Origin of the sequence: Rossellomorea aquimaris, from assembly GCF_003315075.1 — a bacterium.
Classification (GTDB): domain Bacteria; phylum Bacillota; class Bacilli; order Bacillales; family Bacillaceae_B; genus Rossellomorea; species Rossellomorea aquimaris_C.
This window is the reverse complement of the sequence record NZ_QNRJ01000005.1, coordinates 115,343-171,982: the sequence shown is the minus strand read 5'-3', so window position 1 is coordinate 171,982 and position 56,640 is coordinate 115,343. Positions and strand designations below refer to the sequence as shown.

At 43.5% G+C, this 56,640-nt stretch carries 61 protein-coding genes and 1 riboswitch (2 of these 62 only partly in view); of the genes, 35 read left to right on the top strand and 26 right to left on the bottom strand.

Going from position 1 to position 56,640, the window contains the following annotated elements; translation table 11 throughout:
* From DET59_RS08825 to DET59_RS08815, 4 genes are all read right to left on the bottom strand, one after another.
* Nucleotides 1-338 carry the 5' portion of a DinB family protein gene (locus tag DET59_RS08825; protein WP_113969318.1) on the bottom strand. It extends 184 nt beyond the left edge of the window, so 338 of the gene's 522 nt are visible here — the first part of the coding sequence; the start codon lies at nt 336-338; its stop codon lies off the left edge, out of view.
* A 156-nt stretch (nt 339-494) separates the two neighbouring features.
* Nucleotides 495-629 carry a hypothetical protein gene (locus tag DET59_RS22020; RefSeq protein WP_258549622.1) on the bottom strand — a complete coding sequence of 45 codons (135 nt, stop codon included), beginning with the start codon at nt 627-629 and terminating at the stop codon, nt 495-497.
* Between the two features lie 185 nt (nt 630-814).
* Nucleotides 815-2,356 carry an FAD-dependent oxidoreductase gene (locus DET59_RS08820; protein ID WP_113969317.1) on the bottom strand — a complete coding sequence of 514 codons (1,542 nt, stop codon included), beginning with the start codon at nt 2,354-2,356 and terminating at the stop codon, nt 815-817.
* A 121-nt stretch (nt 2,357-2,477) separates the two neighbouring features.
* Nucleotides 2,478-3,332, bottom strand: coding sequence for a bifunctional 5,10-methylenetetrahydrofolate dehydrogenase/5,10-methenyltetrahydrofolate cyclohydrolase (locus DET59_RS08815; protein WP_397540928.1), 855 nt, complete (start codon nt 3,330-3,332; stop codon nt 2,478-2,480).
* A gap of 46 nt (nt 3,333-3,378) precedes the next feature.
* Nucleotides 3,379-3,474: riboswitch (ZMP/ZTP riboswitch) on the bottom strand.
* A gap of 195 nt (nt 3,475-3,669) precedes the next feature.
* On the opposite strand from DET59_RS08815, the gene DET59_RS08810 reads away from it, so the two are divergent.
* The 6 genes from DET59_RS08810 to DET59_RS08785 all read left to right on the top strand — a co-directional run bounded on the left by DET59_RS08810 (nt 3,670) and on the right by DET59_RS08785 (nt 8,945).
* Entirely contained in the window at nt 3,670-4,404 is a 735-nt protein-coding gene (locus DET59_RS08810) for an SDR family NAD(P)-dependent oxidoreductase (RefSeq protein ID WP_113969315.1), read from the top strand.
* Nucleotides 4,358-5,416, top strand: a complete 1,059-nt coding sequence (locus DET59_RS08805) for an S-adenosylmethionine:tRNA ribosyltransferase-isomerase (RefSeq protein WP_258549621.1) — start codon at nt 4,358-4,360, stop codon at nt 5,414-5,416. Before DET59_RS08810 ends, DET59_RS08805 begins: the two co-directional genes overlap by 47 nt.
* 11 nt (nt 5,417-5,427) lie before the next feature.
* The gene (locus DET59_RS08800) at nt 5,428-5,784 is read left to right on the top strand and encodes a VOC family protein (protein WP_181778097.1); all 357 of its coding nucleotides are present in this window, start codon (nt 5,428-5,430) and stop codon (nt 5,782-5,784) included.
* 222 nt (nt 5,785-6,006) lie between these two features.
* Nucleotides 6,007-6,651, top strand: coding sequence for a YczE/YyaS/YitT family protein (locus DET59_RS08795; RefSeq protein ID WP_113969312.1), 645 nt, complete (start codon nt 6,007-6,009; stop codon nt 6,649-6,651).
* A gap of 224 nt (nt 6,652-6,875) precedes the next feature.
* Nucleotides 6,876-7,631, top strand: coding sequence for a DNA alkylation repair protein (locus DET59_RS08790; RefSeq protein WP_258549620.1), 756 nt, complete (start codon nt 6,876-6,878; stop codon nt 7,629-7,631).
* 135 nt (nt 7,632-7,766) lie between these two features.
* Nucleotides 7,767-8,945, top strand: a complete 1,179-nt coding sequence (locus DET59_RS08785) for a MalY/PatB family protein (protein WP_113969310.1) — start codon at nt 7,767-7,769, stop codon at nt 8,943-8,945.
* Between the two features lie 45 nt (nt 8,946-8,990).
* Here the strand turns inward: DET59_RS08785 and DET59_RS08780 are convergent, their stop codons facing one another.
* A complete protein-coding gene (locus DET59_RS08780; RefSeq protein WP_113969309.1) occupies nt 8,991-10,634 on the bottom strand; it encodes an L-lactate permease in 1,644 nt (547 codons plus the stop codon).
* Between the two features lie 354 nt (nt 10,635-10,988).
* Here DET59_RS08780 and DET59_RS08775 point away from each other — a divergent pair, with 354 nt between their 5' ends.
* The 7 genes from DET59_RS08775 (at nt 10,989) to DET59_RS08745 (ending at nt 18,732) form a co-directional block, all read left to right on the top strand.
* Nucleotides 10,989-12,179 carry a glycine C-acetyltransferase gene (locus DET59_RS08775; RefSeq protein ID WP_113969308.1) on the top strand — a complete coding sequence of 397 codons (1,191 nt, stop codon included), beginning with the start codon at nt 10,989-10,991 and terminating at the stop codon, nt 12,177-12,179.
* 105 nt (nt 12,180-12,284) lie between these two features.
* The gene (locus tag DET59_RS08770) at nt 12,285-13,226 is read left to right on the top strand and encodes an L-threonine 3-dehydrogenase (RefSeq protein WP_113969307.1); all 942 of its coding nucleotides are present in this window, start codon (nt 12,285-12,287) and stop codon (nt 13,224-13,226) included.
* 184 nt (nt 13,227-13,410) lie between these two features.
* Nucleotides 13,411-14,082, top strand: coding sequence for a 5'-methylthioadenosine/S-adenosylhomocysteine nucleosidase family protein (locus tag DET59_RS08765; RefSeq protein ID WP_113969306.1), 672 nt, complete (start codon nt 13,411-13,413; stop codon nt 14,080-14,082).
* 267 nt (nt 14,083-14,349) lie between these two features.
* Nucleotides 14,350-14,688, top strand: a complete 339-nt coding sequence (locus DET59_RS08760; RefSeq protein ID WP_113969305.1) for a hypothetical protein — start codon at nt 14,350-14,352, stop codon at nt 14,686-14,688.
* A complete protein-coding gene (locus DET59_RS08755) occupies nt 14,685-15,899 on the top strand; it encodes a hypothetical protein (RefSeq protein ID WP_113969304.1) in 1,215 nt (404 codons plus the stop codon). The genes DET59_RS08760 and DET59_RS08755 overlap by 4 nt, the downstream gene beginning before the upstream one ends.
* Before the next feature lie 36 nt (nt 15,900-15,935).
* Nucleotides 15,936-17,198 (top strand): ATP-binding protein, encoded by a 1,263-nt coding sequence (locus tag DET59_RS08750; RefSeq protein WP_258549619.1) that lies wholly within the window; start codon nt 15,936-15,938, stop codon nt 17,196-17,198.
* Between the two features lie 196 nt (nt 17,199-17,394).
* Entirely contained in the window at nt 17,395-18,732 is a 1,338-nt protein-coding gene (locus tag DET59_RS08745; protein ID WP_113969303.1) for a cytochrome P450, read from the top strand.
* Nucleotides 18,733-19,058: 326 nt separating this feature from the next.
* Here the strand turns inward: DET59_RS08745 and DET59_RS08735 are convergent, their stop codons facing one another.
* On the bottom strand, nt 19,059-20,420 hold the full coding sequence (locus DET59_RS08735) for a YjiH family protein (protein WP_113969301.1): 1,362 nt from the start codon (nt 20,418-20,420) through the stop codon (nt 19,059-19,061).
* A 411-nt stretch (nt 20,421-20,831) separates the two neighbouring features.
* On the opposite strand from DET59_RS08735, the gene sda reads away from it, so the two are divergent.
* Nucleotides 20,832-20,963 carry a sporulation histidine kinase inhibitor Sda gene (sda, locus tag DET59_RS08730; protein WP_113969300.1) on the top strand — a complete coding sequence of 44 codons (132 nt, stop codon included), beginning with the start codon at nt 20,832-20,834 and terminating at the stop codon, nt 20,961-20,963.
* A gap of 141 nt (nt 20,964-21,104) precedes the next feature.
* Here the strand turns inward: sda and DET59_RS08725 are convergent, their stop codons facing one another.
* The gene (locus DET59_RS08725) at nt 21,105-22,418 is read right to left on the bottom strand and encodes a short-chain fatty acid transporter (RefSeq protein WP_113969299.1); all 1,314 of its coding nucleotides are present in this window, start codon (nt 22,416-22,418) and stop codon (nt 21,105-21,107) included.
* Between the two features lie 136 nt (nt 22,419-22,554).
* A complete protein-coding gene (locus DET59_RS08720) occupies nt 22,555-24,066 on the bottom strand; it encodes a BCCT family transporter (RefSeq protein WP_113969298.1) in 1,512 nt (503 codons plus the stop codon).
* 161 nt (nt 24,067-24,227) lie between these two features.
* Between DET59_RS08720 and DET59_RS08715 the strand changes: the two genes are divergently transcribed.
* Together DET59_RS08715 and DET59_RS08710 are read left to right on the top strand one after the other, a co-directional pair.
* Nucleotides 24,228-25,100, top strand: coding sequence for a Cof-type HAD-IIB family hydrolase (locus tag DET59_RS08715; RefSeq protein ID WP_113969297.1), 873 nt, complete (start codon nt 24,228-24,230; stop codon nt 25,098-25,100).
* Nucleotides 25,101-25,156: 56 nt separating this feature from the next.
* Nucleotides 25,157-26,248, top strand: a complete 1,092-nt coding sequence (locus DET59_RS08710; protein ID WP_113969296.1) for a PQQ-dependent sugar dehydrogenase — start codon at nt 25,157-25,159, stop codon at nt 26,246-26,248.
* 74 nt (nt 26,249-26,322) lie between these two features.
* Here DET59_RS08710 and DET59_RS21870 read toward each other — a convergent pair whose 3' ends face one another.
* On the bottom strand, nt 26,323-26,421 hold the full coding sequence (locus DET59_RS21870; protein ID WP_220154059.1) for a putative holin-like toxin: 99 nt from the start codon (nt 26,419-26,421) through the stop codon (nt 26,323-26,325).
* 155 nt (nt 26,422-26,576) lie between these two features.
* Here DET59_RS21870 and DET59_RS08705 point away from each other — a divergent pair, with 155 nt between their 5' ends.
* Complete coding sequence (locus DET59_RS08705; protein ID WP_113969295.1) at nt 26,577-26,954, top strand: hypothetical protein; 378 nt, start codon at nt 26,577-26,579, stop codon at nt 26,952-26,954.
* 51 nt (nt 26,955-27,005) lie between these two features.
* Here the strand turns inward: DET59_RS08705 and DET59_RS08700 are convergent, their stop codons facing one another.
* The 8 genes from DET59_RS08700 to DET59_RS08665 form a co-directional block, all read right to left on the bottom strand.
* Nucleotides 27,006-27,800: an SDR family NAD(P)-dependent oxidoreductase gene (locus DET59_RS08700; protein ID WP_113969294.1), complete on the bottom strand. Its 795-nt coding sequence runs from the start codon at nt 27,798-27,800 to the stop codon at nt 27,006-27,008.
* Between the two features lie 218 nt (nt 27,801-28,018).
* Complete coding sequence (locus tag DET59_RS08695; protein WP_113969293.1) at nt 28,019-28,666, bottom strand: TetR/AcrR family transcriptional regulator; 648 nt, start codon at nt 28,664-28,666, stop codon at nt 28,019-28,021.
* A 34-nt stretch (nt 28,667-28,700) separates the two neighbouring features.
* Complete coding sequence (locus DET59_RS08690) at nt 28,701-29,717, bottom strand: ABC transporter permease (RefSeq protein WP_113969292.1); 1,017 nt, start codon at nt 29,715-29,717, stop codon at nt 28,701-28,703.
* A complete protein-coding gene (locus tag DET59_RS08685; RefSeq protein ID WP_181778096.1) occupies nt 29,707-30,435 on the bottom strand; it encodes an ABC transporter ATP-binding protein in 729 nt (242 codons plus the stop codon). Before DET59_RS08685 ends, DET59_RS08690 begins: the two co-directional genes overlap by 11 nt.
* Before the next feature lie 184 nt (nt 30,436-30,619).
* On the bottom strand, nt 30,620-31,303 hold the full coding sequence (gene bshB2 / locus DET59_RS08680; protein ID WP_113969291.1) for a bacillithiol biosynthesis deacetylase BshB2: 684 nt from the start codon (nt 31,301-31,303) through the stop codon (nt 30,620-30,622).
* Nucleotides 31,304-31,335: 32 nt separating this feature from the next.
* Nucleotides 31,336-31,683 (bottom strand): YojF family protein, encoded by a 348-nt coding sequence (locus tag DET59_RS08675; protein WP_113969290.1) that lies wholly within the window; start codon nt 31,681-31,683, stop codon nt 31,336-31,338.
* Nucleotides 31,684-31,858: 175 nt separating this feature from the next.
* Nucleotides 31,859-32,668, bottom strand: coding sequence for a pyridoxine/pyridoxal/pyridoxamine kinase (gene pdxK, locus DET59_RS08670; RefSeq protein WP_113969289.1), 810 nt, complete (start codon nt 32,666-32,668; stop codon nt 31,859-31,861).
* 160 nt (nt 32,669-32,828) lie between these two features.
* The gene (locus DET59_RS08665; protein WP_113969288.1) at nt 32,829-33,179 is read right to left on the bottom strand and encodes a YflT domain-containing protein; all 351 of its coding nucleotides are present in this window, start codon (nt 33,177-33,179) and stop codon (nt 32,829-32,831) included.
* A gap of 146 nt (nt 33,180-33,325) precedes the next feature.
* Between DET59_RS08665 and DET59_RS08660 the strand changes: the two genes are divergently transcribed.
* The 5 genes from DET59_RS08660 to DET59_RS08640 all read left to right on the top strand — a co-directional run bounded on the left by DET59_RS08660 (nt 33,326) and on the right by DET59_RS08640 (nt 35,843).
* Nucleotides 33,326-34,093 carry a DUF4230 domain-containing protein gene (locus DET59_RS08660; protein ID WP_113969287.1) on the top strand — a complete coding sequence of 256 codons (768 nt, stop codon included), beginning with the start codon at nt 33,326-33,328 and terminating at the stop codon, nt 34,091-34,093.
* Nucleotides 34,094-34,108: 15 nt separating this feature from the next.
* Nucleotides 34,109-34,780 carry a uracil-DNA glycosylase gene (locus DET59_RS08655; RefSeq protein WP_113969286.1) on the top strand — a complete coding sequence of 224 codons (672 nt, stop codon included), beginning with the start codon at nt 34,109-34,111 and terminating at the stop codon, nt 34,778-34,780.
* Nucleotides 34,781-34,854: 74 nt separating this feature from the next.
* Nucleotides 34,855-35,031: a uracil-DNA glycosylase gene (locus DET59_RS08650; RefSeq protein WP_113969285.1), complete on the top strand. Its 177-nt coding sequence runs from the start codon at nt 34,855-34,857 to the stop codon at nt 35,029-35,031.
* 116 nt (nt 35,032-35,147) lie between these two features.
* Entirely contained in the window at nt 35,148-35,438 is a 291-nt protein-coding gene (locus DET59_RS08645) for a YwdI family protein (RefSeq protein ID WP_113969284.1), read from the top strand.
* 33 nt (nt 35,439-35,471) lie between these two features.
* Complete coding sequence (locus DET59_RS08640; RefSeq protein WP_113969283.1) at nt 35,472-35,843, top strand: DUF423 domain-containing protein; 372 nt, start codon at nt 35,472-35,474, stop codon at nt 35,841-35,843.
* A 47-nt stretch (nt 35,844-35,890) separates the two neighbouring features.
* Here DET59_RS08640 and gerQ read toward each other — a convergent pair whose 3' ends face one another.
* Both gerQ and hemQ read right to left on the bottom strand, forming a co-directional pair.
* Nucleotides 35,891-36,322: a spore coat protein GerQ gene (gene gerQ, locus DET59_RS08635; protein WP_113969433.1), complete on the bottom strand. Its 432-nt coding sequence runs from the start codon at nt 36,320-36,322 to the stop codon at nt 35,891-35,893.
* Nucleotides 36,323-36,512: 190 nt separating this feature from the next.
* Nucleotides 36,513-37,259 (bottom strand): hydrogen peroxide-dependent heme synthase, encoded by a 747-nt coding sequence (gene hemQ, locus DET59_RS08630; RefSeq protein ID WP_113969282.1) that lies wholly within the window; start codon nt 37,257-37,259, stop codon nt 36,513-36,515.
* A 307-nt stretch (nt 37,260-37,566) separates the two neighbouring features.
* Between hemQ and pta the strand changes: the two genes are divergently transcribed.
* Together pta and lipL are read left to right on the top strand one after the other, a co-directional pair.
* Entirely contained in the window at nt 37,567-38,538 is a 972-nt protein-coding gene (pta, locus tag DET59_RS08625) for a phosphate acetyltransferase (RefSeq protein ID WP_113969281.1), read from the top strand.
* Between the two features lie 308 nt (nt 38,539-38,846).
* The gene (gene lipL, locus DET59_RS08620; RefSeq protein ID WP_113969280.1) at nt 38,847-39,689 is read left to right on the top strand and encodes an octanoyl-[GcvH]:protein N-octanoyltransferase; all 843 of its coding nucleotides are present in this window, start codon (nt 38,847-38,849) and stop codon (nt 39,687-39,689) included.
* 112 nt (nt 39,690-39,801) lie between these two features.
* Here lipL and DET59_RS08615 read toward each other — a convergent pair whose 3' ends face one another.
* Complete coding sequence (locus DET59_RS08615) at nt 39,802-40,617, bottom strand: RsfA family transcriptional regulator (protein WP_113969432.1); 816 nt, start codon at nt 40,615-40,617, stop codon at nt 39,802-39,804.
* Nucleotides 40,618-40,863: 246 nt separating this feature from the next.
* Here DET59_RS08615 and DET59_RS08610 point away from each other — a divergent pair, with 246 nt between their 5' ends.
* The 3 genes from DET59_RS08610 to DET59_RS08600 all read left to right on the top strand — a co-directional run bounded on the left by DET59_RS08610 (nt 40,864) and on the right by DET59_RS08600 (nt 43,241).
* Nucleotides 40,864-41,088, top strand: coding sequence for a YuzB family protein (locus DET59_RS08610; protein ID WP_034765044.1), 225 nt, complete (start codon nt 40,864-40,866; stop codon nt 41,086-41,088).
* A 283-nt stretch (nt 41,089-41,371) separates the two neighbouring features.
* Nucleotides 41,372-42,673, top strand: coding sequence for an HD domain-containing protein (locus DET59_RS08605; protein WP_113969279.1), 1,302 nt, complete (start codon nt 41,372-41,374; stop codon nt 42,671-42,673).
* Nucleotides 42,674-42,731: 58 nt separating this feature from the next.
* Complete coding sequence (locus tag DET59_RS08600) at nt 42,732-43,241, top strand: YwgA family protein (RefSeq protein WP_113969278.1); 510 nt, start codon at nt 42,732-42,734, stop codon at nt 43,239-43,241.
* 100 nt (nt 43,242-43,341) lie between these two features.
* On the opposite strand, the gene DET59_RS08595 is transcribed toward DET59_RS08600, so the two are convergent.
* The 3 genes from DET59_RS08595 to DET59_RS08585 form a co-directional block, all read right to left on the bottom strand.
* Complete coding sequence (locus DET59_RS08595) at nt 43,342-43,530, bottom strand: DUF4083 family protein (protein ID WP_113969277.1); 189 nt, start codon at nt 43,528-43,530, stop codon at nt 43,342-43,344.
* A 55-nt stretch (nt 43,531-43,585) separates the two neighbouring features.
* The gene (locus DET59_RS08590; RefSeq protein ID WP_113969276.1) at nt 43,586-43,798 is read right to left on the bottom strand and encodes a hypothetical protein; all 213 of its coding nucleotides are present in this window, start codon (nt 43,796-43,798) and stop codon (nt 43,586-43,588) included.
* A gap of 72 nt (nt 43,799-43,870) precedes the next feature.
* Nucleotides 43,871-44,056 carry a 2-hydroxymuconate tautomerase gene (locus DET59_RS08585; RefSeq protein ID WP_034765056.1) on the bottom strand — a complete coding sequence of 62 codons (186 nt, stop codon included), beginning with the start codon at nt 44,054-44,056 and terminating at the stop codon, nt 43,871-43,873.
* 291 nt (nt 44,057-44,347) lie between these two features.
* Between DET59_RS08585 and DET59_RS08580 the strand changes: the two genes are divergently transcribed.
* A complete protein-coding gene (locus DET59_RS08580) occupies nt 44,348-44,953 on the top strand; it encodes a site-2 protease family protein (protein WP_113969431.1) in 606 nt (201 codons plus the stop codon).
* 29 nt (nt 44,954-44,982) lie between these two features.
* Nucleotides 44,983-45,486, top strand: coding sequence for a YwhD family protein (locus tag DET59_RS08575; protein ID WP_113969275.1), 504 nt, complete (start codon nt 44,983-44,985; stop codon nt 45,484-45,486).
* Nucleotides 45,487-45,932: 446 nt separating this feature from the next.
* Here the strand turns inward: DET59_RS08575 and DET59_RS08565 are convergent, their stop codons facing one another.
* On the bottom strand, nt 45,933-47,999 hold the full coding sequence (locus DET59_RS08565; protein WP_113969273.1) for a transglycosylase domain-containing protein: 2,067 nt from the start codon (nt 47,997-47,999) through the stop codon (nt 45,933-45,935).
* 647 nt (nt 48,000-48,646) lie between these two features.
* Between DET59_RS08565 and speE the strand changes: the two genes are divergently transcribed.
* The 5 genes from speE to DET59_RS08540 all read left to right on the top strand — a co-directional run bounded on the left by speE (nt 48,647) and on the right by DET59_RS08540 (nt 53,077).
* The gene (gene speE / locus DET59_RS08560; protein ID WP_044340587.1) at nt 48,647-49,477 is read left to right on the top strand and encodes a spermidine synthase; all 831 of its coding nucleotides are present in this window, start codon (nt 48,647-48,649) and stop codon (nt 49,475-49,477) included.
* Nucleotides 49,478-49,600: 123 nt separating this feature from the next.
* Nucleotides 49,601-50,473: an agmatinase gene (gene speB / locus DET59_RS08555; RefSeq protein WP_113969272.1), complete on the top strand. Its 873-nt coding sequence runs from the start codon at nt 49,601-49,603 to the stop codon at nt 50,471-50,473.
* Between the two features lie 208 nt (nt 50,474-50,681).
* Entirely contained in the window at nt 50,682-51,119 is a 438-nt protein-coding gene (locus DET59_RS08550; protein WP_258549616.1) for a YwiB family protein, read from the top strand.
* A 4-nt stretch (nt 51,120-51,123) separates the two neighbouring features.
* Complete coding sequence (argS, locus tag DET59_RS08545) at nt 51,124-52,794, top strand: arginine--tRNA ligase (protein ID WP_113969270.1); 1,671 nt, start codon at nt 51,124-51,126, stop codon at nt 52,792-52,794.
* Between the two features lie 103 nt (nt 52,795-52,897).
* Nucleotides 52,898-53,077: a XapX domain-containing protein gene (locus DET59_RS08540; RefSeq protein ID WP_113969269.1), complete on the top strand. Its 180-nt coding sequence runs from the start codon at nt 52,898-52,900 to the stop codon at nt 53,075-53,077.
* 115 nt (nt 53,078-53,192) lie between these two features.
* Here the strand turns inward: DET59_RS08540 and uvsE are convergent, their stop codons facing one another.
* Nucleotides 53,193-54,146 carry a UV DNA damage repair endonuclease UvsE gene (gene uvsE / locus DET59_RS08535; protein WP_113969268.1) on the bottom strand — a complete coding sequence of 318 codons (954 nt, stop codon included), beginning with the start codon at nt 54,144-54,146 and terminating at the stop codon, nt 53,193-53,195.
* Between the two features lie 11 nt (nt 54,147-54,157).
* Nucleotides 54,158-55,363, bottom strand: a complete 1,206-nt coding sequence (gene cls / locus DET59_RS08530) for a cardiolipin synthase (protein ID WP_113969267.1) — start codon at nt 55,361-55,363, stop codon at nt 54,158-54,160.
* Nucleotides 55,364-55,667: 304 nt separating this feature from the next.
* Here cls and DET59_RS08525 point away from each other — a divergent pair, with 304 nt between their 5' ends.
* Nucleotides 55,668-56,640, top strand: partial view of a 4Fe-4S dicluster domain-containing protein gene (locus tag DET59_RS08525; RefSeq protein ID WP_044340580.1) — the 5' end (the start) only. Its footprint extends 1,145 nt past the window's final position; only the first 973 of its 2,118 coding nucleotides appear in the window; its start codon is at nt 55,668-55,670; the stop codon falls past the right edge of the window.

Below are 56,640 nucleotides of genomic sequence, written 5' to 3'. Positions count from 1 at the left end.
CGACCGGAGAACGCTTCTTTCATCCTTTGGGGCTGTGCCTTCAGTTTCTCACGAAGTTCCTTCAGTGTAGGAGCTGTGAACGCATTCCAGGTGTCAGGGCTCGTATTGAAGCCAAATAGCTCCCCGTATTCAGGTGGAAGTGCTTTACGGTCGTTTTCACCTGTAAAGGAGAATAACAGGTTTTCCTGGGACAGTAGGATATGCCCTAAATTCCATCGGATTGAATTTCTGAATCCGGGAGGCATTTCATCCGCCTGCTGTTCTGTTGTCGCATCGAGAGCAGCCAATGTGCGAAGTCGGATGAATTCCATTTGTTGAAATAACATTTGTTCTTGCATGATCGATTCCCCCTAATCCTTTTCTCTATAACGTATTCGAGGTTGGGAGTGAGATTCCTCTACGAAAAGATGAACGGATTATCAGGGGAAATAAGAAAAGAATAACCTGACGCAGTGTTACTGCCGGTTATTCTTCATTAAGACTGCTTGTCGTTACTAGTCTTGTGGTCGGTTTTTCTTTGTATTCGCTTGCCCGGTTGTAAACTCAACTAATTCAGAACTCGTTCGATTCCCTCTTTTAGCATTCGTATTACTCTGGGCATTACGGTTACCTTGTTTTGTACGTCCCATTCAGAATCCCTCCCGTAGATAGTAGCTCAAGCATTAATAGTGTGAGGCATTATCCAGGAAATATTCTTCTAGGGAATACGACAAAATATGTCAAATACCTTATGGGTTCGGTTTATTTCCCAGGCTATATTCGACAAATAGCGGGAGCCATCGGATTGCCGATTCTTTTTCCAGAGGTCCGTCCCTTAATCGTTCACTTCAAATTTGGCGAGGGGTTTCTTGGCAGGACCTTCAATCACTTCACCATCAATGGAGAAGCGGGATCCGTGGCAAGGGCAGTCCCATGTGTGGTCTCCGTGGTTCCATTCGGTTTCACAGCCGAGGTGGGTGCAGGTCGTGTCTACCACGTGGAGCTTTCCTGTTTCATCCCGGTATCCTCCACAGCGTCTTCCATTGAGGTTCACGACATCGCCTTCACCTTTTTGGAGTTCCTGTGGTTTTTTAGTTGGTATTTGAAGCTTTCCTTTAATGAGTTGACCAGCCACATTTATATTCTCTTTGAAGAAATGCTTGATGCTGGGGTCGGCAACAAACCTGGAAGGAGTGTACACATCTGCATAAATATGATGTTTTCCTAAAATCTGATCAGAAAGGATCTGACCGGCCAGAGTACCGGAAGTCATGCCCCATTTATTAAAACCTGTCGCTACCAAAATAGCTGGGTGCTTTTCCGTTAATTTCCCGATGTAGGGTACTTTATCTAACGTGATCAGGTCCTGGGCAGACCATCTATATCGGACCTCTTCAATCCCGACGACTTCTTCCCCGAATTCCTGTAATGCCTCATAGTGATCCATCGTATCTTTTCCTTGGCCGGTTTTATGTTTATCTCCACCGATTAATATGAGTTTTTCTCCATTTTCATCGTCTTCATAACGGAGGGAACGGGTAGGATCATCGGCACTTAGGTACATGCCCCCCGGATAGTCCTTTTTCGCTTTCACTCCAAGGACATACGAGCGTTCGGCATACATCTTTGTGAAATAAAAACCCATCCCATCATAAAAAGGAAAGTGAGAACAGATGACAACATGCTTGCTATCCAGATGATATCCGTCTGCGGTCACAACTTGAGTGGAGTCTCCTTCGTTAATGGTTTTAGCCGCAGTTCCTTCAAATATTTGACCGCCAAGGCCTGTATAAGAATCAACCAAGGCTTTAAGGTATTTTAAAGGGTGAAACTGTGCTTGACCTTTCATCACGACTGCGTTTTTAATGGATAGGTCGATCGGGAGTTTTTCGATGAGCTCTCCCTTAATCTCTAACTTCTGATACGCCTCGTACTCCTTCTCAATTTTTGTAGCGGATTGGTCTGTAGTCGCGTAAACATATGAGTCCTCTTCTGTAAAATGACAATCTATATTTTCATTGGATATCGTGTCTTTTATAAACTGAAGAGCCTTCGACTGTGACAAATAATATTTCTTTGCAAACTCTTCTCCGAAATGCTGAATGAGCTCATCATAAATCAATCCGTGTTGAGCGGAAATCTTAGCGGTTGTATGCCCCGTTGTTCCGTTCAATAAGTGATTAGCCTCAATGAGAGCTACTTTTTTCCCGCCTTTAGCTAACAGATAGGCAGTGGTGATGCCTGCTATCCCGCCGCCAACAACGGTTACGTCCACTTTCAAGTTGCTATCAAGCTTTTTAAATGAGGGGAGTTTAGCCGTTTCCCTCCAATAGGGCTCCGGTGTTTCGGAAAAAGCATTTTGGTGTTGTGTGTCCATATGAACGCTCCTTTATCTTTCTATTCCTTACCATTCTTTCCTGAAATGTAGAAAAAATAAGTCTGAAATAGGAAAAAAGAGACTGACTCGTTTATGGAGTCAGTCTCCTAAAGGATATTTATTAGGAATGTTCAAGAACAGAACCATATTTCTCAGCAGAGTCAACGGTCTGTTTTAATAGCATGGAGATGGTCACAGGGCCCACTCCACCTGGTACAGGTGTAATTGCGCTCGCTTTTTCATAGCATGCCTCATAATCGATGTCTCCTACGTTCCCTTTGTTATAGCCGGCATCAAGTACGACAGCACCTTCTTTTAACCAATCGCCTTGAATGAAGTTTGGTTTCCCGACTGCTGCCACCACGATATCTGCAGTAGAGAGAAGGTCAGGCAGGTTCTCTGTATAAGAATGACAGGTCGTCACCGTTGCGTTTCGATTCAACAGCATCATGGACACAGGCTTTCCTAGAATCGGGCTTCTTCCTACAACGACAGCGTGTTTTCCTGCAAGGGACACACCGTAGTAATCGATGATGCTCATGATGGCAGCAGGTGTGCAGGACGGATATTCACCAAACCCCAATGAATTTTGACCGAACCCGAGGCTCGTGACTCCATCAACGTCTTTATCAATGGAGATCGCTTCAAAGGCAGCACGCTCATCGATATGGTGAGGAACAGGATGCTGCAAGAGAATCCCATGAACGGAAGAATCTTGATTAAGCTCCTGGATGACGTCCAACAGTTCGTTCGTTGAGGTTTCCTTAGGAAGATGAATCCTTCTTGATTCCATCCCGATCTTCGCGCAGGCATTACCCTTCATCTTCACATAGGTAGCTGAAGATGGGTCGTCTCCAACAAGTACTGTAGCAAGACAAGGGGTAATACCCTTCTCTTTTAATTCAGCGACTCTCGACTTTAGGCTTTCTTTTACCTCAGATGCAACAAGTTTCCCGTCTAATACTAGTGGTTCCACTGCAATCCCTCCTGATTATAGTAAAAGAAGACAAGGGTATCCCCTTGCCTTCTGCCCAGGCGAACGGCTAATGGCTCATGTTTTGTAAGATCGCAGCTCCCTTGTGGTTGATTCCACATTTTCGCCAGTCACTGCTCTAATTATTTTCAATTTGATTATAACACGAATATAAATAAAATTTCTAGTGTTAATGTTCGTGTTTTTGTGAAGATACATCAAAAGGCTGATAGTCTGCTACATCTAATTTTCTATTCTTCCCGGCCCCCTTTAGACGATTTGTTGAAGGGGGATTTTTCATAAACTGTTAGTAATAAGAGAAGAGAAAGGGGAAATAAAGATGTTGAATAATAAAGTAGTCATGATAACAGGAGCTTCAAAAGGGTTGGGAAGGGCCCTTGCCGTACAATGTGCGAAGGAAGGGGCTAAGCTTGCGATTTGTGCACGAACAAGAGGACCCCTTCTTGAGGTTGAGAAAGAATTGAAGGCGTTGGGGGCAGAGGTGGTTGCATTGAAAGCCGATGTTTCTGATTCCCGGGATGTAGACCGTTTGGTTTCTGTAACGGAGGAAGTGTTGGGGGGAGTCGATGTTCTTTTTAACAATGCATCCATATTTGGCCCTGGTCCACGTTTGCTGGCTGATTACCCTGAAGAAGAATTCCTTGAGGTGTTAAGAATCAATACATTGAACCCATTTTTAGTAAGTAAAAGAGTTCTTCCCGGAATGATCAGCCGGGGGAAAGGCTCCATCATTAACTTAACGTCAGAAGCGGGTAAAACGGGCTTTGCTGAGTGGGGAGCATACGGCATTTCAAAGTTTGCCGTCGAAGGATTGACTCAAACATGGGCCGACGAGCTGAGTGATACAGGGGTAAGGGTGAATATGGTCGACCCGGGGGAAATGGATACGGACATGCACGACAAGGCTGTCCCCGAATGTGAGTACCCACTTGCGGATCCCCATGATCATCTGGACGTCTTTTTATATCTTGCTTCCGACGCTTCAGAAAACGAGAATGGGAATCGGTTTGAAGCACAAGAATTTCAGTGGAATCGAGGCGGGGAGAATGAATGAACTGGCAAAGACCTTTGACATCCCTTCCCATTTAAACGCTTCTACCCCCATTGAGTTATTAGGATTCGAAAGAGACGAAGTAAAACTGATGGTGCTGAACCGGGAGACCGGGAAATGTGATCATACCCAATTCAAGCAGCTACCCGAGTTTTTAAATAAGGGGGATGTACTGGTTTTAAACAACAGCCGGACCATTCCCGCATCTCTCAAAGGGAAGCAGGGAAACAGGCATCTCGAAGTTCGTTTATCCAGAAAAGTAGATGATGCCTGTTGGGATGTGCTTATCATCGGAGACTTCTATCAAGCGGGGGAACCGATTTGTTTTTCAGAGGGGGTCCGGGCCGACATGGTGGGTGAAGGAAGTGAAAAACCACTGGTGCAACTGAAATTTAACAGGAGTGGTATTGAGCTTATTGATTTTATTTACAGAAACGGAGAGCCGATCCGTTACGAATATATTGATTCTCCCTGGCCACTTGATTGCTATCAAACCGTATATGGATCAGTACCGGGGTCTGTGGAAATGACGTCTGCCGGAAGGGCCTTTTCTTGGAAGTTGATACAATCCTTGAAGCAGAAAGGGATTGAAATCGTGTTCATACAGCTTCACGCAGGCTTGAGTTATTACGGAGATGATCGCTGGCCGACACCCAAAAATCATCCAGAAGAATACCATGTAGGTTCAGGGACAGTGGACCAAATCCTCAAGGCAAAGAATAGCGGGAAGCGGGTCATTGCAGTGGGCACTACAGTCGTTCGTGCCCTTGAGACTGTCATGACTCAATATGGACAGCTAATGCCTTCTGAAGGGGTTACCAACTTATATATATCGGGGGATACCCCTCTTCAACTTGTAGATGGTCTCATCACGGGGCTGCATGAACCGGAAGCGAGTCACCTGGATCTCTTAAAGGCATTTATTTCAGAAAGGAAATTGATGAATGCCTATCAAACTGCCCTATTTAAAAACTATAAATGGCATGAATTTGGCGACATGAATGTCATTTTGTAAGGAGAATGGATATGAGACTTCATCATATGGGGATGAATGTAAAGAGTTTAGTGCGGTCGAAGGAATTCTATCAATCTTATTTTGGGTTTGAAGAGGAAACGTATTTCGAATGGGGTAGTGAGAAAATACTATTTATGAAAAAGAACGATTGTCGATTGGAGCTCATCGAAGAGCCTGGGGATGATAACGGCTCAAAGAGGATATTTCTTCATTTAGCTTTGACAGTCATTGATCTGAAAACGGAGATTGGTCTATTGAAGGAGAAAGGGTTAGTACCTGTTGAGGGCCCCGTTGTTCTTGAAAATGGCTGGAAAGTGGCTTTTTTCTTTGGACCTGACGGGGAAATTATTGAGTTGGTTGAAGGGTAGATCCGGCGGGAACGGTCATAAAACCAGCCGTTTTCAGTTATAATCCGGCCGAAATCACAAATAATCCAGCTGATTAACAAAAAATGTAAAAAGAGGATGGGCGAAATAGGCTGAATTATCCCCACCAACCCCATAGGTTTTATGAAATTTTTTTGTTTCGTATTCTGTGATACATTTATCCGGGTATGAAATGAAATGACTATGGTGTAGGAAGGGATTTTCATGAATAGAGAATTATTTTTACGTTGGTCGTTCTTCTTCACAGGCCTCCTTGTACTTGCGTTTGGCATAAGCTTGACGATCAAAGGGAAAGACCTTGGAATTGGGCCTTGGGATGTATTTCATTATGGGTTATTCAAGCAGCTCGGTCTGACGATTGGTACATGGTCCATTATTGCGGGCTTTGTCATCTTGTTCGTGACGGGAATTGGAACGAAGTCATTCCCTAAAGTCGGCGCTTTTATTAATATGCTGTTAATCGGTATTTTCATAGATTTATTTAATTATGTGCTTCCTGATCCTCAATCGTTATTGGCACAGTCGATTGTGTTTGCGATTGGGATTGTGGTGATCGCATACGGTATCGGCCTGTATGTGTCAGCTGACCTGGGGGCAGGACCCCGTGACAGTCTGATGCTGCTCGTAGTTGAGAAGACGGGCTGGAAAGTTCAATGGGTACGGAATGGAATGGAGATCATTGTGTTCTTCTTCGGCTGGCTACTTGGTGGTCCTGTCGGGATCGGGACGGTCATCATCGCACTGGGACTCGGTTCCATCGTTGGATTTTCATTGCCCCAAAGCAAAAAGCTTCTTCAGTTTTTCCTTATGAGACAAATGACCAAAAGAGACAATCCTTTAGCGAGTTAAAGGGTTGTCTCTTTATTGGTTTAAAAAAGGTATTTCACCCGATCGTAAAGAAGTATGAAGAGAGTTCCGGCAGATGGGAGATGTTCTGATTGATGAATAGACCTGATGATCAATTTAATGAAAAGGAAACAGTAAAAGAATGAGGGAGCTGGTAGACTACTGTTATCTCTGTCAGAAGCCTCTTTATTGTTTAGACGGTTTCTTTAACGGCGTGCAAAAGGAGAATGGAAAAAGCAGTTGTTTTGAATGCGAAGAACGAAATCAAGAAGGGGAGAAAAAAGATGGGACATGAATATTCAGATAAAATCATCACTCTATTAAAAAAGCATCAAAATAGTGAAAATCGAGAAGCCATGGAAGCATATATGAGAAATCAATTTCAGTTCTTTGGCATCAGGACCCCGGAGCGTACTGCTTTACTAAGGGACTTTCTGAAGGAAAACGGTAAGCCACCGGTTGAAGAATTGCCTGACATCGTTCGTTCCCTTTGGTCTGAACCTCAAAGGGAATGTCAGTATTTCGCTCTTTCCCTTCTGGATAAACAATCGAGATATTTAACGAAAAAACACCTGCCACTTTTAGAAGAATTGATAACAGATAAATCCTGGTGGGATACGATTGATCACATTGCTCCCAATCACGTAGGGAAAATCTATCAAACCGAAGAAGATGACGCATACTTAGAGAAATGGATTCATTCGGATCATATGTGGTTGAACCGGATCTCCATACTACATCAATTGAAATATAAAGAAAAAACAGATCAGGATCGTTTGTTCAGATACATATTACTGCATAAGGAATCAAAGGAATTTTTTATTCAGAAGGCAATCGGCTGGGCGCTCCGGGAGTATTCAAAAACGGACCCGGAAGCGGTACAGCAATTCATCGAATCAGAAAAGCTGGCACCTTTAAGTAAGCGGGAAGGAATGAAGCATATCCATAGAAGAGCGAAGGAAGGGGAAATCGTTGAAAAGTAGTGAATATATTTACCATCTGGCCATGACGCCGTCTAATAAAGGAGTATGGGGAATTCTATTTTTCAATTAGGTATTCACCCTGGCCTCATTCTGGTATAAAGTAAGGACAGATATATGTGAGAGGGGTATTAGGATATGAATTGGAATGATTGCATCGAGAGAACAAACACTCACTCTGTGAAATGGTCGTTTCCTGCCGAGGATGTGATTCCTATGTGCATTGCAGATATGGACTTTCAAGTGTCTCCTGCCATTGTCGAAGCGATGAATCGCAAGGCTCAGCATGGTATATACGGCTATACGACATTTAGTGATCGATACTTCGAGTCTGTCATTTCATGGTGGAAGAGGCGCTTCCAGATGGAAATAGAGAAAGAGTGGATCAGCTTTAGCCCAGGAATCATTCCGGGTATCAATGTATTGTTGTCCGTGTTAACGGAGCCTGGGGACGGTGTAATCATTCAAGATCCCGTTTATTATCCTTTTTACAGTACGATCGAGAACCATGGTTGTTCGGTTATGAAAAATACGTTGCTTTATGAGGATGGAGTATACTCGATTGATTTTGACGATTTAGAGGAGAAGGCTCGTCATCCCGGAACGAAGCTTCTGATTCTTTGCAGTCCTCATAATCCCGTTGGACGGGTATGGACGGAAGAGGAGTTAAGGAGAATCGGTTCGATCGCTAAACAGCATGACCTATGGATCATTTCAGATGAAATGCATGGAGACCTGGTCTACAAAGGATATGAACACGTTCCTCTGTTTAAAGGGGATGACAGCTTGATAGAGCGTAGTATTCTATGTGCGGCTCCAAGTAAAACCTTTAATATTGCGGGACTTCAAACCTCCATCCTTCTCATACCGAACAAAGACCTGAGAGATAAGTATAATGAAAAGCTTACGGGCTATGGGCTGATGAGACCGAATGTGTTTGGGATTGAAGGAACGATTGCGGCTTATGAGGAAGGTGAACCATGGCTCAATGAGTTATTAATGGTGCTTGAAGAGAACAAACAGTATGTACTGAATTATTTGGAGCAACACCTTCCAGAGCTGAAAGGCATTACCCCGCAGGCTACTCACCTCATATGGATGGATTGCACGGAATTAGGCATGACAGGTGAAGAGCTGTGTACGTTTTTCTTAGATAAAGCCAGAGTGAAATTTGATGAAGGCTTTAAATTTGGTCAGAGCGGGCACACCTTTGTCAGGATGAATATTGCCTGTCCGAAAGAGCGGATCGACTTGGCATTAAGAAGGATCCACGAGGCGATTCTGGACTACAGGGTGAACCGTAACGTCATGAAATAGAACAGAGGATGAACCAATGTGAGGTCATTGGTTCATCCTTTTTCTTTATAAGAAATACAGAACGAGGGCCCCGATACTCCCTGATAACAGAACGTATAGTAACATCGGGACCACGGTTATCCTGATGATCTGCCCTTCCTTTCCGCTAAGCTGAACAACAGAAGCAGCGGCTACTACATTCAGGACACATACCATGTTTCCTGCATTGGCTCCCAGCACCTGCAAGGATAAAACCGTTTGCGGGTCTGCCCCGATTTGATCTGCGACACTAAACTGAAAGAGAGAAAACATCATGTTACTAAACGTGGCGCTCCCAGAGATGAAAGATCCAAGTGCTCCGATGAGGGGAGCGACAAAGGGCCAGCCTTCACCCGCTAACCCTGACACTAAAGTGGCCAGCTCCATTGGCATACTCACTAAATCACTTTCGTTCACACCTGAATTAATGAAAATCCTTACCATGGGAACGGCGGCCATTAATGAAATGATGCTTCCTTTAATCGTAAATAGAGATTGTCGGAACGTCTCTTCGATTTGAAGCCTACTCATTCTATGAATAAAGAATGTCAGCGCCATGACCAAAACAAAGATAGTACCAGGAAGGTAGAGTGGCTCAAACTGAGTGGAAATGTCTGTTCCTAAAATATTGCTCCATCCCACTTTTACGCTTCTAAGCCAGTCCTTAACAGGTAGAAGATCCAATCTCGTTAACACCAACAGGACAGCGACAAGCAAGTAAGGAATCCAAGCTAACCAAATCGGCATTTTCTTGTCAGGGACGACTTCGGTCTTAGGTTCTTCCTGTACTTCAAAGTCCCAAGCCTCATCGGGTAATAAGAACCCTTTCTTCGCTGCTGGAATGACAATCATCAACCCTGCTAATCCACCAATGATAGAAGGAAACTCAGGACCTAAGAAGGTAGCTACAAGTAATGCAGGTAGTGTAAACGACAGACCTGCAAATAGAGAGAACTTCCATAGAAAGAGTCCTTCTTTCCAAGAGTGACTTTGACCGAAAAAACGGGTCAGCATCACAACAAGCAAGAGGGGGATCAAGCTACCGATGAATAAATCGATACTCACAGCCCGACTGGCTACGCCGCTTAAATAATCGATCATTGATTGAGCCCCAACCGCTTGTTCCACCTGACCTGCAAGGGTCCCTCCCTGTCTCAAACCTTGATCGATCCCTACCATAACAGGAGTACCGACCGCACCGAATGACACGGCACTGCTATCTGCAATAAGGGCGAGAGAAACGGCTGCGAGGGGCGGAAATCCTAACGCCACAAGTAATGGTGCTGCGAGGGCCGCAGGCGTTCCAAATCCAGCGGCACCTTCAATGAAAGAGCCGAATAACCAAGCGATTATAATGACCTGCACACGGCGGTCCGGGGAAATCATTGAAAATCCATTGCGGATGGTTTCCATGGCACCGCTGTTCTGTAAAGTGTTCAAAAGTAGGATCGCTCCAAAAACAATCCAAAGAATAGTAAAAGCAATAATCATTCCCTCAACCGTGGCAGCACCGATCTGCACCAGGGGGATTTTCCAGAATACAAGACTTAAAATGACAGTCAGTAAAAAGCTGACAGGCATCGCAACAGAAGCGGGTAACCGCAGAATAACAAGGAATATGAGAACGGCTAATACTGGGGTTAATGAAGTTATGAGTTCAAAAACAGACATTTCCATCACCTGCTTAATATTTATATATTTATTTTACAATAAGTTTGTGAATAATTTCACATGATTTGTGGATAGTTTATGACAAACTAAGAGTGAACAGAAGCGCTGACTTTTTATGGACCCCTTTACGTTGAATTATCAAACAGTCCGTAAAAAAGTCTGAAGTATTTTTGGTATTACGGGAACACTAAATAATAGGATGAATTCGAAGATAATTTTTGTCCATCACAAAAAAACATGTTAAACTAAGAATCAGAATAATCATTAGCAACCATAAAGAGTCAACTGATAAATAGTGTATTTTTGGAGTGGACATTTGTTTTTAAAACGCTTACATAACAGGAGGATACGTATATGACTAGTAAAACATTAGATCATTTTTTACAGGAAAATCTTGAAGACCTAAAATCACGCGGTTTATATAATGAGATCGATCCATTACAAGGTGCAAACGGACCGATGATTACGATCAATGATAAGAAACTTGTGAACCTTTCTTCTAATAATTATCTTGGACTCGCAACGGATGAACGCCTGAAAAAAGTAGCGATCGAAGCGGTGAAAGAATATGGTGTAGGGTCTGGAGCCGTTCGTACAATCAATGGTACCCTTGATCTTCATGTGAAGCTCGAAGAAAAGTTGGCGAAGTTTAAAGGCACAGAAGCAGCCATTGCTTATCAGTCAGGATTCAATTGTAATATGGCAGCGATTTCGGCGGTTATGGACAAGAATGATGCCATCCTTTCTGATGAATTGAACCATGCTTCCATTATTGATGGCTGCCGTCTTTCGAAAGCAAAGATTATCCGTTTTGGCCACTCAGATATGGAAGATCTTCGTGCGAAAGCAAAAGAAGCGAAGGAATCGGGTCAATACAACAAAATCATGATCATCACTGACGGAGTGTTTTCAATGGATGGAGATGTATGTAAACTTCCTGAAATCGTTGAAATTGCTGAGGAATTTGATATCATGACGTATGTAGATGACGCTCACGGTTCCGGGGTCCTTGGAAAAGGGGCAGGAACGGTTAAACACTTTGGCCTATCAGACAAAGTGGACTTCCAAATGGGTACGTTATCGAAAGCAATCGGTGTAGTTGGGGGATATGTGGCGGGAACTCAGAACCTGATCGACTGGTTAAAGGTCCGCTCACGTCCATTCTTATTCTCTACATCCTTAACTCCGGCAGATGTAACGGCTTGTACAGAAGCCCTTGATCTCATCATGAACTCTACAGAGCTTCAGGATAATATGTGGGAAAACAGTCGCTATCTGAAAGAAGAGCTGAAGAAGCTTGGCTTTGACATTGGAAACAGCGAGACTCCCATCACTCCGGTTATCATCGGTGAAGAGCAGGCGACCCAGGACTTCAGTAAACGCCTATATGAAGAGGGTGTATATGCCAAATCCATCGTGTTCCCAACCGTGCCCAGAGGAGCGGGCCGTGTGAGAAACATGCCTTCAGCAGCGCATACGAAAGACATGCTCGATCAAGCGATCAAAGCATATGAAAAAGTCGGTAAAGAAATGGGAATTATCTAATCCCCTTTATAAATAACGTGATAGGGTCTGGCTATAAAAGTCAGCCCTATCTGTATGAATCATGAAATCATTCGATCACCATAGGAATATGCAGGAGGAAAGACGATGAAAAAGATTTTAGTAACGGGTGCCTTGGGACAAATCGGTTCTGAGCTCACCAATAAACTACGTACTGTGTACGGTTCTGATAACGTCATTGCGACCGATATCCGGGAAACAGACAGCCCTGTCGTAACGGACGGCCCTTTTGAGCAATTAGACGTGACCGATGCCGGGAAAATGTTTGATATTGCCAAAACGAATAAGGTGGATACGATTATTCACCTCGCAGCTCTGTTATCTGCAACGGCGGAAGCAAAACCGCTGCTTGCCTGGAATTTAAATATGGGTGGACTGGTAAATGCCCTGGAAGCATCAAGAGAATTGGAATGTCAGTTCTTCACACCAAGTTCAATTGGAGCATTCGGTCCATCGACTCCAAAGGATTCAACTCCACAAGATACCATCATGCGCCCTACCACCATGTACGGAGTAAACAAAGTGTCGGGAGAACTTCTGTCTGATTATTACTTCACTAAATTTGGCGTGGATACAAGAGGACTGCGTTTTCCGGGTCTGATTTCGTATGAAACATTACCAGGTGGCGGAACGACTGATTATGCAGTAGAAATTTATTATGAAGCAATCAAGAATAACCAGTATACTTCATACATCGGTGAAGGAACTTATATGGATATGATGTATATGCCGGATGCACTTAATGCGATCATCGACCTCATGGAAGCGGACGGTTCAAAGCTTGAGCACCGTAATTCCTTCAATGTATCTGCCATGAGCGTAGCACCTGAGGACATTGCAAAAGCGATCCGCGTCCACCAACCGGACTTTGCGCTGGATTATAACGTAGATCCAGTCCGCCAAACCATCGCTGAAAGCTGGCCGAACGCCATAGACTCCAGCGCAGCCATGAACGAATGGGGCTTCAAAGCGGATTACGACCTAGCCAAAATGACAGCTGATATGTTAGAAAAATTAAAAACGAAGTAAGCAGATTGATCCCTAAAAACAATGGTTTCTTAGGGGTCTTTTTTTATTCCTGAAAGAAGTTCAATCTCTACTCACCTTAGAAGAGATTGTTTTTCTAAAGTAAAGAAGGATAGTGGTAAAATGAAATTCAGACCGTGTATAGACATTCAATAGTGACAAATTATATTTGTAGGGTGATAAGTCGATGATAGGAATAAGTATAGCAACACAGTGGGAATATGAAGCGACATTGGAATACTTCGGCATAAAAGATAATGAACGTTTGGATTATCCTTATGGAGAGTATTTCATAAGAACCATTCATGATACTGAACTTGTTTTTTATAGTACCGGTGTAAGAAAAGTAAATGGCGTTGGCGGTAATCAGTATATGATTTCTACATTTCATTTAACGAAAGTAATCGTTGCTGGAACCTGTGCAGGAATAGATGATACGTTCAGTAATTTGGATATTTTTGTACCCGATAAAGCCGTTCAATATGATTGCACAGTAAAAGAAATCGAGCCTCTTATTAAACAATCCTTCATAGTCGATATTGATCTATCAAAATATGGAAATGATTTTTATACCGGAACAATTGGCACCGCTGATAAAGCCGTAGTGATGTGGAAGGACTATGTAGAACTTAAAGAAAACGAAATAACAATAGCCGATACAGAAGCGGGTGCCATTGCTTATATCTGTAAGAAGAATGATGTTGAATGTATTATTATTAAAGGAATATCTGATTTTGCAACAGATGAAAGAAACTCTGATAAATTCGAATCCAACATTGAACAAATCAATGTTTATTTAGAAAACACACCCAAAGTGATGAACAAAATATTTGGCGAATATTTAAAAAGATTTATATAAATAAATAGGTAGACCATTTGAGATATATTTTTATTCATACTAGTACTCATCCTCATCCCAGTGAAAAAAGCTTATTGTTTAAAAGCTTTTATTTTAAAATACGACAAAATATGACAATAATTGATAGTAAATTGGAAGGGAAATGTTATACTTGAAACACTAACAATAATTGAGATCAAGCCCCTTTTTGTGGAAAAAATTGGTGATAACCTATATAAATTATGCTAAAATTCAGAAGTCTAAGGATTTTACATAAGGGGGATTCAGATGAGAGAAAAATTGAAAGTATTTGGGATACCTATAGGAATCATGCTTCTATTCATCGCTGCCTTATTCTTTCACCAGCTGTTGTTAGTGAAGGAATTACCTCAGCCGAACTGGAGCCGTTCACTCCCATTAGACTTCACATCAAAAGAGAGACCTCAGGTGTTTCAAAACAATGGGGAACTATACCTCTCAAGTAAAGGGAAGATCCATGCGTTTACCATCAATGATGAAATGAGTGTAGCAGATGAAAGAGTCATTGATACCAAGATTACCAGAGGCTATCCATTTTGGACCGATGGCAACGAGTTCATCTACTATAAAGCTGGAAATTTAGTTTGACCCAGGACAGTAAGGATCAAATCCTGTCGAAAGAGATCACGGGTCTCGGAGTGAGCGCAAACGATATCTATTATTGGAGTAACGAACAACTATATGAATATAATGTGCAAGAAGGTTCATCCAGGGAAGTCTACACGTTTCCTTCTGAAATCTCTGATGTCCACGTAGGAGATAACGGAAAAGCTGTCATTCAAGTGTTACAAGATGATACTCATGATTTCGTCTACTATATGAATGAAAACCGTGTAGTCAGTGAGAAGCCTTTTTTACTAGTGAATACAGCACCGAATAAAAAGGTGGATGGTTTAACGTTTAAAGTAACAGACGAGAAGCTCACCTTACTATACAATGAGAAATCACGCACACAAGGCACGCTTTCCTACAGTACATACAAGGTGCAGGTTCCATTACAGGAAGTAGGATCATCGATTTTAACCGGGAGTAAAGTTGAATTCGTCAATAAAGATACCGGGGAAAAGCTGGCGAATGCCGGTGGGGTACAGTTTGTAAACGTTGATGGGAAAGAATCCGTGGTGTTCACTTCAGAAGGACAGCGTATTGGTGATAACAGTGCGATGAGCCTGTATGCGGCTCCTTTTCAAGATCAGGGGATTCTGGAGGGCTCTCCTCTTAGTACGACCAAGCATGTCACCTATTCACCTGTACAATTAACAGACGAAGCACTGGTTTGGTTTAATTATGATGGTGGTACATATGAACTATACGGGGCATCTCAGAACGATCAAGTCGTTTCAGAAAGTACAAACTGGTCGAAAAGATCAGTGAAAGAGGCACTGAACAACGGCGTTCTCATGATGTTCAGCAGCTTGGTGACGGTATTGACATCCTTTTACTGGGTGCTTCCATCACTCTTTCTATTAATCTTACTATATATTTTCAGACCAAATGCGTTTGAAAAAGACGGGATCAGCTGGGCTGAATATGCATCGATCATCATTTTTATGCTGATGCCGATCAGCTACACCAGCAATGCAATGAACGCATATTTTTATCAAGTGGCACCGGAGTATTTCGTGTTTCCGGGAAGCGGATACGCACTATTATTGTTGATTAGTGTGATCACTTGGGTGATTTGGAAAATAGGACGGGACCCTGATTGGGGATCCTTTGCAGGTGCCTTTTACTTCATGGGAATCTATATTTTGTTCTATATAACTTCAATCGGTCCATATATATTTAACTTATTTTAACCAATAAAAGTATGAGTGGGGCGGGTGGCTTGGATGATGGAGAAAATGAATCATATGATAAAACATACATTTTACAACAAGATCATGATCCTCATGGCTCTATTTGTCTTACAGTTCATCGTTTTACTCTTCATTGATAAGCCATGGAACGTAATCGCTGCCCTTCTGGTAACCATTGCAGGGGTAACGGTCCTGGCACACTTATTAATAAAAGGGAAAACCTTTCTGGCAGAGCATCGAAAATTGCTGGAAGAAGAAAATCAGCTGTCCACCCTTCTCCATTCACTGCCGGATTTTGTGTGCTTTAAGGATGGACAGGGCCGCTGGTTAAAGGTCAATCAATTTGGCCGAAAACTGTATAACCTTGAACGAATTGATTATGTAGGGAAGACTGACAGGGAATTGGGAGAGCTGGTTCCCTTTTTTAAAGACGCCTTCGACTACTGTGTGGACTCCGATGAACAATCTTGGAAAGCTGAAAAGGTAACGAGATGCGAAGAAGGATTCTACCTTCCAAACGGTGAATACAAGACCTTTGATGTCATAAAAGTCCCGTTATTTCATTCGAATCAGACAAGAAAGGGATTAGTCATCATCGGCCGGGATATCTCTCAGCAGAAAATAGCTGAAGAAATGCTATTAAGAAAAGAGAAATTATCGGTAGTCGGGGAGCTTGCGGCGGGAATCGCCCATGAGATCCGTAATCCCCTAACGAGCATCAAGGGCTTCATTCAACTGCTTGAAGAGAATGAGCATGTATCCGAAAATTATCTCAACGTCATGTCCTCCGAGATGGATCGAATCAACCAAATTGTAGGAGAGCTACTCATTTTATCAAAACCTCAAATGAGGGAATACCAGGTCTTTGATATGAATGAGGTGTTACACTATGTGATCAAGGTAATGGAGCATGAAGCAATCCTCAAAGGGATCACATTAAAAGTTCAAGGACCATCATCCTCGATTCACGTATTTGGAGATAAGAATCAATGCGTACAGGTCTTTATTAATATTATAAAAAATGCAATCGAATCGATGGACGAAGGAGAAATCCGCGTCAACTGGAACGTTCTGAACGAAAAATTCATCATCTCCATTCAAGATCAAGGGGTGGGAATACCGCCTGATCGATTAAAGAGACTGGGAGAGCCGTTCTTCACCTTGAAAGAAAAAGGAATGGGACTCGGGCTGACCATTAGTCAAAAAATCATTGAAGACCATAAAGGGTCTATACTCATTGAATCAGAAGTAAACAAAGGAACAAAAGTAGAAGTAACCCTACCGGTAAAACACAAATAAAATCCAAGGCTGCCTCATTGCGAAGCAGCCTTTACCTATGTATACGGCAATATTCTGAAGACTTTAGGAACCTTAGGTTGGAGCGGTTGAGGGGCTAGGTGAAAAAGGGTTAATGAATAAGAATGTGCTTGAATAAGATGAAAGGAGCGTTTATGCAGGTTTCTATTAATAGAAGCCATAAAGGAGATGTGAATTCATGCCAAAACCAACCGTCCTCCATTCCTTTCATCCATTAGGGCAGTTAGAACAATTCCGGAAGGATCCACTCCTGTTTTTAGAAAAGATGGCAGGGAAAGACGATGAGAAAGTTCAATTTCGTTTTGCCAATCGAACCGTTCATTTACTCATGTGCCCTGCACTGGTGAAAGAGGTACTCGTCACTCAGTCAGATTCCTTTCAAAAATCAAAGCAATTTAGAGAACTGTCCCTGCTGATTGGAGAAGGACTTGTGACGAGTGAGTCTCCGCTACATACAAAACAGAGAAAAACGATTCAGCCTTATTTTACACCCCGTCATATTCAGCGGTATATGAGTGAAATGATCGAGTCTGCGTCTTCTATGATGGAGGACTGGGAGATAAACTGTTCCCGGGACATTTCCAAGGATATGATGGAGGTTACACTGGCGGTCATTACGAAAACCATGTTTAATATGGATGTTAAAGAAGGTCATCAGAAAGTTGGTGTTCACCTTGAAACCATTATGGAGACCGCTACAAAACGGATTCGGTCATTTCTTAAGCCCCCACTGTCCTGGCCGACTGCTGAGGTGAAGCAATATAAGACGTCCACTCAAGAATTAAAGAGGGTCGTTGAGGAGATCATCCATCAAAAAGAGTATCATCAGGATGAGAAAGAGGATTTGCTTCACGCCTTACTTCATGCCCGGGATGAGGAAGGCAATGGTATGTCCAGAAACCAGCTGATGGACGAAGTGATGACCATCTTTGTGGCTGGCCATGAAACGACAGCGAATCTCCTTTCTTGGTTCTTCTATGCACTTGAGTGCGATAAGGAAGTGAAAAAACAAGTCTATGAAGAAGTCGATAGAGTGGTGGGGAAGGATGAACTTAGTAGTGGCGATCTTCCACACCTCCATTATACACGGCAAGCACTTCAGGAAACGCTACGCTTGTATCCTCCCGTTTGGATGTTTGGAAGAATCGCAGTTAAAGATGTTATGATTGGGAATCACTTCATCAAAGAAGGTGAAAATGTCCTTGTGTCACCTTATCTGATGCATCGGAATGAGAAATACTTCCCTAATCCTTTAACATTTGACCCGGAAAGGTTCCTAGAGGACAAATCGAAAAAAGTTGCTCCCTATGCCTACTTTCCATTTGGAGGAGGACCTAGAGTCTGTATCGGCAATCACTTCGCTCTACAAGAAGCTTTGATCATTGCTGCTTTATACGTGCAGCGCTTCACGTTCGAGATGCCCATTAGTCAGAAGGTGGAGTGTCATCCCCTTGTTACGTTAAGACCCAAAGGTGGATTAAAGATGGAGATTAGAAAAAGAGATGAAGGCTTGTAATCAAAGACTGTTTTGTAAAAAGGTTGATGTTTAATAAAGGTTTATTAACACAATAAAGGGTATGTTTGATAGTTTGTTTATCATCTAATCATCCATATAAGCAGTATGAAGGAAGAAGTACAGAGTGGAGCGGAAAGGAACGGTCAATGTTTAGTTCGCACTACCCCTCATCTAAAACAAAAATTTACATTTTCTTTAAAAGTTATTGAAAGTCAGTGGGGAGGCCGAGCGGAAAGCGAGCTCCTGAAGTGGCAATCAATTACTACTGTTTTCTATAAAACAACCAAAAAAACCCAGGTTCAATATCGAACCTGGGTTTTACTTCATCAAAAAATCATATGAGCAATTGCAACAATGACAAGTAAAGTCAAGAATGTACGCTGCAAGAAGATGATCACTAAGTCCTTGAAATCAACCGGGATCTTAGAACCTAGTAATAATCCCCCAACCTCAGACATGTAGATCAATTGCGTTACAGATAAACAAGCAATCACAAAGCGTGTCAGTTCACTTTCAATTCCAGCTCCAAAGATGGCGGGAAGGAACATATCGGCAAAACCGACAAGGATCGATTGAGACGCTTCAGCTGCTTCTGGGATTTGCAGAAGCTCAAGTAGTGGAATAAGCGGCATACCGATATATTCGAAGAACTTCGTATTCTCGGCTACGATCAGTGCCGTTGTACCGATCGCCATAACGATGGGTGCAACCCCCATCCACATATCCAACACATTTTTCATTCCATCAGTGAAAAACTTAGAAGTACTATTGTTATTCTTCGCTTGAACAAGGGCTTGTTCATATCCATAACCTACGCGGCTATAGCCTTCTGGAATGACTTCCATTGTGTTCTTGCCTTCTTGATCATTATAGTACGTGTCAGGCTTACGAGATAATGGCGGAATCCGTGGCAGCACGATCGCTGCGATAATTCCTGAAATGGCTACTGTTATATAGAAAGGAATGAAGTATTTTCCAAGACCAACCTCAGAAATGACGACTAAACTGAAGGTAATGGACACAACAGAGAATGTCGTACCAATGATGGCTGCTTCCTTCTTCGTATAGTACCCTTCTTCATATTGCTTACTTGTCAGTAGCACCCCGATCGTTCCGTCTCCTAACCAGGAAGCTAAACAATCGATGGAAGAACGTCCGGGCAAACCAAATACGGGACGCATCACTTTCGTTAAGAGAGCACCGAATAATTCAAGTAGACCGAAATTCAATAATAAAGGTAGAAAAAGTCCGGCAAATAAAAATACAGAAAATAGAATGGCCAGAAGTCCATCCGGATTTAATAGAAGTCCACCCGTTGCGTCTGACCAGACCCATTCAGGCCCTAATTTAAATAGAGTCATGATCGCAAACACAGCACCCAGTACTCTGACAAAAACCCAAACAGGTCTTACATCGAACAGGCTTGTGAAAAACGGAGATTTTTCAATGAAAGCCGGGCGTATGAACTTTGTGATAAAAGTACCTAATACGGTAAGGATGATCAATCCTGTCATGATGGCAGGTACATAGCTTCCAATCCAGTCCTGTAATAGCCCTGATAGAACGGCGATTGGTATCGTGATCCCTTCTTCCTGTGGTATCGGAACCATAAAAAGAAAAATTCCCAACAGGGAAGGGATGATAAATCGTAAATGACTTGTTAATGTAAAGCGATGTTGTCGATTCATAAATTCACCTCAGATGTAGTTATAACGGAAAATGAAACATTATTCATTTTAATGCATACATATAAATTTGTCCATAACAAGTAGTTCCCATAAGGGAGATGATGCATTACCTAGCTGTTTTTCCCAAACGGTGTGAAAGTGAAACATTAAATGTCGAATAATCGATTAATTAAATGAATGTACACAAAAAGAAAGCGCTATCTTTCAATACCTCTCTATTTTACTAAAATTTTAAAAAATTTCAATTATAAGCTGAAAAACATTTTGATTTCTCTCATTTCAAGTAATAAAGTTTGAAGTTCGGGGGGATTATTACCTAAAAAATTTATTAATTATTTTGATAATGGGGTTTAAGAAGTATGAAAGAGGGTATAAAGAATTCATACCTTGGTTAGTCAGGAGTTGTAATCGATGACATCTTTAACGATACTTACGGAAGAGCAATTGGCTAATGTCTATCAATTAGCACAGGAAGAAGGATTGGAAGAAGAATTTATTGAGATGTTAGAAGGGGAGCTGGAGAGAAGAGAAATCGCTCGATAGGACTCAGACTAAAAACAATGAAACGTCATACATAACGGCTGATCTCCTCCCGGGAGGTCAGCCTATTTTTATGTCATAAGACAAAAGTGCCCTGGAGAGTCTCAGGCAAAGACGAAACACTATAAGGCACTTTTTGTTTTTTTATAAGAAGAGTAATCCAAGGGAAATGACGACGCCACTAATGACAAGGATAATGACGCAGTAGCCCATAATATCCTTCGCCTTTAACCCTGCAATCGCTAAGGCAGGCAATGCCCAGAACGGCTGGATCAGATTTGTCCAGGCGTCTCCCCAAGCGACAGCCATTGCGGTCTTAGCTACTGAAGCATCCAAAGTTTGAGCGGCATCAAGCATAATAGGAGCCTGGACGGCCCACTGTCCACCCCCGGAAGGAACAAAGAAGTTCACAATTCCGGCGCTGAGGAAGGCAAAGAAGTAAAAGGTCACATCATTTGAAATCGATACAAAGGCCTCGGACATGACGACAGCAAGACCGGATGCCGTCATCATTCCCATGATTCCTGCGTAGAAAGGGAATTGAATGACAATCCCGCTCGCGCCTTTGATCGCTTCCTGAACAGCCGCAAGAAAGCGCTTTGGCGTCCCGTGAAAGAGAATACCCAGGAATAAGAATAAAAAGTTCACGATATCTAAATTGAGGGCGAAACCGTTTTGAACAAAATATGAAAATAGGAACGCAATCCCGAGAACGGCAACAATAATCGATAATACCATACTGTTTTCAAGACGCTCAGCAGGTGTTGATGCCTCTTTTTCAAGAGTGGCGGCCGTTTCATTAAAGATTTCAGGATCTACGGTTACCGTTTCTTCTTTAGACGGCATCAGCATCCTGTTGATGACCGGAAGAACAATAAATAGTGCTAACACAATCAGGACATTGAACGTAGCGAAGATCGTCTCGCTTGTCGAGATGATACCGATCATATCCTGGAATGGATGATCGGTTGTAGCAATCGATAAAGGGATGGAACCTGAGAACCCTGCATGCCAGACAATAAATCCGGAATAAGCACTGGCAATCAGCAACCGGTAATCGACACCTTTCACCCGTTTGGCCAACTCTTTCGCAAATAATGCCCCGATTACAAGGCCAAAGCCCCAGTTGATCCAGCTGGCGATCATCGAAACGACCGTAACAATGACAATCGCGGAGCCAGGTGACTTCGCAAATGAGGCAAGGAAACCAAGGAAACGTTTAAACAGTGGACTGCTTGCCAGTACATACCCCGTCACAAGCACAAGAACCATCTGCATGGAAAAGGCAAGAAGGCTCCAGAATCCGTTACCCCAATACTGAACCATCTCGAGGCTTGAACTATCAGTAAAGATAAGACCGAATCCAAATACGGCCAGTGTTAAAATGACAACAAATAAAAATGGATCAGGCAGATAGCGTTGCATGATCTTGTTCGATAATGATATAAGTGCTTTCATCTTTTCATCCCCCTTATTTAATATACACCCTTTCTATTCTTCTATAATGATAGGTGAAAACCCTTTCATTTATATGAAAATGATAAACCTAAATCAAAAACGCCTGACTCAATTAAAAGAGATCAGGCGCCTAAGCTTATTTCTTTACGGGTCGGGACGCTCCCCTTTTTTCTTTACGCAGAAGTCTAAATAACGTCACACACATCAGGACAAGGATGACAGTGAATGGCAATGCGGAGACGAGAGAGGCGGTCTGTAAGCCCTCCAGTCCACTGGACACCAGTAATACAGCGGCAATGGCAGCAATGAGTACTCCCCAGACGATTTTCACTATCATAGGAGGATTCAAGCTTCCCTCCGTCGTCATACTGCTTAAAATATAGGTCGCTGAATCAGCAGATGTAATTAAAAAGGTAAAGATCAATAAGATGGAAATGACGGACAGAATCATCGTAAACGGAAGTTCTCCATACGTTGAAAATAAGGCACTTGTGACATCTTTGTTGACCCCTTCAGCAATGGACGTACCATTAAATAAATCCAGGTGAAGAGCTGTACCACCAAAGACAGCAATCCACATAAGGGCGATCAGTGGAGGAACCACCAGTACCCCTAAGATAAATTCCCTTATCGTTCTCCCCCTTGATACCCTGGCGATAAAAGCACCTACGAATGGAGACCAGGCGATGGCCCATGCCCAATAGAAAATCGTCCAATCCTGTACCCATGTTCCTCCCTGATAAGGAGTCAATCGTAAGCTGTAGCGGATGAAATTAGAAATGTAGTCACCGATCCCAAGTATGAACGTGTTTAATATAAAGACGGTCGGACCGACGATGAATACAAATAGCATCAAGAATAGAGCCAAGGATAAATTGACATTACTGAGCCATTTAATCCCTTTATCGAGGCCGGTTGTAGAAGATGCTAAATAAAGGATAAGCAGAATGAACACAATCAAGAGTTGAGAAAGTGTACTGTTACCCACTCCAAATACAGAATTTAATCCTCCGTTTATCTGGAGAATCCCTAGCCCCAGTGAAGTAGCTACACCCATGACGGTTGCAATGACAGCCAGGATATCAATGGTATTCTTAATCCCCTTCTTTTGGCGGCCGATCATGGGAGATAGGGAGGTGGAAACCAGTCCATTTTCCCCTTTTCTAAACTGAAAATAAGCAATGATCAATCCGACAATCGTGAAAACAGACCATTGACTGACCCCCCAATGAAAAAAGGAATAGCCCATTGCAAGGCGGGCGGCTTCTTCCGTTTGCGGCTCTACACCCGGAATGGGGGTTTCAAAGAAATGACTCATCGGTTCAGCAATCCCCCAGAACACAAGACCGATTCCAAACCCGGCTGAAAATAACATGCCGATCCAGGTGAAGAAAGGATACTGTGGTCGTTCATCGTCCTTTCCTAATCGTATCTTCCCGTATTTACTTCCCATAAGAAACAGTAGAAAGAGCACAAAGAAGAACACAGCAGCGAGATAAAACCATCCAAACGAATAGGTAGTGAAACTAAAAGCCGCATTTGCCCCTTGAGCAAAAAGTTTCGGAAAAGCAGCCCCGAACACAACCAAAATGGACACAATAATAGCAGAAATCCAAAATACTTTTTTCAAATATGTACGATTACCCATGATTTGCCCTCCTGACATAGTAGACGAACGTTCTCTATATTTTCATACCCTAAATCTACAGGGTTATTCATGAGCAGGAGGTGGTTCAGTGCAACATGAGAAATGTTTCATGATACAATAGGTGAAATTATGAACATTTAACAACAGGAAGGTGTCTACTTATGATCACATGTATAGCAACAGATATGGATGGAACGCTCTTGAATGAAAACCAGGAAATCAGCGAAGCCAACAAACAGGCCATCCTCGATGCGCAGCGACAAGGCATAGAAGTCATCGTTGCCACAGGAAGATCCTATGAAGAAGCCCGTTTTGTTATAAAGGACGCCGGCATCTCTTGCGATATCATTTGTGCCAATGGTGCTGAGGTTCGAGATAAAAAGGGTGAAGTCGTCTATCAAGCCGGTATCGAATCAGCACTCGCGAAAGAAATTGCTACTGCCTTAAATGAGACAGGCATTTACTTTGAAATCTATACGGATCAAGGAACGTATACTGAGAACTATGAAATGGGTATCGAGCTGATTGTCGATATTTTCAAAACAGCCAATCCCGATGTGTCGGAAGAACAAGTGAGACAAACCGCCAAAGAACGATTTGAAAAAGGTCATATTAAATTGGTTGATGATTACGGTGTGCTTTTCGACGATTCTTCTCAACTGGTCTACAAATTTCTTGTTTTCTCTTTTGATGAAAAGCAATTAACAGAAGCGAACGAAAAATTAAATGACATAATTGGCATCGCCATCAGCTCATCGGGTAAAGAAAATATTGAAGTAAATAGTCTGGAAGCACAAAAAGGAGTCGCTCTCGAGAAGCTCCTGAACGACAAAGGACTTTCAGCCGAACATGCCATGGCAATGGGTGATAACCTTAATGACCTATCCATGATGAAAGCAGTGGGAAGACCAGTGGCCATGGGGAATGCCCTGGATCAGATCAAAGAATTCTGTCCATTCATCACGGCAACAAACCGTGAAGACGGTGTCGCAAAAGCGATACAGGAAGCTCTTCAACAGACGGCAAACTCATGAGAACGTCTTCTGTTGTCCATACTGGTTAAAAAAAGTGAATAAGGGAGCTTGAAAAAATGAGAAACCGAAACAGTTGGTTCTTATTCGTCATTGGTCTTAGCTTACTACTTAGTGCCTGCTCAATGGGACAGCCAGATGAACAACAGGAAAAAAGTGAATCCGTCAGTAAACCGAGTGTCGAAAACAACGTGATCGCACAAGATCTCTCCATTCCCTGGTCGATTCAAAAGCTTGATGATGCATTCTACATCACCCAAAGGACAGGGGATATCATTGAAATAAAGGATGGCAGGAAATCCGTTATGAAAACCAATCTTTCTATGCCATTATCCAAACGGCCAGAAGCGGGGTTACTGGGATTTGTGCTTCATCCGGATTTCAAAACAAATCAGCAGGCGTATGCCTACTACACGTATGATGACTCAGGGGACCCGTACAACCGCGTCGTACTATTAAAACGGACGGAAAACGAGTGGAACGAGGAAAAGGTATTGCTGGATAAAATCCCAAGCGGTCAATACCACCACGGTGGCCGACTGGAAATCGGTCCGGAAAACAAGCTTTACATCACGGCAGGGGATGCCACTCAACAGGATAAGGCCCAGGATCTCTCCTTTCTTGGCGGAAAAATTCTTCGGATGAATTTGGATGGTGGAATACCGGACGACAATCCATTTAAGGATTCATACGTATACAGCTACGGCCATCGTAATCCTCAGGGTCTTGCATGGAACAAAGCCGGAGAGCTATTTGAAACAGAGCACGGACCGAACGGATATGATGAAGTGAACCGTATCGAAGCGGGCAACAATTATGGATGGCCAAAGATCACAGGGGATGAAAAAGGGGATTCGTTGATTTCGCCCCTCGCGCACTCCGGGGAACCTTCATGGGCCCAGTCAGGAGCGGATGTTTGGAATGAAGATTTAGTGTTTGCCTCTCTCGCGGGTCAAAGTGTGAAGCGATTCGACCCCGGAACCCGCAAAGTATCAGACTTACTGACGGGCTTTGGTCGTATTCGGGACGTGCTTGTGGAAGGGGATACCCTTTACTTTGTATCGAATAACACAGATGGACGCGGGATCCCCCGGGAGAATGATGATAAATTGTATGAAGTGGATTTGAATTCATTGACGATTGAAGAATAAGATAGGGTTACCTTCCTTGGCATTGAGCTGAGGGAGGTATTTTTCGCAAAAAAATAACACGCTAAAGAGCGTGTTTATGAATTCTTATTCTCATCATTGTCTTTATATTTCAGAATAGCGATCACAAACATCCCAAAGCTGAGCATCAGAGATAATACCTCAAACGTATTCATGAATACATCGCCTCCTTACTTAAAGGCTTCCCGGACATAAGATTGTCCTATACACCGCAATAAAGAAAAAACATCAGACTCAATATAGGAAATGAATAGTGTTTTATTTAATATGAATGACAAGGTTGAAAACTCTTTGAAAGGGATGTGGTGACATGAATGGAAAATGGATACTCTCGTTTCTACTAGTTCCCATTTTACTTAATGGATGTGGAGGAACAGATGATCAACCGGTTCAGGAAGAGCAGGATTCGTCTGAAGTAAATTCCGATTTGCCTTCATCTGATACCAATCAGCCGTCAGACAAGTTAAATGTTCTTGCCAACGATGAAAAAATCATAGAGATGTTAAAAAAGACCGGCGTGATCTCTGAAGATGCTTCCCCCGAAGAGATAGAAAAAGCGCTTCAAAAATATCTTAAAGATAAAAATAGCAATGAACTGATTAATGAAAAAGAGAAGAAGAAATACATTGAGGAGATTAAAAAGAAAATTCAAGAGGGGAATCCTTCCGAAGGTGATATAGATAATTGAAAGAAACAGGCAAGGATGAAAAATCCTTGCCTGTTCATGTGCGGGTACTCATTAGCGCATGACGCTGCCGCCTGATATTTTCACAGATTCCCCCACAATGTTCTCTGCGGCATCACTTAGTAGATAGACTATCGTATTTGCCACTTCAGTCGGCGAGGTAAGACGTCCAGAAGGAATACTGTCTTTCGCGATCTCCAGTTGCTCCTCATAACTTCTGCCTTCACGTTCACCTTTTGATTTTATCGCGTTCCTTCCCATATCGGTATCCACATAACCGGGGCAAATGGCATTCACTCGTACGTTGTTTTCGATCGCTTCATGGGCAAAGGCTTGAGTAAATCCGGTTACGGCAAACTTAGATGCACTGTATGCACTATTCCCATGAGTTCCTCTCAAACCTGACAGGGAAGAGATGTTGACGATGGAACCACTTGTTTGATCCTTCATTTGGTTATAAACGGCCTGTGAGAGCTGGACCAGTGAGAAATAATTTAACTCCATGATTTTTCTCATGTCTTCCTCGGATAGGCTCTCGACCATATCACCGCCGCCTATCCCGGCTGAGTTCACGAGACCAGTGATAGGGCCGTGCTGGTTTATTGCGGCCGATAGAAGCTGTTCGCGATCTTCAGTGTTAGTCAGATCCGCTATATATAGGAAGACCTGGTCTCTTTCCCGGCATTCGTTTTTCAGTTGCTTCAGCTTCTCTTCATTTCTTCCTGTAATCGTCACCTTTGCGCCTGCCTGGACGGCTACTTTTGCTGTTTCATACCCGATGCCGCCTGTCGCGCCTGTGATGAGGATATGCTGGTCTTTCAACGTGCTTTCGTGGAAAAGGAAACTCATTTTTAAACCTCCTTGTGATATATAGTAGGTTTTACCCGTTTGGTGGAGGAGGAAAACGGGTGAAGGTGGGGTGGGATACCGGTTTTGAAAATAAAGTCATCATTGGAGCAGCAAAACCAAATAAGATCTGCTACCAGAAACCATTTTCAGTCCCAATGGCCACTATACATCATAAAAAAAGAACCCCAAACCCCTCATTTGGAGTTCTTTTTACACATTTATCTCTTCCCAATCCCATTCACAATCATCTGCACCGTCATGTCGATCTCCTTCTCATCATCCCAATCGGCTTCTGGAAGGAAAAGGTACCGGACAAGGAGCAATCCGAAGATACTGGTGGCTGAAAATCGCACCACAGTAGGTGAAGGAAGGTCGATGATCTGTCCCTTTTCTTTGTAATGGTCGACGAGCTTCACGAATTTCTCGATCACTTTTTCTGCGATATGCTCTTTGAATTGTTCCTTCAGCTCAGGATGAAAAGGGATTTCCTGTATTAAAATCTTAAATGCGGTCATGTTCTCTTTCAAAAATTCCTGCCGATTCAAAATCATCGCTTTCAGGAAATCCTCATATCGATCATACTTCGCATCTAACACTTTATTTATATCCCGGATCACAAACGGAGCGATCAGCTTGGCCATCGTAGGGGATACAATTGATAGAAGCAGGTCCTTCTTCGTTTTGTAATGCCGGAAGATGGTTCCTTCTGCGACGCCGGCTTTTTTGGCGATTTGGCTGGTAGAGGTGGAAGCATAGCCTTTTTCGGCAAACATTTCGATGGCTGCTTCCACGATTTTCTGCTGCTTTTCAGTCAATGTTTCTTCCTGATCAAATAGCTGTTTAAATATATTCTTTTCCTCAGTCATGCTTTAAACCCCTAACTTGTCGTTCATTCCTACCCTATATTTTACGGTATTTTCTAAGGGCTGCAACATTAAGAACGATAAAGAGTATAGAAAATCCAATCAATACCGATAAGTTAAAAAGCAAATCCTCGAATGTAAATCCCCGGATCATCACATCTCTTAAAGCATCCGCAGCATAATATAGAGGCGTGATGGGACCGATCCAGCTCAGCCATTCCGAGATCGTATCCAAATTGAATAATCCTGAAAAGAATATTTGCGGTACGACCACAATCGGGATGAACTGCATCATCTGTAATTCATTCTTGGCAAAAGCCGATAGCAATATTCCCAGTGTCAGGGCCGTGAAAGATAAAGAAACGATGATGATCAATACATTGAAAAAGCTTCCTTTCATCATCATATCCAGGACATAAATCGAATACCAGGAAATCAAGGATGCTTGCAGGAGGGTGACGATACCGAAACCAATCACGTAGCTGATGACCATTTCCCAAATCTTGATCGGGGAGGCAAGCAACCTCTCAAGTGTGCCCGTCGTTCTCTCTCTCAGGAAAGATACCCCACTGATCAGAAAGACAAAGAAGAAGACGAAAAAGCCAAGAAGTACTGGACCAAAGGAGTCAAACATCTCCATGTCCCCGCTTCCGTACACATACTCAATCTGATCTGATAGTTTTTGAGAGTCTGAGGGAAACAACGTTTGAATTTTTTTCATCACAGCCCCGTTGACAGTGGGGTCACTTCCTTCGATGACAATCGAAGGGGAAGTAGGGTCCTCGAATGATATATAGCCATCCAGCTCACGATTTTTAATGTCCTTTAATGCTTTCTCGGGACTCGTGTAGGATTGAAAATCCTTCGTATCGAATTTCGCTTCCAGCTGCTGTGGAAGATCGACAATCGCTACCTTTGCCTCATAATCATCCGAGTTAAAAACGAGAGACAGCATGCTGAGTATCAGTAATGGAGCTATAAACATCAAGGCCAATGTTCGTTTGTCCCTGAGGAGCTGCTGAAGAATCCGGATGACAAAACCTTTAATCCTCAATGGAAACACCCCCATTTTTCAAAAATACTTCTTCAATGGAAGAGACCCCATACGTTTCTTTAATGGCATCCGGCGTATCGCTTGAAATGATTTCTCCATGCTGCAGGAGGCCCAGCCGGTCACATCTTTCTGCTTCATCCATCACATGGGTAGTGATGATAAGGGTTCTGCCTTCTTCCTTAAGACGGTGAAAGCTCTCCCAGATTTCCTTTCGTAAAACGGGGTCGATCCCTACAGTCGGTTCATCTAAAAATAAGACTTCAGGGTCATGCAGAAGGGCAATGGCAAGGGAAAGCCTTCTTTTCATTCCTCCTGAGTACTGATGAACAGGCTTATAGAGGTGATCCAGAAGATCTACGGTCGTCATTACTTTTTCAATTTGTACTTTCCTTTCAGCTTTCTTTAATCCATGGAGGGAAGCCATAAAAGATAAGTTTTCTTTTGCGGTCAGCTCATCATAAAGGGCATCGGATTGAGCCATATATCCGATCGATGGATACAGTTCTTTGGCGCTCAGCTTGTTGCCTTTGAACGTCACGCTGCCGGATGAAGGCGTTTCGAGCCCGATCATAAGCTTGATCAAAGTCGTCTTACCCGAACCTGAGGGTCCTAATAATCCATAGATATCACCTTTAGGGATGTTGAGAGAAACATTTTTCAACACTTCTTGAGAGCCGAATGACTTAGACAGCCCGTTCAATTGGATGATGGAATTCAATTGAATCACACCTTTCGGGAGTTGGTGAGTGATTACTCACTCTTAATATAAAGTATGTAGAGTGAATTGTAAAGTGAGTAATCACTCATTAATTGGTTGTATTTATTCTATTCAGAAACCGATCCCTTAGAAGAGAACACTAAAAAAAGAGCTTGAGCATAGCCCAAACTCTTTCCAAAAATCATTATTCTACTGTGTCATTTTCCCATTGGTAACTCCAGAATCGCTCAACGGTCACCCATTTTAAAGCTTCAGGGTCATTTTGCTGAATGCCTTTTTCTAGATCCTTGAGCATCCAAGCTGTTTGGGAGATATGTGCCTTCATGGCATCGATTTTTTGATCTTTGACCGGTTTGATATCAACAAGGATATCCGGCTGTCCTAGCGCTTCCTCACAATTCTTGGAGAATGCAAGGCAGTGGAGTTTCGGTCTTGATGCTTTCGGCAAGCGTCGAACGGCACGGACCACGGCTCTTGCAGTCGCTTCGTGATCCGGGTGAACAGAGTAGTCCGGATAGAAGGTGATGATGAGGGAAGGGTTAACTTCTTCAATCAACTCAGTCACCATGTTTGAAAGCTTTTCATCATTTTCAAATTCTAGGGTTTTATCCCGGTATCCCATCATGCGTAAATCCTGTATTCCCATCACATCGGCCGCTTTTTGTAATTCTTTTTTACGAATCAGTGGAAGCGACTCTCTGGTTGCGAAGGGTGGGTTCCCTAGATTTCTTCCCATTTCACCTAATGTGAGGCAGGCATAGGTGACGGGTGTTCCATTTTTAACGTGGGTGGAAATGGTTCCTGACACCCCGAATGCTTCATCATCCGGATGAGGAAAGATGACAAGTACTTGTCTTTCTTTTTCCATTTTGACCTCTCCTTTATACAGATTCAATTGGTTTAGTTGAAAGGTGTCGGACTGATTTCAAGGGCAACGGCCAGTTTCCCGTCGGCGCCATGACCTGCAAGTAACAGGCGGCCCTCTTTATCAAATTCATAATGAGTCAGTCCTTCAGCATAAACCCAGCCGATTTCAATTTTTAAACCGACACGGTAAGGTCCGTCCCCGATGATCTTTCCGTGCTCATAGTTGACTTTCGCGTTGCGGATATAGGCTCCGGCTGAAAAGAAGCCCTCGTTAAAGTGAGAAGCATAGGCCCCGTTTGTGGTTTCTAAATGTATATAAACGTCCTGACGGGCAAGCTGGGTAATGATCCCTTGCACATCAGCAATCTTAATCGGTTCCATTCTTTTTCCTCCTTAAATGCAGAAAAGACTCTTAACCATTATGTACTATCTTACTAAAATTCATGAGTGAATGCGAAAAGTATGATTGGGGGAGGGGCGGGCTTTTGGGAGGTCCGTCCCTCAAAAAAAGTGCCAGGCACGAGATCATTCATTCGTGCCTGGCACCAGCCGGTAATTATTTTTTAAGTCGATTGTAAGCCCCATGCATAACTGGACCTACGTATTCGTTCAGTTTGAAGCCGTGTTTGATGGCTGCTGTAACGAAGGTTTTCGCGTTTTGCACCGCTTCTTTCACGTCTTGTCCCTTTGCAAGGTTAGAAGTGATGGCTGCTGCGAATGTACAGCCTGCTCCGTGGTTATACGTCGTTGCTACTTTTTCCTCTTCCAGAAGAGTGAATTCACTTCCGTCGAAGAATAGATCGAGAGCTTTGTCGTGCTGTAATTGCTTTCCGCCCTTGATGACAACGTTTTTGGCGCCAAGGTCATGGATTTTCTTTGCCGCTTCCTTCATTTCATCAATGGTCTTGATCGGACCTGACCCGGCAAGCTGACCTGCTTCGAACAGGTTAGGAGTTACGACGGTAGCGCGCTTGAGCAAATGCTCTCTCATGGCATCTGTTGTTTCAGGGTTTAATACTTCATCTTCCCCCTTACAGACCATTACAGGGTCGATGACGACTTTATCCAAACCGAAGGCATCGATTTTCTTCGCTGCAAGCTCAATGATTTCGACTGTACCGAGCATGCCTGTTTTCATGGCATCGATTCCGACAGAAAGAACGGTTTCCAGTTGTGCTTCCAATGTATCAATGGATAATGGATGAACCTGGTGGTGCCAATGGTTGTCCGGATCCATCGTAACAACCGTTGTAAGAGCCGTCATGCCATACACGCCATGCTCCTGGAATGTTTTAAGATCGGCTTGGATCCCGGCTCCACCGCTTGTATCGGATCCAGCGATCGTAAGAGTTTTTTTCAATGTCATCGTTGCATTCCTCCTAAGAAAGTAACTCGTTATAAAGGTAAAAGTCTGACTAAAGAATATAATAACGGGCGGGTAAATACAAATTCTTTGGCTATTGCAAAAAAAGACGCCGGGAATGATTTCCTCGGGCGTCTTTTAGGATTGAAGATTGTTGGTAGACTTAGAATGGTTTCGCATCATTATTCGTTGATTCTTTGGAAGCGACGATGACCAGTTTTCCTTTATCGAGTTCTTCTTCATAGACATCTGCTTCTGCCTGGTTCATCCCCACGGACTTCATTTTCGAACGTAATTCATCTCCGCGGCTGTTGAATAGATTACCCATGGATTCAATGATTCCTTGTTCTTTTATACCGGTGGATTCTGTATGGGTTGCCTCTGTGATGTGTTTAGAACGATGTTTATCATGGGCGAACACGTAGATTTCATCTTTGGAATAACCTTCACTTGTAAACATTTCAATTTCTCTTTTTGCTTCTACCACATTTTCAACCGTTTGAACTTTATACATAATCATTACCTCCAATTTGAATTTAATGTCTTGTCCCTCCTTTTCCCGGTTGTAGCAAAATCAAACTTTCCATAATATAGAAATGATTTTGAGAGAATAATTGTTTCCAAGATTCTACATTATTTCCTATAATAGAAGAGAGGAAGGTGAGGCATTTGACAAATCAATACAAGAAAATACAAGAAATTGAAGCGATTTTAGCAGATTTGAAAGCCAGTGAGAGTGAAAGCAGTGCCTCATTGGCGTTTGAGAATAGAAGCAGTAGACGTTTTCCGGCATGGAAATTAGCAGCATCCATTCTGTCCTTTTGGAAAAATAGAGTGTTGTTGATTCTCTTTCTTTTCATCCTATTAGTAGGAGGAGTATCCATAGGGGTCTATTCGTGGTTATCCGGCTCCACCTTTACAGAAGAGAAGGGGGCGTTTGTCGAACGCATTCAAGAGATGAGTTCCCTGGCGACGGCTCAAGGGTTCATAAAGGCCGTGATCGAGCAGGAGGATAATCAATTATTCGGGAAAGACATCAACACGGATCTACCCGGGACGAAACGTAAGCTCTTGATGGTGGTCCCTGGAAGCGTGCTTGCAGGGGTTGATTTACAGGGAATCGATGAAGACGATATAGTAGTAGATGAAGAGAAGAAAGAAATTCAATTAACCCTGCCACGTGCTGAGATTCTGCAAGACCCTTCCATTGATACTGAGAACATCAAGACCTTTTCTGTAGAAGGGATCTTCAGAAATGATGTGGACTGGAATGAAGGGTTTGCCCTTGCGGAAGTGGCAAAGGACCAAATCAGTCAGGAAGCGGTTGAGCAGGGATTGCTTCAAGCCGCGGAAAAAAACGCAGAGAAATCGTTGAAGGGTTTCTTTGAACAATTGGGCTACGACGTTACGATTCAATTTCAGGACTAGAAAGGATGTCTAACAGTGACGAAGATTTTTCAAAACGATTGGGCAGACATTCTGGAAGATGAACTTCAGATGGAATACTATCAGACCTTGAGAGAATGGCTTAAAGGAGAATATGAAACGAACACGACGTATCCTTCCATGCATGATATCTTCAATGCCTTTCATTACACAGCATACGAAGATGTAAAGGTTGTATTGCTTGGACAAGACCCCTATCACGGACCGAATCAGGCAGAAGGTTTAAGCTTTTCGGTCAAAAAAGGAGTCAAGATTCCCCCGTCGTTACGAAATATGTACAAAGAGCTTCAGGAGGATATCGGATGTCCGATTCCTGCCCATGGTTCCCTGGTGAAATGGGCAGAACAGGGCGTCCTGCTGTTAAATACCGTCTTAACCGTACAAGATGGGAAAGCGCACTCCCACCGGGGAAAAGGGTGGGAACGATTCACGGATCATGTCATCTCGATCCTGAATGAACGACAGAAGCGGATGGTGTTTATTTTATGGGGGAAACCTGCTCAGTCAAAGCAGGCGCTCATCGATTCTTCCAAGCACTATATCGTGACGGCTCCCCATCCGAGTCCATTATCTGCACACCGGGGTTTCTTTGGAAGTAAACCATACTCACAAACAAATGAATTTTTACGGAAACAAGGGATAGACGAGATTGACTGGTGTATCGAATAACCGCATGTTTCACGTGAAACAATGGATAGCCCCTCGTATGTGGAGGGGTTTATTTTGTAGAAGGGGGACGCCGAATGATTAATGAGAAGCGTATCAACTGCTTTCAATGTCAATATTTCTATACAACCTGGGAGCCGGCTCATCCCCGGGGGTGTAAAGGCTACGGGTTCAAAACGAAGGCCATGCCTTCACTGGTGGTTTTCCAATCCTCAGGAAGTCCCTGTATGAAATTCAAGCCTAAAACGAAATGACGACAAAGAAATTTGCGAAATCCTTCATTTAGAATTAGGATAGTGATGTAGGTTAATCAGAGGAAGTACATACTGTATGTAACCAACGGGAAGACGTCTGGAAGGAGTCATCAATCGTGAATATCCCTCATCAATCGTTAATAAAGAAAATAGAACATGAACTCACAAAGGCAAAATCTGCCGAAAAGTCACAGCAAATCCGTGAGCATGTGTATTCCATAAAGGCTCTATGTGAAGTTTTGTTGGAGGAAAACCACGGGGCATCTACTGCAGCACCTTCGTTTCAAACTCAACAAACAATGCCATATTTGCAGGAATCGCAGAGTCAGAAGCCTGTTTCCATCCAGAAAGAAGAGCCTCTGGAAACGGATGACGGAGCGAATGGAAATTCATTATTCGACTTTTAATCACTAAGTGAACGGAAGAACAGGAGGTCCATCATGAAAACATTTATCATTATTGGAGCAATCAACGCCTTTTTATCAGTCGCTTTAGGAGCTTTCGGTGCCCACGCACTGGAAGGGAAAATCTCACAGAAGTATATTGATATTTGGAATACCGGAGTTCTCTATCAGATGTTTCACGCCATCGGTATCATCATTGTCGGGGTACTGATGGGGAATGTGACACCAACCTCATTACTGTCCTGGTCCGGCTGGCTGATGCTGATCGGAACGATATTATTCTCAGGAAGCCTTTATGTACTGAGCCTATCCGGAATCAAGGTGCTTGGAGCAATCACACCTCTGGGCGGCGTCAGCTTCTTGGCCGCATGGGTGCTTCTGATTGTCTTTGCAGCGAAAACGTTATAAAACATAGATACCCTGACAGGGAAGTATTCTCCTGTCAGGGTATTTTTTTATCTTTGCGAATAACTTTGCATAGAGCCTCCAGCTCCATACGGATATTCATATTCAATTTCTTCATCAAATGTAATGTAGTCTAAGTAAATCATCGGGATGAGGTACCTGGTCCCCGTTTGTGGATCACTCAGGATCAGATGATCCCGGCCAGCAGCTTCGATGATTCCTTTAAAAACCTTCGCATTCCATTCTGTATTGTTTTCAAACGTCGTGTAAACAGTCGCTACTTTTCCTTTGTTCAAGCGAAGAATATTCTCGATATACGATTCTTCAATGGGCAGCATACCTTGAATATTTTGAGAAGGTGCGGGTGCATTCGTCGGTGAAGGGATTTGAAAACCTCCACCACCTTGCTGCTGGGGATAATATTGTTGACCCTGAACTTGGCCTCCACCGTAATACTGACCATATGGATTATACCCTTGCATATACGGGTTTGATTGTTGATTCGCCAAACCGAATACCTCCTTTTAATAAAGTTAAAAGATGCTATATGTCTCACTATTTCATGTCTATGTAGAAGGAGAAAGATATATTCGTTTGTTTTTTGAATGAGGAGGACGAACTTATTTCATGAAAAAACGACAAGCCACGAGGACTTGTCGTTTATTGGTGTATTTAGTTGACGTGAAGGAATTTGGTGATGGCTTCTTCTTTTAGTAGATTACCTACATAGAAGGTACCGAATTCGCCGTAGCGTGCACTTACTTCATCAAAACGCATTTCGTATACAAGCTTTTTGAATTGAAGGACGTCGTCAGCGAATAGGGTCACACCCCACTCGTAATCATCGAAACCAACAGAGCCAGTAATGATCTGTTTGACTTTTCCAGCGTATTGGCGGCCGATCATTCCATGACTTCTCATCATGTCGCGACGCTCTTCCATCGGCAGCATGTACCAGTTATCATTACCCTGGCGACGCTTGTCCATTGGATAGAAGCAGATATGGTTCGCTTTCGGCAGGATCGGGTAGATGCGCTCCTGTACATATGGATTCTCGTAAGGATCGCCTTCTGAAGGCATGTAGTTACCAAGTTCCACTACAGAAACATAAGAGTAGGTCGGAATCGTGAATTCAGCGATCTTCAGCTTGTTGAATTCATTTTCCAGCTCACTTAATTCTTCCATCGTAGGACGAAGGATCATCAGCATGAAGTCTGCTTTTTGACCAACGATCGTGTAAAGAGCGTGACTTCCTTCTTTCGCATCCTGCGTGCTGTTTAACTTATCTAAGAAACGGTGGAATTCAGAAATCGCCGAGGATCTTTCTTCACTCTGAAGCATCTTCCAGGTCGTCCAATCCATCGCGCGAAAATCATGCAGGGAATACCAACCATCTAACGTTTGTGCCGGTTCTGCCAACGTAATCACTCCTTAAAGTACTTTTTCCAACTTTACTATATCATAGTTTGGCCTTAGAGTAAGAATACAAAACCCGATGTCGATAAAATGGCACAAATGGTGGATAGGCAAGGGATATCTGGAACACACTATCTTCGTAGATTATTACATAGGCTTAGGAGTGCAGGGGAATGGGTAAAAGGAAAGAGGAATTATTAGAAAACAAAGACTTTTACATGAAACCGATATCATTTCTCCTTTTCCTTGAATTCCTATATGAGAAGAGTATTCTAAGATTGGATATGTATAAATCAAGGAGGTTCCTCTATTGAGCAACTTATTTACAACACTAACAGATAAAGTAAAAGGCAAAGAGTTAAAAATCGTTTTCCCTGAAGGTACAGATGAACGGATTCTGACAGCAGCCTCACGTTTAGCGGGCGACGGCATCTTGACGCCGATCGTAATCGGAAACGTGGATGAAGTAAACGCCAAGGCGGACCAGCTGGGTGTGAAGCTTGACGGTTGTGACGTTGTCGACCCGGCATCATTTTCTGGAATGGACGAGCTTGTGAAGGCATTCGTGGAACGTCGTAAAGGAAAAGCTTCAGAAGAAGATGCGAAAAGAATCCTATTAGACGGAAACTATTTCGGAACGATGCTTGTTTACACGGGCAAAGCTCACGGTCTGGTAAGTGGAGCGGCTCATTCAACAGCGGATACGGTTCGTCCGGCTCTTCAAATCATCAAAACAAAAGAAGGCGTCCGCAAAACTTCCGGTGTCTTCATCATGGTACGTGAAGACGAGAAGTATGTATTCGCTGACTGTGCGATCAATATTACACCTGACAGCCAGGATCTAGCTGAGATCGCAATCGAAAGTGCGAAAACAGCTGAAATGTTTGACATCGATCCACGTGTGGCAATGCTAAGCTTCTCTACAAAAGGTTCGGCTAAATCACCGGAAACGGAAAAAGTGGTTGAAGCCGTTTCGGTCGCAAAAGAAAAAGCACCGGAACTGACTATCGACGGTGAATTCCAATTCGACGCTGCCTTCGTTCCATCTGTAGCAGAGAAAAAAGCACCAGGTGCCGACATCCAAGGTAATGCGAACGTATTCGTATTCCCGAGCCTGGAAGCAGGAAACATCGGATACAAAATCGCCCAACGCCTAGGAAACTTCGAAGCGGTAGGTCCAATCCTTCAAGGATTGAATGCTCCTGTGAACGATCTTTCACGTGGCTGTAACGAAGAAGATGTGTACAAGCTTGCGTTGATTACGGCTGCTCAGGCACTGTAATTTAATAGATGTTGTGAAGAAAGCCGGATCCTTTTGGGGTTCGGCTTTTTTTCGTTCAGGTGTGCTGGATTGGTTCCTGGGACCAGGAGAAACTTACCATTTGCCTGTTAAATATCACTCTTTTTTTAACAGGCAAATAAATCGGGATATTCATCTGTCAAAATAACCGTAGTTTTTAACAGGCAACCAACCTCGGCAACCAACCTCAAACGAAAAACGCCCCCCTTGGATTGTCCCCCTCCTTTTTTAGCAACCCTGCCATAATATGATATAATGAGCTCGCAAGTTGTGAGTGAAGGAGAAGCGTTATGGATAAGGAAAAAGCATATGCACTGCTTCGTCAAGACAGATGGAGAGTGATTGATCAATCGAGCCTGGGACCGATGTTCGGGGCCCTGCAGTCGTTTGCCATGGATGATACGTTGTGCACGGCGATAGGAGCAGCTCAGTCCGATCCTGCGGCACGCTCATGGGTTCACCATCAAACGGTGGTACTGGGCATTCAGGATACAAAGCTGCCGTTTCTTTCTGATGCGTTAGAGGTGTTGGAAGGGGAAGGCTATCAATATATTGTGAGAAACTCCGGCGGATTAGCCGTTGTGTTGGATGAAGGAGTATTGAATCTTTCATTGGTTTTCCCCGATTCTGAAAAAGGGATCGATATTAACCGTGGCTACGATGCTATGTGGCTGCTTGTCGAGGATATGTTCAAGGACTTTGATGTGAAGATCGAGGCGAAGGAGATCACGCAGTCTTACTGTCCTGGTAGTTATGATTTGAGTATCAATGATCAGAAGTTCGCGGGTATTTCTCAGCGCAGAATCCGGAATGGAGTAGCCGTACAGGTGTACCTCTGCGTCAATGGAAGCGGTTCTGAACGGGCTAGGCTGATCCAGCGTTTTTATGAGGCCGGGTTGAAGGATGGAACGACGAAGTTTACATTTCCTGTTATTGATCCCGAAGTGATGGCGTCTTTATCGGAGCTGCTTGGAGCCGAGTTATCGATTCAAGATGTGATGCTCAGGTTCCTGCAGTCGTTGAAAGGGTTCAGCGGCGAATTTTATAGCAGTGCCCTACAAGGGGAAGAGTACACGATGTACGAGACCTATTATCAGAGGGTAGTCGATCGGAATGAGAAGTTTTTGGGATAGATTGGTAGGCTGGACTTCGGTTGTTATGGAGTCCGGCTTTTTTAGTTGGGTCAGAATGGTCCATCCAACCAAAAAACCAGCACACCCACAGGCGCACTGGTTGGGAACCGCATTATTCAGCTACTTTTTCTAAGTTTCCGTTTCGATCCATTTTGAAACGTGGTGCTTTGGCATCGTCTTCATCGAATAGGACGAGCTTTCTGGCACGGTTCATGATTTGCATAAGTGTCTCGTAGTCTTCCTGCATCGTGACGGAATTGTTTTCAAGAGCTGCGACTTTCTTTTCAAGCTCAGCGTTTTCTTTTCTGATTTCAGCGATTTCATGCTTTAATCTCTGATTCTCAATTTTTACATAGTCGGAATTCATGTTGGTTTGAGCAAGGTTTTGCAGGAAGGCAATGACTTTCTCGAGTGTCACTTCCCCTTTTAATCCTGAAGGCTTTACCACAGAGTTGGCACCAGGCGCCTGCTGTGTGACGTAGACTGGTTCCTCGCTTGCTTCCATTTCGAATTTCGGGGCTTCTTCGGATGATTCTTTCCCCAGCTGTTCCGTTTCCGGCACGTAGTTCTCGTACTCAGCAAATTCCATTTCTTCCTCGGCTTCAGACATTGATAGAGACATAGCATCTAAATCTTCGAATGAAGGTGCAGGTGGCTGATATAAAAGCTTTTTCTTGCCGCCCTGGTCTTTGCCAAGGATGCGGTGGCGCTGTTTGCGTTGTTTTTTTGCTAGTTGAAGAGCTTTCTCATATTGGTGACGCACCACTGCGTTCCAGCGGAATCCACATGCGGCAGATGTGCGGTTCAGTTTGTCTCCCACTTCTTCAAAGGCATTTAATTGTGTGCTGCCTTCCCGTACGTGACGTAAGACCGTTTCTGCCAATAATAGATCATTCTCTTCCGTCCAGGCATCCTGTCTTGTTTTCATCATCATTTCATCTCAACTCCCATAGTTTTCTTAAATGATTCGTTGGTTAAAGGATGGACAGTTTTATAGGTTTTTATACGAATATGTTAAATTTATTTTTTGTCTGCTAGTTTCGTTGTATTAGTGGTGATCCCCACAAGCTAAGAAACGATGTTCTCTTGCAAAACATGTCAGAAAACTGTATTCTATAAATCGATGTTTACGACAATAGAATTCATTTCAATAGATAGAAAGGGTTGTTGACAAATGGCAAACGAATTTCGTGTTTGCGATGATTGTCAGGCCGTTAACCTGAAAACCTTAATTCCCAAATTAAAAGAAATTGACCCGGATGCACCGATCGATATTGCGTGTCAATCCTATTGTGGTCCAGGACGCAAGAAGACTTTCGCTTTTGTGAATAATCGTCCTGTAGCGGCGTTGACGGAAGAAGAACTCATGGAAAAAGTAATTAAGAAAATAAAGAAATAAAGGAAAACTTCCAGTGAGGGAGTTTTTTCTTTTCTGCCCAATAAAAAAATATAGGTTTGGCTGTTGTTGGAAAAGGAAACTAGTTAGAGGGTAGAGAATAAGTAGGGAAAGCGTAGATACTTGTCAAGCGTGCCCAAAAGCTGAAATTTTTTTGAAGCAAATGGAACGCTTGGCATGGATCATTCAGAAGCCAAATACCTATTTTTTTCGACAAAATTCGAGATGAATACCAGGATGAAAGTCGCTATAATAGAAATATGATAGTTTAGGAAGAGGGTAGAAGATGGAGTATGCCAAGCAGAAATTACATGAAGAAAAAGTATTTAAAGACCCTGTTCATCGGTATGTTCATGTAAGGGATCGTGTGATTTGGGATTTGATTGGAACGAAAGAGTTTCAACGACTTCGCAGGATCAGGCAGCTGGGAACCACCTACTTGACCTTTCATGGTGCCGAGCACAGCCGGTTCAATCATTCTCTTGGCGTGTATGAGATCATCCGCCGAATCGTGGACGATGTCTTCGCAGGCAGACCGGAGTGGAATCAGGATGATCGATTATTGTCCCTTTGCGCTGCGTTATTACACGATCTGGGGCATGGACCGTTTTCCCACTCCTTTGAAAAAGTATTTCACCTGGATCACGAGCACTTCACTCAAGCCATCATCTTAGGGGATACAGAGGTGAATGAGGTACTCAGAAAAGTGGGACCTGATTTTCCGAAGCATGTAGCGGAAGTGATAGCGAAGACGTATAAGAACAAGCTGGTTGTCAGTCTGATTTCAAGTCAAATCGATGCGGACCGAATGGATTATTTGCAGCGTGATGCTTATTTTACCGGAGTCAGCTACGGTCATTTCGATATGGAGCGAATTCTTCGTGTGATGAGACCCCGTGAGGACCAAGTAGTAATCAAACAGAGCGGGATGCATGCAGTGGAAGATTATATCATGAGCCGCTATCAGATGTACTGGCAGGTTTATTTCCATCCGGTCACCCGGAGTGCAGAAGTGATTTTAACGAAGATTCTACATAGGGCGAAGGAGCTTCATGAAGAGTTTTATTCCTTTAAGCTAGACCCGGTCCACTTTTACTCCCTGTTTGAAGAAGAGGTTTCCCTCCAGGATTACTTGAAGCTGGATGAAGCGGTCATCATGTATTATTTTCAAATTTGGCAGGAAGAAGAGGATCCGATTTTACGGGACTTATGTGAGCGGTTCATGAACCGTAATTTATTTAAGTACGTGGAATTTGATCCGGCGAAGGAATATAAGAAGCACAGTGAGCTTGAAGTTCTGTTTAAAAAAGCGGGGATCGATCCTGATTATTATTTAGTGGTGGACTCATCTTCAGACCTTCCATACGACTTCTACAGACCGGGCGAGGAAGAGGAACGGCTTCCGATTCATCTATTAATGAGGAATGATGAGCTGCGCGAGTTATCGAGGCAGTCGGATATCGTCGATTCCATTTCCGGAAAACGCCGAACCGATCATAAATTATATTATCCAGTGGATTTACTATATGACGAATCAACGAAGAAAAATATTAAGAGACAGATACGTACGATTCTAGAATTAACATAAATGGCTCGACACAACGAGGATCTGAAAACGCAATACTAGGAGTAGGAGATGACGTACATTGTTGAAAGACCATGCAAAACTAATGAGTGCCTTCTTAGCCTCGGGTGAAGTGGTGGGAAGGAAAAAGCTTCAGAAGATGATCTTCATCGCGAAGAAGCTTGAATTCCCATTTCAGGAAAAATTTCAATTCCATTTTTATGGGCCGTATTCGGAAGAGCTGACCCTGAGAGTTGAAGAGCTCTGCAATATGGGATTCATCTCCGAGGTGAAGGAGAAAAAGGGTGGATATTATCAATACCGGTACACCGTCACCAAAGAAGGGGAAGACTTCCTGCAGATTTATGAGAAAGACATGCCTCACTTACAGGATTGCCTGACGGATATGAACGTTCAATCAGCACGCTTTCTGGAACTTGTTTCAACAGTCTTATATTTTGATAGCCTTCCTAAAGAAGAAGTCGTGGAGAAAGTATTCACACTTAAGAGCAAACAAAAATATACAACAGAAGAAATCGACGAAGCCTTCGCATACATCGAAGGATTAAAAGGGAAAAAAATCGTCCATTAAAGGACGTTTCATATGAATGGCGGGGATCACTCGGAATGGGTGATCCCCTTTTACATGAACGAAAAAATCGTCACTGATGAGAGTAACGATTTTCATATCTTTATTTAGGTGTTTGATCCATTTTTTCTATAATCTGATCAAGCTTTTCTTCAATTTGTTTGTCGTGCTTTTGCTGCTGGATCTTTCGATTCCGGACCCTTTTCGCAAGCATGAAAGCGACCACCACAATGGCTGCAAGGAAAGCCATCATGAACAATTGGAAGAGTACATCACCGGTATTTACGTCCATTTTACTTCCTCCTTTCCATATGGGTTTGGTATATCGTATTCATCAGGGTGAGAATTTACCCCTTTTTCACATTTAAGTAGGCTTCATAGCCGAATGCGATGATCAGTCCGGTGAAGAAGATGAAAGCGGAGGTAAAGAGGTCCCTGCCCAGTATCAAAGAAGATATATAGTTGATGAAGAGTAATATCATGTATGTATAGAATCCGAGGACGAGACCTTTGTTCCAGTTGGCCTTTTCTTTAGGGGACATGGTTTTGAAGAATTGCATATGAGTGCTCCTTTGTATAGGATCCGATTGGAGCCTGCGATCATTTGATGGCAGGCTGATTGTCCTTAATTTTTATTGATCACTGAGTCTCTTACCGCCGACTGCATAGTGACCTTTCGTCATTTCTTCAATGAAGACAACGATTTTTTCTTCGGGTGCTCCGGTTGTTTCGCTTACGGCTTCGGTTACTTTTTCGACGAGGGCGCGTTTCTGTTCTTCTGAACGGCCTTCGAGCATTTTTACGGTGATATAAGGCATTATGGTTCGCTCCTTGCATTTGGATTTGGTACAATCTGTGGTAGGCATGTTCGTTTTAACCCCCCTTTTAAATGTAAATGGTAGGGGTTGTAAGAGCAAGCTTCTTATGGTGGGGAATTGGAATTGTTCCTTAGAGTGGTCATGAAGGCAGGAATTTTTCTGTATACTATTGAATAAGAAAGTAAATCATTTTTTAAAGGAGTACATACTTTGGATACATTTAGCTCTCTTTTTGAGTCCATTTCCGTCTTTCGGCTGGAAGAGCTTCCGTTTGTGGTGATTGCCCTGGTCATGGCCTTTACGGTCCATGAGTTTGCCCATGCATTTGTGGCGTACAAATTTGGTGACACTACAGCGAAAGATCAAGGAAGGCTCACATTAAATCCGATTCAACATCTGGATCCCCTGGGAACCATATTAATTTTAATTGCAGGCTTTGGCTGGGCGCGTCCTGTGCCGGTCATGAGATCCCGATTTAAAAATCCCCGTTTGGCAGGGGTATTAGTTTCAGTGGCAGGTCCGCTGAGTAATTTCTTACTTGCATTCATTGCATTCGGATTTTTTTATTTTTTTGTAGGAGTGACTGGTGGAGTCGGGGTTCCTCCCTTTGTCATCGATCTTCTGCAGATGATTGTGTATCTGAATGTGCTGTTATTTGTATTTAATCTATTGCCGTTCCCTCCACTGGATGGGTACCGGATCATCGAGGACCTGTCACCGAATCATATCAGGGCGAAAATGACTCAGTATGAGCAGTATGGAGTCGTATTATTTCTGATCATCGTGATTACACCCCTTGATGAGTATACGATCTGGCCGCTGTTACAAGGCGGGATGACAGCTACCAACCAGGCTTTCAGTGCGATTTTTACAACTGTTTTTTCAGTCTTTAGTTAAGAATGTCAACTTTGAAGGAGTGAAGATACATGGAAAAGAAAAAGAACATCGGATTCAATATCATCAAAAGTGATCCTACTGACGGCCACGGTGGCTATGGTGTAGGCTCATTAAGCCTTGATAATGTTTCCCCAGTGATGATTGACGTCGAAGAAGGGGAAGCGACGATCGAGATCGGAGCGATGCATGCAAGGAGCCCGATTGAAAAAGGGATTAAATTCACGAATAAGCGTGAGGATTCAGCAGGAGGTAAGCCGTACTGGTTGATCTGGGTGACCATCGACCGTATGAAAGATGGACCGTACTATGCAGGCGTGACGGCTTGTGAAATGGTCGTGAACCGTGAGAAGCGCAGAGGCTACAAGTCCATGCCGGAGCATGTGAATAATATGGATAAATCGATTAAACGTAAAATCGTCCTCGATCAACTGGACGACAAGTCTAAAGGGATCCTCACGGACTTCCTGAAGAAACATGATGAGGGTATGTGGGAACGCTCAAAAGATGAATTAAAGGAAGCGTTAAAAGTTTAAAAACATAGAAAAATCTTCTTTTGTGAACAAATTGTGACATTTTTTTGAATATGTCGTTCACATCTTGCCCTTATGCTTGAAAAAAAGTACACTTAAATCACAGTTTGCACATAAACTAGGACATGAAAAACCACGGGTTCGCACAAACCCGTGGTTTTTCGTTTATTATGTTCAAGCCGCCTCCGCTTTTCGATATGTCCAGCTCCAGGGCTTAGAGGCTCGAGGTCATAAGTCAAACCTGCAAAAAAGGCAAAAACCCGCCTTTTCAGCAGGTTCGCATTATGCTTGTCGCCTCTGGGCAAAGCCCTTCCGCTTTTCGATATGTCCAGCTCCAGGGGCTTGGGGCTCGAGGTCATAAGCCGAGTAACCCAAAAAGGCAAAGGGCGCCTTTCCGGGTTACTCGTCTTATGCTTGTCGCCCCAGGGCGAGCCCCTTCCGCTTTTCGTTTAAAAAATCCAATCCTTCACTTTTTCATACCAAGGCTTTTCTTCTTTTTTTGCAGGCGCTTTCTCTTTTGGTTCCTCATTTTCACCCAGGTGTTCATGGCAGTATTCGGTTGGTTCGGTTCCTTTAACAAAGTATGTGAAGCGCTGGACGGGACAGTCTTCTGTGGCCAGTTTCCCGTTATGGGGGTTCACGGCTACGCCGACGACGCCTTTCGTCGGTTTGAAGTTTTTGACGGGTTCATCCTTCAGCGCTTGCTCCATGAAATTCACCCAGAGTTTCTTGGCTACATATTTATCGTCGACCAGGGAGATTTCTTTTTCTTTGTCATAGCCGGTCCACACCCCTGCTGTGAGCTGGGGTGAGTAGCCGATCATCCAGTTATCTGTGTTGGTGGTACCTGATTTTCCCGCATAGGGACGGGTGGCGTCTTTCCGGATCTGGATACCCGTTACCGTTGAGTAATCATTGAGCTTCGGATCAAATATACCACTCAGCATATGGGTCATGACATACGCCTGGTCAGGGTCCAAAACTTGTTCTTTGACGGCTTTATTTTCATAAATGACGTTACCGGACCAGTCTTCCACACGTGTAATGAATACCGGTTTCACCTTATAGCCGCCGTTGGCAAAAATATTGTAGGCGTTGACCATATCGATGACCCTGGCACCGGATGTACCGAGTGCGGAGGAAGGGTATTTTTTAACCTTTGTCGTTAATCCGAATGTATCCTGAGCTGTTTTCGTTAAGGTATCCTGACCAATGAAAAGGTGGGTTTTCACTGCGTACACATTATCTGAAAGAGCGATGGCCTGAGCGAGGGTGATGTCTTCCCCTGCATATTTGTTGTTGTAGTTATGAGGTGTGTATTTCGCTTTGCCATCATCAAATGTGAATGATGTTAACTCACTTTTCATCGTTGTAGACGGGGTGAAGCCTTGCTCCAGGGCAGAATAGTACAGGAGCGGTTTAATCGTTGATCCCGGCTGGCGAACGGCCTGAACCGCACGATTAAACGGACTTTCCTCATAGCTTCTTCCTCCGACAAGCGCTGTAACATGGCCGTTCTTTGGGTTCATCGATACAAAGCCCAGTTGAATACCAGACTCATCAGGGATTTGTTCCTTCACGACTTTTTCTGCGACTTTTTGATGGTCGGGATCAAGGGTTGTGTATACCTTCAGTCCGCCCATTTCAATGGTACGCTCTTCGATGCCCAGGTCAGAGCGCAGAATACTTTTCACAACATCTTGAAAGTAAGGGGCCGTTTCTGCTTTATGGTGTGCATGTTCCCCTGTAATGGTAATGGGAGCTGCCTTTGAAGCCGCCTGTTGTTCTTTTGTAATGAAGCCGTCCTCGGTCATGGACTGAAGGATCAGTTCCTGGCGCTTCTTGGCATTCTCCATATTGGCGACGGGTGAATAGTAGGTCGGTGCTTTCGGAATTCCGGCAAGCATAGTGGCTTCCGCAACGGTCAGTTGGTTGGCGTCCTTACCGAAATAGTATTGACTTGCTGCCTGGACCCCGTAGGCTCCGTGACCATAATAAATGGTATTTAAATAGCCTTCCAGAATTTCTTTCTTCGAATAGTTCATCTCGATCCGAATCGTATAGAGGGCTTCTAAAATCTTTCTTTTCCATGTCTTGTCATGGGATAAAAATAGATTACGAGCATACTGCTGGGAAATGGTACTGGCTCCCTGCACCTTTGCCATGGCTTTCAAGTCGGCAAGTGCTGCTCCCGCCATCCGTTTGATGTCGAAGCCATAGTGCTGATAGAAGCTTTTGTCTTCAATGGAGATGGTCGCTTCGATGAGCGCTGGGGAGATTTCCTTCAGGCTCACCCAATAGCGTTTCTCTCCTGTATTCGTTTCCCCTATAACCGAACCGTCCTCACCGTAGAGCAAAGTGGATTGAGGCACGGCAAGCGGAGGGGGCCCCTGAATTTTAGCGTATGCTAAAACTCCGATCAGCCCGGCAAACATCAAAACCGAAACCAATAAACCTGCAACGACTGCCACCCTGGCATATTTTTTTGTTTTCTCCATTCGAGCCATCAGTTCCATACCTCTCCCCACCTTCTCCTCGCGAGGTCCGTAAATGTAGGGACGGACCTTAGATTGTATTGGACAATAGTAAACATCCTATATTATGTTTAGCGTATAGTATCAGTATGAAAAGTTTTACGAGTTTTTAAACGTCAAAGTTTTAGAAAAAATTTCACTTGAAATTTTGCTAGATTCCACTATACTTTTTCTCATGTTTGTATTTATCATGATAGGGAAGGATAAAAATGACGTCTGTTGCGGACGTTTTTATAAATAGGAGTAAAGCCCGTCATTACAGGCTTTAGCTTAACTGAGTGATCTATTTTGTCCTGAAGAGAACGTGTGAAAACTCAAACTAGTGGTATATGATTTATACAGCGAAGAACGGAAATTGCGTAATAACCGATATCTTTTCTAACGATTGTTGTTTTGAAAAAGAATTTGTAAATCCAACGGAAGATCATGAAGTTGATTGGAGCGGAAGGTGCTCGACTCCTGCGGGAATAGCGGGACAGGTGAGACCCCGCAGGAGCGCAGCGACGAGGAGGCTCACCGCCCGCCCCGCGGAAAGCGAGCATCCTGGAGCGGAAATCAACCACTACTCTCTTAGTAACAAAGTTTTATGAAATAGCCAAAATTAAAAAACAAGAAGGGAAGTTGAAACAATGAGTGGACTTTGGTACACAGAAAAACAAACAGAAAACTTCGGAATCACGATGAAAATCAAGAAGACTTTACATACAGAGCAAACGGATTTTCAATATCTTGAAATGGCAGAGACAGAAGAGTGGGGGAACATGCTATTTCTTGATGGAATGGTGATGACTAGTCAAAAAGACGAGTTCGTATATCATGAAATGGTAGCCCACGTTCCTTTATTCACACACCCTAATCCTGAGAAGGTATTGGTTGTCGGTGGCGGAGACGGTGGCGTCATCCGTGAAGTGTTAAAGCATCCAAGCGTGAAGAAAGCGGTTCTTGTTGAAATCGACGGAAAAGTGATCGAGTACTCCAAGAAGTATCTTCCGGAGATTGCTGGAGAACTGGAAAACGAGCGCGTGGACGTACAAGTGGACGATGGCTTCATGCATATCGCGAAAAGTGAAAATGAATATGACGTGATTATGGTCGACTCGACTGAGCCGGTCGGGCCAGCGGTTAACCTATTCACAAAAGGTTTCTATGCAGGAATTTCCAAAGCCCTGAAAGAAGACGGAATCTTTGTCGCACAGTGTGATAATCCTTGGTTCAAAGCAGATCTAATTCGCCAGGTACAAAGCGATGTAAAGGAAATCTTCCCGATTACCCGTCTATACACAGCGAATATCCCGACATACCCAAGCGGACTATGGGCCTTCACGATCGGTTCAAAAAAGCACGACCCAATCGAAGTACCGGAAGATCGATTCCACGACATCGAATCAAAATACTACACACCAGAACTGCACAAAGCAGCATTCGCCCTGCCTAAATTCGTTAAAGACCTGACGAAATAAGGGAATTTGAGGGACGGACCTCAAATTTCAATAAAGATTGCACAAATTCAAGTAAGGACGGGCCTCAGGAGGTGCCATGCACCTCCTAGAGGTCCGTCCCTCTAAAAAGAGAGGATGAACACTATGCGTTTTGATGAGGCTTATTCAGGTAATGTGTTTATTAAGAGTCATCCTTCGTATGAGGATAGCCAGGTCGTTCTTTACGGTATGCCGATGGATTGGACGGTAAGTTACCGCCCGGGATCCCGCTTTGGCCCGACTCGTATTCGTGAAGTTTCGATCGGTTTGGAAGAGTACAGTGCCTATCTTGACCGTGAGCTAGAAGAAGTAAAATTCTTTGATGCCGGGGATATTCCATTGCCATTCGGTAACCCGCAGCGAAGCATTGATATGATTGAGGATTATATCGATGGTCTTCTTGGCGACGGAAAAATCCCATTTGGAATGGGCGGAGAGCACTTGGTCTCATGGCCGGTCATAAAAGCGGTCGCTAAGAAATACCCGGACCTTGCGATCATCCATATGGATGCTCACACAGATCTTCGTGAAGATTATGAAGGGGAGCCATTATCTCATTCCACTCCAATCCGCAAAATCGCTGAGCATATCGGACCAAAGAATGTCTATTCTTTCGGAATCCGTTCCGGGATGAAAGAAGAATTCCAATGGGCGAAAGAAAACGGCATGCACATTTCAAAATTCGAAGTGCTTGAGCCGTTGAAGGAAATTCTTCCGCAGCTTGCAGGACGTCCTGTATATGTGACGATTGATATTGACGTGCTGGACCCTGCCCACGCTCCTGGTACAGGAACCGTGGATTGCGGCGGGATTACGTCTAGAGAATTACTGGCATCGATCCATGCCATCGCACACTCTGACGTGAATGTAGTCGGTGCAGACCTTGTAGAAGTCGCTCCAATCTATGATCCATCAGAGCAAACAGCCAATACAGCCAGTAAGCTGATTCGCGAGATGCTCCTGGGATGGGTAAAATAAACAGCACAGTCTCTTCTGTTTGACGGAAGGGGCTTTTCTTTTACCATAAATCCGCTTACATCCACTCCCGAAATTGAAAACTCACCGTGTTCCATTGCATTTTCACACAATACTTCTTATACTTAATTAGTTAGAAGGAAGGGACGTCTAAAAGAGGGACGGACCTATCACTTGATCGGACCCTAATATAGAAAAGGATGTGAGTGGTTTGACGGCAAAAACAGATTACACCCCTGTCAAAGTTCACTTGAAAACCAAAATCACAATAGGAGAGGAAAGTGACTCTTTTGAACTGGTATCATTTGGTCGATACTATGAAAAAGGAGATGCCGTTTTCCTGAAGTACGATGAGGTGCAAGAGGAAGGAACCACCCATACGATTGTTAAAGTCTCGGACCAGCAAGCTCTCATTCTCAGAAACGGTGCAGTGAAAATGAGAATGGCCTTTAACGAACGGGAGGAACAAAATGGTTCTTATGAAAGCCAGATGGGTACTCTCTTACTTACAACCAAAACAAAGAAACTTTCACATACACAAAGTGACTCCAAGCTGGAAGGGAATTTCAACCTTTCATACGAGTTAAAGATGCAAGACAGTCCAGTAGGGGATTATGTTATGTCCATTCACTATAAGGAGGAAGCATAGACGCATGAATATTGTCGAAAAAGTACAAGAAAACCTGAAATCCGAAATAAAGGCAGCGGTCCTGAAAGCGGGACTCGCAACAGAGGATCAGATTCCTGATGTTATCCTAGAAATCCCGAAAGAAAAATCCCACGGTGACTACTCTACCAATATGGCGATGCAGCTTGCACGCGTAGCGAAAAAGGCGCCGCGCATGATCGCGGAGGACATTATGGCGAACTTCGACCAGTCCAAGGCTTCCATTGAAAAAATGGAGATCGCAGGGCCTGGATTCATTAACTTCTACATGAATAATGAATACCTGACCGATTTGATTCCATTGATTCTTGATCAAGATCAGGAATATGGTCAATCAAACGCGGGGAATGGCGAGAGAGTGAACGTGGAGTTTGTATCTGCCAATCCGACAGGTGACCTTCACCTTGGACATGCCCGTGGAGCGGCTGTAGGTGATTCCCTATGTAACGTTCTTGAAAAAGCAGGCTATAAAGTAACGCGTGAATACTACATCAATGATGCAGGAAACCAAATCCATAACCTGGCGATTTCCGTTGAAGCCCGTTATTTCCAAGCTCTTGGAGAAGACAAAGCGATGCCTGAAGATGGATATCATGGCGCGGACATCATCGGAATCGGGAAGAAGCTGGCGGAAGAATTCGGTTCGAAATATGCGGAAGTAAGTGACGAAGAGCGCTATAAGTTCTTCCGTGAGTACGGGCTGAAGATCGAAATGGCCAAGCTTCAAAAGGACCTGGAAATGTTCCGTGTGCCGTTCAACGTGTGGTACTCTGAAACATCCCTATACGAAAATGGTAAAATCGATGCTGCGTTAAAAACATTAAAAAACAATGGTCACGTTTATGAAGAAGACGGCGCGACCTGGTTCCGTTCCACTGAACTTGGGGATGACAAAGACCGTGTTCTCATCAAGAATGATGGAACGTACACGTACTTGACTCCGGATATTTCGTATCATCAGGATAAATTCGAACGTGGACATGATGTGCTGATCAATATTTGGGGTGCTGACCACCACGGATACATCCCCCGTATGAAAGCGGCGATTGAAGCACTTGGCTTTGACCGTGAAAAATTAGAAGTAGAAGTGATTCAACTGGTTCACCTTTATAAAAATGGTGAGAAGATGAAGATGAGTAAGCGTACAGGTAAAGCAGTCACTTTACGTGAGCTTGTAGAAGAAGTCGGCCTGGATGCCGTCCGTTATTTCTTTGCCATGAGAAGTGCCGATACGCATATGGACTTTGATTTGGACTTAGCGGTATCCCAGTCCAACGAAAACCCTGTATATTACGCACAATATGCCCATGCGCGTATTTGTAGTATTCTCCGTCAAGCAGAGGAGCAGGGACTCGCTTCAGATGACAAGATCGACTTAAAGCTGATCGGGACGGAAAAAGAAGTGGATTTACTGAAAAAATTAGGTGAATTCCCACAAATGGTTGCCGATGCTGCGGATAAACGTACACCTCACCGTGTGGCGAACTACATTAACGACCTGGCATCAGCTTTCCACAGCTTCTACAATGCCAATAAGGTTCTTGATGAAGAAAACCGTGAACTCACGACGGCTCGTCTGGCTCTTGTAAAAGTGGTTCGAGTCACATTACAAAACGCTCTTGCATTAATCGGAGTTGCCGCTCCGGAAAAAATGTAAACACGATAGATGAAGAAGGTCCGTCCCTCGGGGTGGACCTTTTTCTTATATTTCTTCAGCTTTAACGTATAATAAAGGAAGACGTATTGTTCAGGAGGATGTTATGAAAACAGTTATTTTAGCGATTGTGACCGGTTTTCTGGTTGGATTTATTTTTGCCCTATTTAAGCTTCCGATCCCCGCACCGCCTGCCTTGGCCGGAATTGCAGGAATCGTAGGCATCTATCTTGGTTTTAAAGCCTTCACAGCGATTCAGCCTTGGATTGAATCGGTATTCAGATAGAATTTACATACGTAGAGTGATTCCATTTCCGGTAGCTTCCATCAATCTTGAAAGTTACCGGATCCTGAAATAGACAAAATAAAAAAAGACGAACAACAAAGTGCCCATCTTTTCTCTACCATTCCAAAGCCCCGCCGCTAATCCGCTTCACTCCCCGTATCGTCGAAAGGTCCTCTATCAGCTTAAGCATGGCCAAATCCTTATGCTTTGCTTCAATCATAAAGTCAACGTCCTGATCAAACGTCTTGAGTGTTTTGAAAAACCCCTCTACGAAGCCCGCATCGACCAAATCAGCGTGAGAGCGGAATGCTTTTTCCGATTTCGGCGAGGAAATATGTATTTTGGGAACCAGATCTCTCTTTTCCCATGTGGCAAAAATCGCTTCAAGATAATCTTCTAAAGGCCTCTCACTAAGGTTGGCCTCGTGATGGTGGATATCAAGGACCATGGGGATGTTTTCCTTTTGACAAACAGCTAATGTTTCTTCAACCGTATAGGTTTTGTCGTCGTTCTCAAGGGTCATGATCTCTTTCACATGAGTCGGGAGAACTTTCAAATTTTCATGAAAACGTCCCAATGTTTCTTCCTTATCACCATAGCTTCCACCGATATGAATGTTAATGACAGAGTGATCCTCAATTCCCATATACTCAAGCATGCGGTAATGATAAACCATGTCCTTTACGGCGTTATCCGTTACATGCTGCCTGGGACTGGTGAACAGAGTGAACTGATTGGGGTGAAAGCTTGCCCTGATCCCAAACTTCTTGATCAAATCCCCGAGCTCCCTCCATTCTTTTTTGAAAGGAGTATGGAAGTCCCACTCGACTTCCGGATGAGTAGCTAAAGGAACCAGTGAGCTTGATAGTCGGTACAGTTCAATTTCGTGAGCTGCACACAGATACAGTATGCGCTTCGTATGTTCCAGGTTTAATCTTGTTACTTCCTGCAAGCGATCCATTCGTTCCTCTTTCGGAAGCTCGGTATATCGTTTGTAGGTAATGGTTTTGGCAGGGCTCGCGTCCCATAAGGAGAGGGAATTAGCAACAAACCCCAATCGGACTTTCATGTGGTTTCCCCCTAAAGTAAAATGGAAATGGATGAAGCGATCCGTTCCTTTATCCGGGTAAGTATGGAAACAGAAGCAAGGTCACTTTCGCTCAGCATGTCGGATGCATCCATATCCTTTGTCATTTCCTCTTTTAATGTGTGAATAAATTCTTTGTCGTAAATAAGATTGTTGATTTCAAGATTGATAAAGAAACTTCTTTTATCAAAATTGGCCGTGCCTATATCACAGAAATAGTCGTCTACGATCATTACCTTGGCATGGTAAAATCCGTTCATAAATTGATACACCTTTGCCCCTTTAGCCAGCAAGGTTCTAAAATAAGGGAACGCGGCTTCCTTCACTAACATATGATCGGCATTATTGGGAATGATGATCCTCACAATGACGCCACGATCCAATGCATTACTTAGTGCTTCCATTAAAATGGGAGTGGGGATGAAATAAGGAGTCCCGATGATGACTTCCTCTTTGGCATCATCAATGAATTTCTTGAAGAATTCCTCGATATTCACCCCTTCTGTCGGGAAAATCTGATGGGTTATGCTCCCTTTTTCAGCCGGAGGAAAGTATTTCGTTTCGTCTCTCAGGTCCTTTTTCGTCCCCCTGAACCAATCGATGCAAAATTCTGTTTGTAAGTCGTGAACACCTTCACCCTCTAAACGAAGATGGTAATCCCTCCAAGGGGACAGCTCGGGTATGTCATTTTCATCAATGTATTCTTTCCCGACGTTATAACCACCCAAATACCCAATCACGCCATCAATGACCGTGATCTTCCGGTGATTCCGCTGTTGGGAGGAGAAAAATAAGAAGGGGAGACTGACTTTTTGACAGAAGGCCACTTCCACACCAGCGTCACGCAACATTCTCACTTTTGATTTAGGCACATTATGACTCCCGATCTGATCCATTAACAAGCGGACCTCTACGCCTTCTTTTGCTTTATCCTTCAGTAATTCCATAAACCGTAAAGCAAAATGGTCATCTTGGACGATATAGAATAAAACATGAATGGAAGACTTGGCTTCTTTCATTTCTTTAAACATTTGATCAAAAAGCTCGGGACCTCTGGAAAATAACTTAATATGGCTATTTCGTTTTTCATAATCTCTTCTGGTCCGGGTCCGGATGAAACGACTTCTCCCCAGCTTAAAGTCGATCATTAACCAGCCTATGACGCCAACTATTAATAACAGTAGGATGAACCACCACATATAATCACTCTCTCATCTGCATTAGCATTAGTATGTCCTTAATTCTTACCTACGTTGCACTCTTTCTTCTTTTACCTTAAATGATTCGTATTGAAACCTGTGGGGGGTACAAAAAGTCCTGGTTACTTCCGATGAATGAATGGCTATTCATGTAAAGGTTTTCATTTTTCTTGTTAAAAACCATTGACTGAATGCTCATTCATAATATAATGGATATATGAACTATTCAGAATATTAATTTGGTTTGTAAAAGTTTGAACAAAGGGGAAGTTCAATTGAACCAAATAAGGGGGAGTGTTTTTCAATGAATGGGTTACTCATTCTCAATTGGGTCGCATTTATTCTTGTGACCGTTTACGCACTTAGTCTGTTTGTGTATGTAGTAAAGACGAGAATTGAATATATTAAGCTCGGAAAGAAAGTGGAGTTCGACCAGCGATTCAAGGAACGATTCCAGAAGATCGTGGTCAATGTCTTCGGCCAGAAGAAGCTCTTGAAGGATAAGAAGAGTGGAGCAATCCATGTCATGTTCTTCTACGGCTTCATTTTAGTCCAATTCGGGGCCATCGATTTCATCTGGAAAGGACTTGCTCCGGGAAGTCACTTGCCACTGGGGCCGTTATATCCCGGATTCACGTTCTTCCAGGAGCTTGTCACACTCATGATCCTGGTAGCGGTTGTATGGGCCTTCCATCGCCGCTATGTGGAAAAATTGGTTCGTTTAAAGAGAGGATTTAAGTCAGGATTGGTTCTGCTGTTCATCGGTGGATTAATGCTCTCGGTTCTTGTAGGGAACGGGATGGGCCTTATCTGGCACGGTGAAGAACTGGCGTGGACAGAGCCTGTAGCGTCACTCATTGCAGGAGCACTTGGAGCCATTGGAGAAACAGCTTCCATCGTCATTTTCTACGTGGCCTGGTGGATTCACCTGCTATTCTTACTGGCATTCCTTGTGTATGTTCCACAATCCAAGCACGCTCACTTAATCGCAGGTCCTGCGAATGTCTACTTCAATCGATTAGACAATCCTGGAAAGCTGAAGCCCATCGACTTTGAAGATGAGTCAGCCGAAAGCTTCGGGGTAGGAAAAATTGAAGAGTTCACGCAACATCAAATGATCGACTTCTACGCATGCGTGGAATGTGGTCGTTGTACGAATATGTGTCCTGCTACAGGAACAGGGAAAATGCTTTCCCCAATGGATTTAATCGTGAAACTGCGTGACAACCTGACGAATCACGGTGCAGTCGTTACACAGAAAAAGCCGTGGGTGCCGA

Excerpts from the sequence above, each read along its gene's own strand:
- DET59_RS22020 (WP_258549622.1), bottom strand. The coding sequence starts at position 629 with ATGGGACGTACAAAACAAGGTAACCGTAATGCCCAGAGTAATACGAAT.
- DET59_RS08820 (WP_113969317.1), bottom strand. The coding sequence starts at position 2,356 with ATGGACACACAACACCAAAATGCTTTTTCCGAAACACCGGAGCCCTAT.
- DET59_RS08810 (WP_113969315.1), top strand. The coding sequence starts at position 3,670 with ATGTTGAATAATAAAGTAGTCATGATAACAGGAGCTTCAAAAGGGTTG.
- DET59_RS08800 (WP_181778097.1), top strand. The coding sequence starts at position 5,428 with ATGAGACTTCATCATATGGGGATGAATGTAAAGAGTTTAGTGCGGTCG.
- DET59_RS08795 (WP_113969312.1), top strand. The coding sequence starts at position 6,007 with ATGAATAGAGAATTATTTTTACGTTGGTCGTTCTTCTTCACAGGCCTC.
- DET59_RS08790 (WP_258549620.1), top strand. The coding sequence starts at position 6,876 with ATGGAAAAAGCAGTTGTTTTGAATGCGAAGAACGAAATCAAGAAGGGG.
- DET59_RS08785 (WP_113969310.1), top strand. The coding sequence starts at position 7,767 with ATGAATTGGAATGATTGCATCGAGAGAACAAACACTCACTCTGTGAAA.
- DET59_RS08780 (WP_113969309.1), bottom strand. The coding sequence starts at position 10,634 with ATGTCTGTTTTTGAACTCATAACTTCATTAACCCCAGTATTAGCCGTT.
- DET59_RS08775 (WP_113969308.1), top strand. The coding sequence starts at position 10,989 with ATGACTAGTAAAACATTAGATCATTTTTTACAGGAAAATCTTGAAGAC.
- DET59_RS08770 (WP_113969307.1), top strand. The coding sequence starts at position 12,285 with ATGAAAAAGATTTTAGTAACGGGTGCCTTGGGACAAATCGGTTCTGAG.
- DET59_RS08765 (WP_113969306.1), top strand. The coding sequence starts at position 13,411 with ATGATAGGAATAAGTATAGCAACACAGTGGGAATATGAAGCGACATTG.
- DET59_RS08760 (WP_113969305.1), top strand. The coding sequence starts at position 14,350 with ATGAGAGAAAAATTGAAAGTATTTGGGATACCTATAGGAATCATGCTT.
- DET59_RS08750 (WP_258549619.1), top strand. The coding sequence starts at position 15,936 with ATGGAGAAAATGAATCATATGATAAAACATACATTTTACAACAAGATC.
- DET59_RS08745 (WP_113969303.1), top strand. The coding sequence starts at position 17,395 with ATGCCAAAACCAACCGTCCTCCATTCCTTTCATCCATTAGGGCAGTTA.
- DET59_RS08735 (WP_113969301.1), bottom strand. The coding sequence starts at position 20,420 with ATGAATCGACAACATCGCTTTACATTAACAAGTCATTTACGATTTATC.
- sda (WP_113969300.1), top strand. The coding sequence starts at position 20,832 with ATGACATCTTTAACGATACTTACGGAAGAGCAATTGGCTAATGTCTAT.
- DET59_RS08725 (WP_113969299.1), bottom strand. The coding sequence starts at position 22,418 with ATGAAAGCACTTATATCATTATCGAACAAGATCATGCAACGCTATCTG.
- DET59_RS08720 (WP_113969298.1), bottom strand. The coding sequence starts at position 24,066 with ATGGGTAATCGTACATATTTGAAAAAAGTATTTTGGATTTCTGCTATT.
- DET59_RS08715 (WP_113969297.1), top strand. The coding sequence starts at position 24,228 with ATGATCACATGTATAGCAACAGATATGGATGGAACGCTCTTGAATGAA.
- DET59_RS08710 (WP_113969296.1), top strand. The coding sequence starts at position 25,157 with ATGAGAAACCGAAACAGTTGGTTCTTATTCGTCATTGGTCTTAGCTTA.
- DET59_RS21870 (WP_220154059.1), bottom strand. The coding sequence starts at position 26,421 with ATGAATACGTTTGAGGTATTATCTCTGATGCTCAGCTTTGGGATGTTT.
- DET59_RS08705 (WP_113969295.1), top strand. The coding sequence starts at position 26,577 with ATGAATGGAAAATGGATACTCTCGTTTCTACTAGTTCCCATTTTACTT.
- DET59_RS08700 (WP_113969294.1), bottom strand. The coding sequence starts at position 27,800 with ATGAGTTTCCTTTTCCACGAAAGCACGTTGAAAGACCAGCATATCCTC.
- DET59_RS08695 (WP_113969293.1), bottom strand. The coding sequence starts at position 28,666 with ATGACTGAGGAAAAGAATATATTTAAACAGCTATTTGATCAGGAAGAA.
- bshB2 (WP_113969291.1), bottom strand. The coding sequence starts at position 31,303 with ATGGAAAAAGAAAGACAAGTACTTGTCATCTTTCCTCATCCGGATGAT.
- DET59_RS08675 (WP_113969290.1), bottom strand. The coding sequence starts at position 31,683 with ATGGAACCGATTAAGATTGCTGATGTGCAAGGGATCATTACCCAGCTT.
- pdxK (WP_113969289.1), bottom strand. The coding sequence starts at position 32,668 with ATGACATTGAAAAAAACTCTTACGATCGCTGGATCCGATACAAGCGGT.
- DET59_RS08665 (WP_113969288.1), bottom strand. The coding sequence starts at position 33,179 with ATGTATAAAGTTCAAACGGTTGAAAATGTGGTAGAAGCAAAAAGAGAA.
- DET59_RS08650 (WP_113969285.1), top strand. The coding sequence starts at position 34,855 with ATGATTAATGAGAAGCGTATCAACTGCTTTCAATGTCAATATTTCTAT.
- DET59_RS08640 (WP_113969283.1), top strand. The coding sequence starts at position 35,472 with ATGAAAACATTTATCATTATTGGAGCAATCAACGCCTTTTTATCAGTC.
- gerQ (WP_113969433.1), bottom strand. The coding sequence starts at position 36,322 with ATGCAAGGGTATAATCCATATGGTCAGTATTACGGTGGAGGCCAAGTT.
- lipL (WP_113969280.1), top strand. The coding sequence starts at position 38,847 with ATGGATAAGGAAAAAGCATATGCACTGCTTCGTCAAGACAGATGGAGA.
- DET59_RS08615 (WP_113969432.1), bottom strand. The coding sequence starts at position 40,617 with ATGAAAACAAGACAGGATGCCTGGACGGAAGAGAATGATCTATTATTG.
- DET59_RS08610 (WP_034765044.1), top strand. The coding sequence starts at position 40,864 with ATGGCAAACGAATTTCGTGTTTGCGATGATTGTCAGGCCGTTAACCTG.
- DET59_RS08605 (WP_113969279.1), top strand. The coding sequence starts at position 41,372 with ATGGAGTATGCCAAGCAGAAATTACATGAAGAAAAAGTATTTAAAGAC.
- DET59_RS08595 (WP_113969277.1), bottom strand. The coding sequence starts at position 43,530 with ATGGACGTAAATACCGGTGATGTACTCTTCCAATTGTTCATGATGGCT.
- DET59_RS08590 (WP_113969276.1), bottom strand. The coding sequence starts at position 43,798 with ATGCAATTCTTCAAAACCATGTCCCCTAAAGAAAAGGCCAACTGGAAC.
- DET59_RS08585 (WP_034765056.1), bottom strand. The coding sequence starts at position 44,056 with ATGCCTTATATCACCGTAAAAATGCTCGAAGGCCGTTCAGAAGAACAG.
- DET59_RS08580 (WP_113969431.1), top strand. The coding sequence starts at position 44,348 with ATGGCCTTTACGGTCCATGAGTTTGCCCATGCATTTGTGGCGTACAAA.
- DET59_RS08575 (WP_113969275.1), top strand. The coding sequence starts at position 44,983 with ATGGAAAAGAAAAAGAACATCGGATTCAATATCATCAAAAGTGATCCT.
- DET59_RS08565 (WP_113969273.1), bottom strand. The coding sequence starts at position 47,999 with ATGGAACTGATGGCTCGAATGGAGAAAACAAAAAAATATGCCAGGGTG.
- speE (WP_044340587.1), top strand. The coding sequence starts at position 48,647 with ATGAGTGGACTTTGGTACACAGAAAAACAAACAGAAAACTTCGGAATC.
- speB (WP_113969272.1), top strand. The coding sequence starts at position 49,601 with ATGCGTTTTGATGAGGCTTATTCAGGTAATGTGTTTATTAAGAGTCAT.
- argS (WP_113969270.1), top strand. The coding sequence starts at position 51,124 with ATGAATATTGTCGAAAAAGTACAAGAAAACCTGAAATCCGAAATAAAG.
- DET59_RS08540 (WP_113969269.1), top strand. The coding sequence starts at position 52,898 with ATGAAAACAGTTATTTTAGCGATTGTGACCGGTTTTCTGGTTGGATTT.
- uvsE (WP_113969268.1), bottom strand. The coding sequence starts at position 54,146 with ATGAAAGTCCGATTGGGGTTTGTTGCTAATTCCCTCTCCTTATGGGAC.
- cls (WP_113969267.1), bottom strand. The coding sequence starts at position 55,363 with ATGTGGTGGTTCATCCTACTGTTATTAATAGTTGGCGTCATAGGCTGG.